The organism is Nocardioides sp. (assembly GCF_051876515.1).
GTDB lineage: Bacteria > Actinomycetota > Actinomycetes > Propionibacteriales > Nocardioidaceae > Nocardioides.
Map to the genome: position 1 here is coordinate 1 of NZ_JBJEHY010000099.1, position 41,644 is coordinate 41,644.

Here is a 41,644-nt window from a genome sequence, read left to right on the forward strand (position 1 = left end):
ATCGCCTCGCTGAGGCCCGCGCAGAGGAAGGTGCGAGGGGCCACGGCCGCGTGCTTGGCGGCGCTGACCACCTCCGTGGCCTTGCTGTCCTTGCCGACGAAGCCGGAGGCGCCAGCCTCCATGGCGGCGAAGATCTGGTCGTCCCCGGCGTGCATGGTCAGCACCACGACGCCCACCTCGCCGCTGCGCTCGCGCAGCGCGCGGACGATCTCGAGGCCGTTGCCGTCAGGAAGCTGGAGGTCGGTGACCACGACGTCGGGGTGGAGCTCGTCGTAGAGCTCCACAGCCTCCTTGACACCGCCCGCCTGCCCCACGACGGTCATGTCCGAGTCGCGCTCGAACGCGCGCGCGAGACCCTGGCGGATCAGTTCGTGGTCATCGACCAGCAGGACTGTGGTGGCCATGGAGGGCCCCTTCCGTGTGGGGGACTTCGGGGAGGTGCGTACCGCTCGCGAGCCGGACGACGGTCCCGCCTCCCTCGCGTGGATGGATCTCCAGGGTGGCGCCGAGCGAGGCGGCCCGCTCCTGCATGGACTGCAGGCCCCAGTGAAGCTCTCGCGGGGCGGCGTTGCCGATGCCGTCGTCCTCGACCTGGAACAAGATGGACGAGCCGTCGCTCGCGAGCGACACCCAGACCTCGGAGGCTCGGGCGTGCTTGCGCACGTTGCCGATCGCCTCTTGGGCGATCCGCAGCAACTGCGTCTCGGCCTTGGGGGAGAGCGGGGCCCCGGAGACGTCGAGCGCCAGGTTGACCTGGAAGTCGCAGTCGGTGGAAAGCTGCCGGACGTACTCGCTCAGGGCGCCAGACAGGTGGGTGTCGGCGACGTGGTGGCGCAGGTCGAAGATGGAGAAGCGGAGCTCGGTCACCACGCGGGTGATCTCTTCCCGCAGCGTGGCCGAGAGGGCGTGCACAGACGGCTCCGTGCTGACCTCTCCGATCTCGTCGACCAGGTAGCCCAGCCCCACGACTTCCTGGGCGACACCGTCGTGCATGTCCCGGGCGATGCGGTTGCGTTCCTCCGCCGTGGCCAGCAGGCGTACCCGCTCGAACAGGTCCGCGGTGTCGAGCCGAAGCCCGTACTCGCGCGCCAACGTCGAGGCTCGCCCGTGGACCCGTGAACTCCACCCCTGGGGCGCCTCCAGAACCACGTGTCCGACCGAGTGCTGGGCGCCGCCCAACGGCAGGACGACGAGCGAGGCGGGCCGCTCGGCCTCGGGGGTGCCGGCGAGGTCACCGAACCCGGTGACGTCCCCGGAGTGGGAGACGAGTTCCGGGCAGGCTCCCTGCACGGAGGAGACGAACACTGCGATGCGATCTGCTCCGGTCAGGTCGCGCAGTCCGGCTCGGAGTTCGTCGGCGACCAGGTTGCGGTCGAGACCAACGTCTCCGCGGCGGGCGAGGTCGTGGAGTTGGGAGACCAGCTCGTGCGCCTCAGCGTCCGACGCCTGACGCATCACGGCCTCGCGGACGGCACGTGACTGCCAGGTGGCCAGCATGCCGACCCCGATCCCGACCAACTGCCAGGGGAGCGCAGTGCTGAACGTGTCCGAGCCGGAGACCGGTGAGACCAACGTCGTCACGGCAAGAGCGGCGATGCCGACCAGCCCGGTGTTGAGGGTGGTCACCCACCCGTGGCGCAGGCCAGCCGTGATCGGTGGGACAGCGAGGTAGGCCACGAGGGTCGTCGTGTCCAGGGCCATGGCGATCAGCACGCCGACGAGCAGGCTCTCCGCCACGGGGTTGAGGACCGAGGTGGCGGCCAGCGGCCGCATGTCCATGGCGCTTGTGGCTGACGCGATGACGACGAGAGCAGCGATGAGGGGGAGCGACTCGGAGAGGGAGTCCTGGCTCAACGCCGTCCCGAGGACCATCGCCAGGGCGAACACCCTGACGGCGGTGGCCACCCGCCACGTGCGCTGTGCCACGAGACCAGTGGCCCCGGACTCCGACTCCGAGTTCATGAAGCGATCCGTCAGCCGAGGTTCTCGACGATCGAGATGCCGGCCGGTCCGAGGATCACGATGAACAGGCAGGGGAGGATGAACAGCACCAGCGGGATCATGATCCGGACCGGCACCTGCTGCGCCTTCTCCTCCGCGCGCTGGCGGCGCTTGGTACGCATCTCCTGGCTCTGCACGCGCAGCACCCGGCCGATCGGGATACCGAGCGCGTCCGCCTGCACCATGGCCAGACAGAACGACTTCAGGTCGGGCAAGGTCGAGCGCGCCGCCATGGCGCGCATCGCATCCGTACGGCCGGTGCCGATCTGCATCTCCTGCAGGAGGCGGTTGAACTCCATGGCGAGCGGGCCGTCGGTGTTGCGCGCCACCCGTCCCACGGCGGCGTCGAAGCCGAGGCCGGCCTCGACCGAGACGGTGAGGAGGTCCAGCGCGTCAGGCAGGGCCTGCTGCATCTGGGTCTCGCGCTTCTGGCCAGCGTTGTAGAGGAGGATGTTGGGAAGGACGTAGCCGAACGCCCCCGCTGCCACGGTGAGGCCGACCACCCGGATGAACGGCATGTCCATGCTCAGCAGGTAGAGACCACCCGCACACGCGAAGACTGCCATTCCGATGACCTTGAGCCCGATGATGCGGTTGACGTCCCACTCGGGCGGGTTGCCCGCGATGTCCAGACGGTGCTGGATCTTCTTCGCGGTGTCGGCACGCACGAGCTTCCGGCCGAGGCCGACCGCCTGCTCGCCGAGCGGGGCGATGACCCGCTCGGCGAAGGGCCGCTCGAGCTCCGCCTTCATCTCGACCGGCGCCGAGTCCATGGCCTGGATGGCAGCGACAGAGCGGGCGACGCCCCGCCGTTCCTTCGTCGCGACGCCGATGATCGACAGTGACAGCGCCATCGCCAGGAAGAGCAGCAGTGCTCCGAGGTACAACATCTCAGATCTCCACCTTTGCGAGCTTGGACATGAAGAGGCTGCCGATGCCCAACAGCGCCACAGCGATGGCGAGCATGATGACGCCCGCCGTCGTGGTCCACAGAAGGCTGGCGTACTCGGGGTTCACCAGTGCCATGTAGATGCCGACCAGGATGGGCAGCGCAGTCAGGATGTAGCCCGACAGACGCCCCTCGGCGCTCAGGGCCCTGACCTGGCGGCGTAGGTACTCCCGCTCCCGCAGGGTGTCTGCCACGGTGTGCAGGATCTCGGCCAGGTTGCCGCCGACCTCACGCTGGATGCGGATGGCCATGACCACCCACGCGAAGTCCTGGCTCTCCATCCGGTCGCCGACGCCGTCCAGGGCATCCGCGATGTCGACGCCGAGGCGCTGCTCGACCAGGGCACGCCGCAGCTCGCCGGCCATGGGCTCGTTGCCCTCCTGGACGACCGAGTCGATCGCCTGGGGGAGTGAGAGACCGGCCTGCAGCCCACCCGCGATCAGGCCCAGCGTCTCCGCAAGTTGCGCGTTGAACGCGCTGAGACGTCGGGAGTGCCGGAGGCTGAGGAAGACCCACGGGCCGATGACCCCGAGGACGAAGAACAGGACCGCCAGAGGGGCACCCTTGAGCAGCCACCCGAGCAGGCCGGCGCCCACCGCGATGCCGGCGTGCACCAGGATCCACTCGGACGCGGTCAGACCTGATCCGGCACCGGTGAGGCGTTGGGAGATCTTTGTCTCGAGGTCCTGGTTGACCGCCTTGCTGGCAAGCGACACGGCGGTGTCCTTGAGCCCGGGAGTCTCTGCCTTGCCCGCTGCGCGACGCCCGCCGCCCGTCGAGCCACCCGAGAAGTACTGGTCGACCAGGGCGCTGCCCTTGGCCTTGCCCGGCCCGGTGATGGAGATCCACAGCACACCGCCCAGGCCGAGGAACAGGGCGATCGCGCCGGCCAGCATGAGCGGCGTGCTCACCAGCGGCTTGCCCGAGGTGAACGAGCTCAGGGTGTTGTCGACGAGGTCGGCCTTGCTCTTCTTGCCGTTGAGCGCGACGAGGGCCGAGTCGGTGTACTCCTCGCCGCCGGCGGTCACGGTGACCCGCACCTGCGAGCCCCGCGGGACGTCGTCGGGAACGGAGAAGTCGATGGAGAGCTGCTCGGACAGGGCGGCCGCCTGCGACGCGAAGGCGCTCTCGAGGCTGGCAGGGTCCGCCTCGATGACCTGACCACCGGTCGCCTCGGCGAGCGAGGTGAGGCGCTCCTGGGGGTCCAGCGAGACCACGTCCACCACGACGCCTGCGTCCACTGCGGCCTTGGTGGCGTCGTCCAGCGACGCCTCGCTGCTGGTGTCCGCGCCGTCAGAGAGTACGACCAGCGACCGGGCTCCCTCGGTGCCCAGCGCCTCGACGCCGGCGACGATGCCGTCGTGGACGGCCGTGTCCTTCTCCAGGGTGAGTGCAGCCAGGTTCGCCGAGATGGCCTCGCGGTCGGGGCCGGGGAGGAGCGCGTCGTGCACTCCTGAGGCGAAGCTGACGAGTCCGACCTGGACATCGCCCGGAGTGGTGGCCAGGTAGGTGCCGACGGCCTGACGGGCGGCGTCGAACTTGCCGTCCTTGTTCATGGACAGGCTGGCGTCCACGACCAGGACGGAGGCGCGTTCGACGTCGCCGGCCCCGCCCTCGATCGTCCGGGCGGTGGCGTCGACGGGCTCGCCGTCGACCTCGACCTCGACGCTGCCGAGGTCGGGAGAGGCGCCGTCCGGCAGTCCGTCGACAGCCAGGAGCAGGGTGCCCTCACCCTTGTCCGACTGGACGTGGTCGATGTTGACCCCGTCCGTGGCCGAGGCAGGGCCCGCCACGGACAGGACTGCGAGCGCGGCTGCGCACGCTGCCGCACCGGCGCGGAGTCCGAGACCTCGCGCAGTCAGGCTCATCGCGCGCCCCCTGCGGCGAAGACGGTCGGGTCCACGTGCACGCCGTGGTCGGCGAGCCGCTCCAGGAACCGCGGACGCAGGCCCGTGGAGACGAGTCCGCCACGGAACTTGCCGTGCTCGTCGACGCCGGCGCCGTAGTCGAAGAGGAAGACGTCCTGGGTGGTGATGATGTCGCCCTCCATGCCCACGATCTCCGTGATCGCGGTGATGCGGCGGGTGCCGTCCTTGAGACGCGTCTGCTGGATGATGAGGTCGACGGCGCTGGAGACCTGCTCACGGATCGCGCGGATGGGCAGGTCCATGCCCGCCATCAGCACCATCGTCTCGAGACGCGACAGTGCGTCACGCGGGGTGTTGGCGTGCAGCGTCGAGATCGAGCCGTCGTGGCCGGTGTTCATCGCCTGGAGCATGTCGAGGGCCGCGGCGTCACGGATCTCACCGACGACGACGCGGTCGGGGCGCATGCGCAGGGAGTTCTTGACCAGGTCGCGGATCGTGACCGCACCCTTGCCCTCGATGTTCGGAGGACGGGACTCCAGTCGCAGCACGTGGTCCTGCACCAGCCGGAGCTCCGCTGCGTCCTCGATGGTGACGATCCGCTCGTCCTCGGGGATGAAGGAGGACAACACGTTGAGGGTGGTCGTCTTGCCGGCGCCGGTACCACCGGAGACCAGGATGTTGAGACGGCCCCGGACGCAGGCGTTGAGCAGGTCCGCCGACTGGTGGCTCAGCGTGCCGAATCGGACCAGGTCCTCGACCGTGTACGGGTCCTCGGAGAACTTACGAATGGTCAGCTTGGAGCCGTCGAGGGCCAGCGGCGGGATGATGGCGTTGACACGGCTGCCGTCGGGCAGGCGGGCGTCACACATCGGGCTGGTCTCGTCGACGCGTCGGCCGATCTTGCTGACGATCTTGTCGATCGTGCGGCGCAGGTGCGCCTCGTCCGCGAACGTGGCCGGGACCTTGACGAGCTTGCCGCTGCGCTCGACGAAGATGTCCTGGAACGAGTTGACCATGACCTCGCTGAGGTCCGGGTCGCGGAGCAGGGGCTCCAGCGGGCCGTACCCCAGGATGTCGTCGGCGATCTCCTGCGAGATGCGGGTCCGGTCCGCGGACGACATCGGCTGGTCGGTGTGGGCCAGCGCCGTCTGCAGGGCCAGGCGCACCTGCTGCTCCAGGTCGGCCTGCGTCATGTCGGCGTCGTAGAGCTTGGGACCCAGGGACTCCACGAGCTGGCTGTGCACGGCGCGCTTGAGGTCTCCGAAGGAGTCCTCGCGGGTCCGCACGGCGCGGTTCGCGGCAGGGGTCGAGGCGACGGAGGGTGCGGGTGCCTGGGCGGCGGGGACGCCGGGGCGCGGCAGGTTGGCGGCAGGGTCGGCCGACTGGCGGGACCGGGCGGCTGCGAGACGATCGGTCAGACTCATGTCAGGACCTCCTCAGGCGGAGTCGCGAGCCCCGGCCGGCGGGGGCCTGCTCCGGGACGTCGTGGGCAACGGTGGCGCCGGCGAGGGTGCCGGCGTAGGAGAGCAGTGCCTTGCTGTTGGGGTGGTTGGGGAACGCCCGGACCAGGGCCTCACCACGGTTGACGGCCGTCAGGACGTCGCGGCTCGACTCCAACCGGATGTCGGCCTTGAGGTCCAGCGTGTTCTGGTACTCCTCGATGCTCAGCCCGACCTTGCCGTCGGCGCGGTTGAGGACCAGGTCCCACGTGTCGCGCGGGAAGTTGAGCAGGTCCAGCGTGCTCACCGCCAGCTTGAGACCCTTGAGCGCAGGGATGTCGAGGGTCCCCACGAGGAGGATGCGGTCGCTGCGGTCCAGGGCGGCCAGGGAGTGGTCGTCGAAGACTCCGGAGGTGTCGACGACCACGTAGTCGTACAGGGTGGCGGCGGTGTCGAGGAACTTGCCGATGTCCTCCGAGGTTGCCTGGTCCGGGGTGTCGATGTGCACCGGGGCTGCCAGCACGCTCAGGTTGGAGGAGAACGCGGTGACCAGGGAGGTCACGGCGTGGTCGTCGATCTGGCCGTTGAACGCGACCAGGTCGTTCACGTTCCGGGTCGGCGAGAGCTGGAGCATGATCGCGACGTCGCCGTTGTTGACGTCGAGGTCGACCAGGCACACCTTCTTGCCCAGGTCCGCCAGGGCGACGGCGAGGTTGGTCGCCACCACCGTCTTTCCGACGCCGCCCTTGGTGGAGAACACCGTCAGGGTGGTCCCCTTGGGCGTCTCCGGGGCGACCGAGGCCTGAGCGGCCGCGGCGAAGGCGGCGGCCGAGGCCGCCTCCACGCCGGCGACGGCGGCGGTCGTGGCCGCCTGCAGCTCGTCCTCCATGGTCTGGGCGATCGCCGTCGCGACCGAGCGGGCACGCTGCACCGCGGTGGTCAGACCCGCGAGGTCACGCGCCTCCACCACTTCGCGCATGCCGCTGCGCAGTGCTCCGGAGAGCACTGAGCTGTCGACCTCGTGACGCATCATGATGACGCCGAGCTCCGGACGCTGGACCCGGACCCACTGGGCGAAGGACGTCGCCTCGGCCAGGTCCACCGACGGCCCGATGACCACGGCGAACTCGTGCGGGGTGTCCCGCAGGTGGTCTCCCAGCTCCTCCAGCGAGGAGACGGCCACCGACCCGTGGAGGGTCGCCTGCGCCAGGGCCAGATGCACCTGGTTGGGCTCGAGGATGACGGTCATCGCTTCTGGCCCCCGGGCGCCTGGACGTCCTTGTTCTCCACGCCCGGAGCGAACTTGGTCTTCGAGTCGTCGCTCAGCAGTGCGATCGAGAGCTCCTTGTGGTGGCCGGCGAAGGAGAGGCGCTCGGCCTGGGCCTGGGTGACGGCCAACGTGATGATCGTGGTGGGCACCTGCTCCACGACCTCCTCGCCGTCCTCGCCCTCGGTCGTGCGGGTCATCACCGAGGTGGTGCCGACACCGAGCACCAGCGACCGCTCAAGCAGCATCTGCGTGTCCACCGTGCCGCGCTCCTCGGACTCCGGGTCCGGGTTGCGGGTGTCGCGGTACCCGGTCACGAAGACGGCGACCTCGGCGCCCGGCGACACGAAGCCGGCGACGCGCTCCCAGTCGGTGAGCTCGACCGAGACGGCCATCATGTCGTCCGGGATGGGCAGGGACTCCTGCTGACCGACCGTGCCGAAGCGCTGGGTGACGATCTGCTCGCCCGGGAACACGGCGCCGAGGGCCACCAGGTCCTGGATCGCGCCGATCGAGCTGACGGCGCCCTCGACGACGTCAGCCTTGCGCACGTCGCGCTCCTCGATCTTGCCGTCCTCCATCGCCTTGGAGACGGCCTGACCGGCCTCGATCTTCTCCGTGGCCACCAGGACGGAGACGAGCTCCTGTCCCTCGGTGGCCCGGGAGTCGATGCCCTTGACGTACAGAACGATGAGAGCTGTGCCGAGCAGGGCGATGACGAGCGCGACAGCAAGCAGTACGGATCGGCGAGCCATGTGATGTGTCCTTTTGGGTCAGGGAACCAGCAGAGGGGAACCGGACGGATCGTGGGGCAACGTCCGGGCGACGGGAAGCGAGGCGCCACTGACGGCGTCGTGAATGGTCAGCGGTCGACGTCGAAGCGTCATGAGCCGTCCCCTCGCGTTCGGGGGGGAGGCCCCGGAGTCCTCCCCAGCCTCGGCAATCTAGGACGCTCGGGGAGGTGCCGGTGGACTAAACCGGACAAACCGTCCATCAGTAGTACTCGCACCACCCGAAATGACTAGGTGGGGCGGTGGTGAGTACTAGCCCGTTGGGGCGGTTGTGGCGCAGGGGGCGGGTTGCACACACTTCCGCCCCCTGAGTAGTCGGTCTGACGCACGACGGGCCCCGACCGTGGGGTCGGGGCCCGTGGGGACGCTTGACGCGGCCGTGGCCGCCGTGCCTGATCAGGCGTACAGGCTGTCGATCTCGCGTCGGAACTCGCGCATGACGACGTTGCGCTTGAGCTTGAGGCTGGCGGTCAGCTGGCCGCCCTCCTCGGTCCAGTCCGAGGCCAGGATCGTGTACTTGCGGATCGACTCCGCCTTGGAGACGGCCTTGTTGGCCTCCGCCACGGCCTCGTCGACGGCCGTACGGAGGTCGGCGTCGTCGAGGAGCTGCTCGAAGGAGCCGGTCTTGCCGTTGATCTCCGCCCAGGTGGGCAGGGTCTCGCGGTCGATGGTGATCAGGGCCGCGATGAACGGTTGACCGTCGCCGACCACCAGGCACTGGTCGATCAGCAGGTGCCCGCGCAGGCGGTCCTCGAGGACCGCGGGAGCGACGTTCTTGCCGCCGGCGGTCACGATGATCTCCTTCTTGCGTCCGGTGATGCGGACGAAGCCCTCGTCGTCGATCTCACCGACGTCGCCGGTGTGGAACCAGCCGTCGCGCTCGAGGACCGCAGCGGTGGCCTCCTCGTTGTTCCAGTACCCGGCCATCACCTGCCCACCCTTGAAGAGCAGCTCGCCGTCCTCGGCGACGCGGACCGACGTGCCCTGGAACGGGCGGCCGACGGTGCCGATCTTGAGGGAGCCCAGTGTGTTGACGCACAGCGCGGCCGTGGTCTCGGTCAGGCCGTACCCCTCGAGGATGTTGAGGCCCACGCCGCGGTAGAAGTGGCCCAGCCGCTCCCCGAGCGGCGCCCCGCCGGAGATGGCGAACTCGCACCGGCCGCCGAGCGCTGCGCGCAGCTTGCCGTACACGAGCTTGTTGAAGACCTTGTGCTGCAGGTCGAGCAGGAAGGGGACCTTGCCAGCGTCACGAGCACGCGACCACGCGATGGCGACGTCCGCGGCGCGGTTGAAGATCTTGCCCTTGCCGTCCGCGGCGGCGTTCTGCGAGGCGGTGTTGAACACCTTCTCGAAGACGCGGGGGACGGCCAGGATGAAGGTCGGCTTGAAGACGCCGAGGTCCGCCACCAGGTTCTTGATGTCGGCGCTGTGGCCCAGACGGGTACGGCTGTTGAGACACCCGATCTGGATGATCCGGGCGAACACGTGAGCCAGCGGCAGGAAGAGCAGGGTGGCGGCGTCCTCGGGCTCGAACATCTGGTGCAGCTCGTCGACGGCGACGCCCAGCTCGAACATGAAGTTGCCGTGGGTGAGCATGCAGCCCTTGGGGCGCCCGGTGGTGCCGCTGGTGTAGATCAGCGTCGCCACGTCGAGCGGGGTGGCCGCGCTGCGGCGCTCCTCCAGGAGTTCGTCGGACACGTCCGGGCCCAGCGCCGTCACGGTCGCGACCGCGTCGTGGTCGAGCGCCCACACATGGGCGAGCTCGGTGATCTCGGCGACGCCGCGCGCCTCGGCGACCTTGTCGGCGTGCACGTCGGTCTCCACCACGATCGCCTTGGCCCCGGAGTCCTGGAGGATCCAACCGATCTGCTCGGCCGAGGACGTCTCGTAGATGGGCACGGTGACCGCGCCCGCGAACCAGATGGCGTAGTCGAACAGGGTCCACTCGTACCGGGTGCGCGCGAGCAGGGCGACGCGGTCGCCGGCCTCGATGCCCGAGGCGATGAGGCCCTTGGCCACGCCGCTGACCTCGGCGAGGAACTGTGCGGCGGTGACGTCCACCCACTGGCCGTCCACCGGACGGTTGAACGACACGAACTCCGGCACCTCGCGGGCGTTGAGCACCACCGGGTCGGTGAGGTTGCCCGTCGAGGGGATCTCGGTCGTCAAGGGGGTGGAGTACTCGCGCACGGTCATGCCTTCCGGGACGGCGTCGGCCACGCAGGGCCGCCAGGGCGCGGGGGAGCGCCCCGCAGAGTGATGATAAGTCCGTCGAGCGCATCGATCACGTACGGCCCTGCCGCCCGCCGTGGTGCCGGCGGTGCGGCCCCTACCGCCCGGTAGTGGTGATCTGGACCAGCGGCCCGCCGCCGGTGGTGCGAGCGGTACGTCGGCCCGGTGGAGTACCTTCTCCCACATGGCCGAGCAGACCTCTTCCTCGATCGTGGTCGACGCACCTCCCTCTGACGTGATGGCGGTGATCGCCGACTTCCCCGCGTACCCCGAGTGGGCCAAGGGGGTCAACGTCGCCGAGGTGACCTCCGAGACCGCCGACGGGCGGGCCGAGCAGGTCTACTTCGAGCTCGACGTGCCGCCGATCAAGGACCAGTACACGCTCGCGTACGTCTGGCACGGCGACGACGAGGTCACCTGGACCCTCGCCGAGGGCAAGATGCTCAAGGCCCTCGACGGCGTCTACTCCCTGCGCGACCTCGGCAACGGCAGCACCGAGGTGACGTACCGCCTCGCCCTCGACGTCAACATCCCCCTGATCGGCATGCTCAAGCGCAAGGGCGAGAAGATCCTGATCGACACCGCGCTCAAGGGGCTCAAGCGGCGCGTCGAGTCACTCTGAGCGACGCCCACCGACCCGACCACCGGCCGATGCGGCTCCTGCTGTTCACCGGCAAGGGCGGAGTGGGCAAGTCGACCCACGCCCTCGCCGTCGCTGTCGCCTCCGCGCGCGCCGGACGCCGCACCCTGGTCGTGTCCACGGACGCCGCACACTCACTGGCGGACGCCCTGGGTGTGCCCGTCGGAGCTGAGCCGACCGAGGTGGAGCCGAACCTCCACGTCCAGCACGTCGACGCCCAGCGACGGTTCGAGGAGTCGTGGGCCGAGGTCCAGTCGTACCTGCTGAGCGTCCTCGAGGTGGTCGGCGTCGACCCGGTCGCCGCCGAGGAGCTGACCGTGCTGCCGGGCGCCGAGGAGGTGCTCTCCTTGCTGGAGCTGCGCGCCCACGCCCGCAGCGGCCGGTGGGACGTCGTGGTCGTGGACTGCGCCCCCACGGCCGAGACGCTGAGGTTGTTGGCGCTCCCGGAGGCGCTCGGGTGGTACATGACCCGGATCCTTCCGACGCAGCGCACCGTGATGAAGGCCCTGCGACCCGTCCTCACCAAGGCGGCCGGGGTGCCGATGCCCCAGGACGCCGTCTTCGACGCCGTGGTCAGGCTGCACGACGAGCTGAGCGAGGTGCACGAGCTCCTGACCGGTCCGGGTGCGGGGGTGAGGATCGTGCTCACGCCGGAGGAGGTCGTCCTCGCCGAGGCCCGGCGTGCCTACACCCTGCTCTCCCTGTACGGCCACCGGGTCGACGGCGTCGTCGTCAACCGCGTGTTCCCCACCGACTCCGAGGACCCGTGGGTCGCCGGCTGGGCGCGTGCCCAGGAGGCCGTGCTCGGGCGGGTCCGGGAGTCCTTCGCCCCGCTGCCGATGCACCTGGCCGGCTACCTCACGCACGAACCCGTCGGACCCGACGACCTCGCGGCCCTGGCGGACGCCACGTACGGGGGCCACGACCCGGTCCTGTCCACGGGCGAGCGCGACGTCTTCCGGATCACCCGCGACGCGCAGGGCAGCACCCTCGCGCTCAAGGTTCCCCTCGTCGATCCCGACCAGGTCCGTCTCGCCAGGGACGGGGACGACCTCGTCGTGACCGTCGGGTCGTATCGTCGCCTCCTGACCCTGCCCACCTCGCTGTCGCGGCACCGGGTGGCCGGGGCCAGGTGCACGGATGACGAGGTCCAGGTGCGGTTCGTGCCGCAGGACGGGGCGGAGCCCGCACCGTACGACGACAGCAGGGGAGCGCGATGAGCCAGGCAGAGGCCGACGGACCCGACGTGGGTTCGTTGGGGGAGGAGACCGCCAAGCTCCTGGGCGCCCTCGCCGGGTGGGCCAAGGAGCAGGACCTCGGTGCGCACGCCGCGGCGTGGACCGCCGGTCCCTCCGAGGACGAGCACGCCGCAGGCGGGGCGACGGACGCGCCGCACCCGGCCGAGTGCCGCTACTGCCCGGTCTGCCGCACCGTGAACGCCGTGCGGCAGATCAACCCCGAGGCGCGCGCCCACCTGGCGGTCGCGATCACCTCGTTCGCCAAGGCCGCCGAGGCATTGCTCCGCACGGAGCCCCCCGCTCCCGAGCGGGGGCCCGTCGAGGACATCGACCTCGGCGGCTGGGACGAACCCGCCGCGGACCAGTGACGACCCACGTTCCCGCGGGGCCCGTTGCGCAGGCAGGGCCGGGCGTGGACGTCGGGGTCGACGTGGGCGGCACCACGGTCACGGCCGCCGTGGTCGCGGCCGACGGCTCGCTCGTGCGTACGGTCCACGCCGCCACCCCTCGTCCGTCGGCGGGCGTGGGTGTGCTCGAGGACGTCCTGGTCGAGGCGGTGCGGGAGGTCAGCGCCGGCGTGCCGGTGGCCCGGGTCGGCCTGGCCGCCGCCGCGTTCGTCGACTCCCACCGCGAACGGGCCATGTTCGCGCCCCACCTGGCCTGGCGCGGCGAGCCCGCTGCCAGCACGCTGTCGGCGCGTGTCGGGGCGCCGGTGCTGCTGGAGAACGACGCGACCTGCGCCGCCTGGGGCGAGGCCACGACCGGTGCTGCCGCAGGCTCGTCGTCGAGCATCACCCTCACCGTGGGCACCGGCATCGGAGGCGGCGTCGTGCTGGACGGCCGCCTGCTGAGGGGGCACAACGGCATGGCCGGAGAGTTCGGTCACGTGTGCGTCGATCCCGAGGGACCGCTGTGCCCCTGCGGTGGCCGCGGCTGCTGGGAGCGGTACGTCTCGGCGACGGCTCTGGAGGACGCCGCCGAGCGGCACCGGGGCGGTGGGGCGGCGCGGTGGATTGCGCCGCAGGTGAGCGAGGCGGCCCGGGCGGGAGACCCCGCGGCGCTGGCCGCCTTCGAGGAGGTCGGGAGCTGGCTGGGCCGGGGCCTGCTCGGTGCCGTCGCGGTCCTGGACCCCGAGGTGGTCGTCATCGGGGGCGGTGTCTCCGCGGCGGGCGACCTGCTGCTGGACCCGGCCCGTGCTGTCCTCGCGGCCGAGGTGGTTGGTCACGGCCACCGCTCGGTGCCGCGGCTGGTGACCGCGTCGCTAGGGCCGTCGGCCGGGCTCGTCGGCGCCGTCCTGCTCGCGCGCGAGGTGTTCCCGGTCGTCTGAATGATCCGGGGCCGGGCCGTCAGACCCGGGAGCCGTCGTCCCAGGGGTCGCGCGGCTCGCGTGACATGGTGGCCACCAGGAACATGAACCCGGCCACGAACCAGCCCATCGCGATGCCGAGGACGACCCTGGGCAGGGTGAGGCCGGCGAACATCGCGACCAGCAGGACCAGCGGCACGCCGATGGCTCCGGCCCAGGCGACCAGCCGCGGCCACGACGTGGGTGGCAACGGCGGGGGAGCGGGCGGTACGAAGCCCTCGGACCGCTCGATGCGGGCCTCCCGCTCCGCGACGTGGTCGCGGTCGGGATGCGCCTGGGCGTCGGGGATGACGACGTGCGCGTCGGTGCCCGCAGGCGCGGAGTCCCCGGACGTGTGGTCGGGGTCGTCGACGTCCTCGCTGCCCCGGGCGACCTCGTCCTCGGTGGGCTGCGTCCGGCCGCGTCCGGCCGGGTGCGCGTCCCGCTCGGTCGCTCCGGGAAGCACCCGCTCGCCGTAGTTGGCGACGATCTGCTCCCACGCCTCGGCCTCGGACATGGCGGGACCGGGACTGTCGGGGCGAGTCGGCTCCTCGTCGGAGTGCTCGCGGTCGGACGGGGTCACCACACCACCGTAGGTGGTGACGACAATCGCGACCAGTCTGGGGCAGACTGCCTGACGTGAAGATCCCGTTCCTCGGCGCCGAGGCCGAGCCCCTCGACCCCGCCCTCGTCGCGCCGTTGACGGCGCCGGCCCGCCCCGAGCTGACCGGGGGCCGTCGTACCGGCGTCCTGGTGCTGCACGGGTTCACCGGCTCGCCGGCGTCGATGCGCCCCTGGGCCGAGCACCTCGCGGCGGCCGGGTACGGCGTACGGATGCCGCTGCTCCCGGGCCACGGGACCCGCTGGCAGGACCTCAACCGGACCGGTTGGTCGGACTGGTACGGCGCGGTCTCCCGCGAGTTCGACGCGCTGAGGGCCGAGCACGACGACGTCGCGGTCGTCGGCCTCTCCATGGGCGGCGCGCTCACGCTGCGGCTGGCCGCGGACCGGGGCCACGAGATCGCCGGGGTCGTGGTGGTGAACCCTGCCGTGACCACGCTGCGCAAGGACGTCCTGCTGCTGCCGGTGCTCAAGCACGTCGTGCCCGCCTTCCCCGCGATCGCCAACGACATCAAGAAGCCCGGCGTCGACGAGCGCGGGTACCCGGTCACGCCGTTGCGCGCCGCCGCCTCGATGTTCGCCGGCTTCAAGGCCCTGCACGCGGACCTGGACCGCATCGAGGTCCCCGTCCTCCTGCTGCGCTCCCGGGTGGACCACGTGGTCGACCCGAGCACCTCCGAGGCGCTGCACGACCGGCTGGGGTCGCGGGACTTCACCGAGCGCATCCTCGAGGACAGCTACCACGTCGCCACCCTCGACCACGACGCAGAGACGATCTTCAACGAGTCCGTGGACTTCATCGCACGTGTCACGGGCCAGCAGGGCTAGGCTCGGTCCGTGCTGTACTGGTTCCTCAAGTGGGTCGCTCTCGGGCCCGTCCTGCGTGTCATCTTCCGCACCCACGTCTCGGGGGTGGAGAACCTCCCCGACGAGGGGCCCGCCATCCTCGCGTGCAACCACCTGTCGTACTCCGACTGGTTGTTCATGCCGCTGGCCTCGCCGCGGCGGGTGACGTTCGTGGCGAAGGCCGAGTACTTCAACACGCCCGGGATCAAGGGCTGGTTCCAGAAGAAGTTCTTCTCCGGCACCGGGCAGGTCCCGATCGACCGGGCCGGCGCCAGCGCGGCGTCGGGCGCGCTGAGGACGCAGCTGCGCCTGCTGTCGCAGGGTGAGGTGTGCGGGATCTTCCCCGAGGGCACCCGCTCGCACGACGGCCGCCTCTACCGCGGCCGCACCGGTGTGGCCCGGCTCGCGCTCGAGTCCGGTGTCCCGGTGATCCCGGTCGCCGTCGTGGGCACCGACGTGGTGGCCCCGCCGGGATCGACGTTCGGCAAGTTCACCCGCCCCGTGGTCTCGTTCGGCAAGCCGCTCGACTTCTCCCGCTACGAGGGCATGGAGAACGACCGGTACATCCTCCGCTCGATCACCGACGAGATCATGTACGAGATCATGCGGCTCTCCGGCCAGGAGTACGTGGACATGTACGCCACCACGGCCAAGGAGCTGACCAAGGAGCAGGCCCGCGAGGCTGCGCGCGCGGACGCCCCCGACGCGGAGAAGAAGGCGTCCTGACCACCGCCAGGTCGGCCGCCTCGCTGGCCGTCGAGGACCGCCTCTTCCGGGCGCTGGCGATCCTGCGGGCCGTCCTGACGGTCAACATGGTCGTCCTCAACGCCTACCGGCACGAGAACTTCGACCACCCCCGCGCGGGCGCGGTCGTGGTCGGTGCCCTCGTGGCGTGGAGCGTCTTCGCCGTCTGGGCGTACCACTCTCCGCGCCGACGCACCCGCACCCTGCTGGTCGCCGACCTTGCCGTGGCGCTCGCCGCGATGGCCCTCACCGAGCTCGTCAAGGGCGGGTTCAACGCGACCATCCCCGGTTTCTGGGTCGCCGGCGCCCTCATGGCCTGGGCCATCTACTGGCGCACCTTGGGTGGCCTGTCGGCCGCGCTGATGCTGTGCGTGTGCGACGTCGCCATCCGCGACACCGTCGACCAGGGCAACTACGGGAACCTCTTCCTGCTCATGATCGGCGGCCCGATCGTCGGGTACATGGTCGAGTCGCTGGTCCTCATGGCCGACCAGCGTGACCGCGCGGAGCGCGCCGCCGCCGTCGCCGAGGAGCGGCACCGACTGGCGAGGGCGGTGCACGACGGCGTCCTGCAGGTCCTCGCCCTCACCCAGCGCGAGGGTGCCCGCGCCGGGGGCGAGTTCGCCGAGCTCGCGCGGCTGGCCGGTGAGCAGGAGCGCAGCCTGCGCTCCCTGATCCACCAGCAGGAGACGGTGACGTCGGCGGCCCACGGCGGCCACCTCGACCTCACCGGGGCCCTGCAACGGCTGGGCACCGAGCACCCGGTCCACGTGCAGGTGGCCACCCCGGGGGTCGCGGTCCTGATGGACCGCGCGCGCGGCGAGGAGCTGGTGGCGGCGGCGAAGGCGTGCCTCGACAACGTCGCGGCCCACGTCGGCACCCACGCCAACGCCTGGGTCCTGCTGGAGGCCACCGAGTCCAGCGTCACCGTGTCGGTCCGTGACGAGGGTCCCGGCATCGAGCCCGGACGGCTGGACCGCGCCCGCGAGGAGGGGCGTCTCGGCGTCGTGTCGTCCATCGTCGGTCGGGCCGAGGAGCTGGGCGGGCGCGCGACGGTGGACTCGGGGTCGTGGGGGACCGAGTGGGAGATCGAGGTGCCGCGGGACGTGCCGGTCGACGTGGCCTGAGCCGGCGCGACGACGCGGACTAGGCTCGACGGCGGGCGACAGGGCGACAGCGTTGGGAGGCGTGCGGTGCGAACCGTCATCTGGGACAGCCACTGCAGCTTCTGCCGGCCGTGGGCCGTCCGTCTGGCCCGGCTCGACGTGCTGCGCCTGCACCGGTTCGTGGGCACCTCCGAGCCGGACGCGTACGCCGACCCGCGCGTGACCCCCGAGCACACCGACCACGCGCTGCAGCTGCTGACGCCTGCCGGCCGGTACGAGGGGTACGACGCGATCCGCCGGGTGCTGCTCAGATGTCCTCCGGTGAGTGTGGTGGCCCCGCTGCTGTGGCTCCCCGGGGCACGGTGGCTCGGCGACCGGCTGTACCGACGCGTGGCCGAGTCCCGCACCTGCGGGCTGGGGCCGGCGCAGCCGCCCATCGCGCGCGGCGCCACGGTGCTGTCGCGGTTGGTGCACCGCGGGTCGGGCGCGGCATGAGCATCCACTCCTCCCACCCGTTCGCGCAGGCCGCGGACAGTCGTGACGAGCTCCGCCGCTTCCGCGGCCGTCTCGGCGGCGCCGTCTCGCTGTGGACCGCTGGGGACGCCTCGGAGCGGGCGGGTCTGACCGTGAGCTCCCTCATGGTCGCGGGGGGTGAACCGGGCCACGCGCTGGCCCTGCTCGACCCCGACGCCGACCTCACCGAGCGGCTGCTCGGCACCGGCCGCGGGGTCGTCCAGCTGCTGCGCTGGCCGCACCGCTTGATGGCCGACGCCTTCGCCGGCACCGGACCGGCACCGGGCGGACCGTGGCGGATGGCTGCGTGGACCCAGACGTCGTACGGACCGCGCCTGGACGACGCGACCGCGTGGCTGCACGTGAGCCTCGAGGAGCAGCGCGAGGTCGGCTGGTCGGTCCTGGTCACCTGCCGCGTCGACGAGGTCGCGGTCGGCACCGACGAGGGCGCCCTGGCGCACCGCCGTGGTCGGTACCTGCACGCCGACGGCCCCGCCACTCACTAGGCTGACCCGCATGACTCGAGTGATGGTCGTCGACGACCACCCGATGTGGCGCGACGCGGTGGAGCGGGACCTGGCGGCCGCGGGGCACGAGGTCGTCGCCGTCGCCGCCGACGGGCACCAGGCGTTGGCCCGGTTCATGGCCGTACGCCCCGAGGTGCTCGTCCTGGACCTGCAGATCCCTGGGCCCAGCGGGGTCGAGGTGACCGCGACGGTGCTCAAGGAGGACCCGTCCGCGCGGGTGCTGATCCTGTCGGCGTCGGGGGAGCAGGGGGACGTCCTGGAGGCAGTCAAGGCCGGTGCGACCGGCTACCTCGTGAAGTCCGCCTCCCGCGAGGAGCTGCTCGACGCGGTACGCCGCGTCGCGGCCGGCGACACCGTCTTCACCCCGGGTCTGGCCGGCCTGGTGCTGGGGGAGTTCCGGCGCATCGCCGAGGGTCCCGACGAGAGCCCCACCGACGCGCTCACCGAGCGCGAGACGGAGGTGCTCAAGATGGTCGCGAAGGGCATGAGCTACAAGCAGATCGCCGAGCGTCTGGTCCTGTCGCACCGCACCGTGCAGAACCACGTGCAGAACACGCTGCGCAAGCTTCAGATGAACAACCGGGTGCAGCTGACGCGGTGGGCGATCGAGCACGGGCTCGACGATGACGCTTCCGACGCCTGAGGTCTGCGTGACGACCACCGACGGCACACCGGCACTGTCGTGGCGCCCGGCCGGGCCGCAGGATGCCGTCGCCCTGCTGGACCTTGAGCGGGCCGCCAACCTCGTCGGGCTCGCCCACGTCTTCGACGCGGCGCAGCACCCGTTCCCCGACGAGGCGGTCCTGGCGCGGTGGCAGGAGATCCTGGTGGATCCCGACGTCCGGGTGGAGGTGGTCGACGACCCGTCCGACGGGCGGCTCCTCGCGTACACCGCCCACGACGCGACCATCCTGCGCCACCTCGCCGTCCATCCCGAGGCGTGGGGACGGGGTCTGGGTGCGGACGGCGTCGCCCGTGCGGTGGCGTCGATCGGCCCAGGTGCCCGGCTGTGGGTCCTCGACGTCAACACCCGTGCGCGCGCCCTGTACGAGCGACTCGGGTGGGCTCCCACGGGCGTGACGCAGGTCTGCCCCTGGCCGCCGCACCCCACCGAGCTGCAGTACCGGGCGCCCGCCACCCCGGCAGGTGACCTGGATGGCTGAGGACGCCCGCCTCGTGACGGCGGCGGACGAGCTGTACGGCCTGGGGCCGGGGGAGTTCACCGCCCGCCGGGACGAGCTGGTGCGCGAGCACCGGGCGGACAAGGAGCACGCCGCGGCGCTGAAGGCTCTCAGGCGTCCGACCGTCGCCGCCTGGGTGGTGAACCTGCTGGTCCGGCGGGAGCCCGAGCAGGTGGACCAGCTGCTCGCCGTGGGCGCCGCCCTGCGCGAGGCCCAGGCCAGCCTCGACGCCGCCCAGCTCCGCGAGTTCACCAAGCAGCGCCGTCAGCTGACGGCGTCGGTCACCACGCTCGCCCGCCGCACCGCGCGCGAGGAGGGGCAGCGGGTCACCGAGGCGGTGGCCCTCCAGGTCGAGGAGACCCTGACCGCCGCCATGCTCGACGCCGACGCGGCGGCGGCCGTGCGCAGCGGTCTGCTCGTGGCCCCGGTGCGCGCGACCGGTGTGGACGCGGTCGACGTGGTGCCGGCGCTCGCCCTCCCCGGGGCGCTGGGCTTCAGCGCCACGCCCCGCGAGCAGGAGCCGCCGTCGCGCCCCGACCTGCACGTGGTCCCCGATCCCGACGCCGACGAGAAGGCGCGCCGCGAGGCCGACGAGGCGCTCGCCGCGGCACGGGCCGAGCTCGAGGCCGCGCAGCGTCAGGCAGACGAGGCTGCCGTGGAGGTGGGCGAGCTGGAGGCCAGGACCCTGGAGCTGCAGGCCCGGCTGGACGAGATGCGGCGGGAGGTGGCCGAGGTCGAGAGCGAGCTCGAGGCCGTCGACGCCGACCTCGAGGACGCCGAGGACGCCCAGGGACTCGCCGCGGAGGCCGTGCGGGAGGCCGAGGCCGGGCTCACGCGTGCCCAGTCGGTCCGTGACCGACTGGGCCGCTGAGCCACCGCCTCAGACCAGGGCCCATCCGGCCGAGCGTCGTACGGCCTCCTGCCAGCGTGCGTAGCCGGCGGCGATGGCGTGGGGGTCCCCGGCCGGGGTGAACGACCGGTCCAGCGCCCAGGTGGCGCTGAGCTCGTCGGTCGAGGACCACACCCCGGTGCCCAGACCGGCCAGGAAGGCGGCCCCCAGCGCGGTGGTCTCCACGATCTCGGGACGCTCCACCGGCACCCCGAGCTGGTCGGCCTGCAGCTGGCACAGCAGGTCGTTGGAGGCGGCGCCGCCGTCGACACGCACGGAGCTCAGCTCAGGCATGGTCTCGAGGACGTCGCGCACCTCGTACGCGATCGCCTCCAGGGTGGCGCGCACGATGTGCGCCCGGGTGGTGCCGCGGGTCAGCCCGAGGATGGTGCCGCGCGCGTGCGGGTCCCAGTGCGGTGCCCCCAGCCCGGTGAGGGCGGGCACGAACACCACCCCGCCCGAGTCGGCCACCGTCCCGGCAACGGCTTGCGTCTCGGCTACCGACCCGACCAGCTGGAGCCCGTCGCGCAGCCACTGGACGGCCGCGCCGGTGACGAAGATCGAGCCCTCCAGCGCGTACGTGGTCACCCCGTCGGGCGAGCGCCACGCCGCGGTGGACAGCAGCCCCGCCTCGCTGCGCACGGGGGTCGTCCCGGTGTTGGTGAGGATGAACGACCCCGTGCCGTAGGTGCACTTGGAGTCGCCCTCGGCGAAGCAGGTCTGACCGAACAGGGCGGACTGCTGGTCGCCGGCGATGCCGGCGATCGGCAGGGACAGGTCCAGGAAGACGCGCGGGTCGGTCGTGGCGACCTCGCCCCAGCTCGGCACGACCTCGGGCAGGGCGTCACGCGGGACCCCGAACAACGTGCAGAGCTCGTCGGACCACTCGCCACCGGCGAGGTCGAACAGGAGGGTGCGTGAGGCGTTGGAGACGTCGGTGACGTGCCAGGTGCCGCGGGTCAGACGCGCGATCAGGTACGAGTCGACCGTGCCGACGGCGTACCGGCCGGACTCGACCAGGGCCCACGTGTGCGGCTCGTTCTCGGCCAGCCAGCGCAGCTTGGTCGCGGAGAAGTACGGGTCCAGCCGCAGGCCGGTCAGCTCGCTGACCCGCTGCTCGTGGCCGGCGTCGCGCAGGGTGGTGCAGATGTCGGCGCTGCGGCGGTCCTGCCACACGATCGCCCGTCGCGGTGAGCCGAGCGTCTCGCGGTCCCACAGCACGACCGTCTCGCGCTGGTTGGTGATCCCCACGGCGGTGAGCTCGGTGCGGTCCACCTTGGTCAGCACCTCGCGGGTGGCCTGCAGCGTGGCCTGCCAGATCTCCTCGGGCGTGTGCTCGACCCAGCCCGGCTGCGGGAAGTGCTGGGGGAACTCCTGGTAACCCTTGGCCACGATGCGGGCGTCGGGGCCGACCACCACGGCGGTGACGCCGGTGGTGCCGGCGTCGATCGCGAGAACGCTCATCGGTGACTCTCCCTCACTCGGCGGCGGTGCCGCGGACGACGTCGAGGACGCGGGTGTCGATCCACTCCGGCCTCAGGCCGGGGGCGACCCGCATCTCGTAGTTCTCCGAGCCGACCCACTCCCGGAAGTGCTCGTGGCCGCGCGCCACGGCGAACGCGGACAGCTCGGCGAACAGAGCCTCGTCGACCGGCACCTTCTCCTCGTCGGTCGAGGCGGTCAGGTACAGGTCGTTGAGGTCGAGCAGCCGGGCGAGCTCCTCGACGGGCGTGGCGTGGTCGTCCACGCGCAGGTCGACGGCGACGTCATCGCCACCTCCGTACCCCGCGCCCTCGCGGACCACGAGGAGTGCGGCCGCCTGCCGTCCGCGCCGGTCGCCGCCGGCGGCGTCACCGGCAGCCAGGGCGGTCAGCAGCCGGTGGGCGAACGGGCGTCCCTCGCCCTCGCGCCACGCCTGCTCCATGGCCTCGACGACCTCGGGGCCGGTCAGGATGTTGCCCTGGATGGCGTAACCGGCGCCGGTCACGCCGCCCGCCCAGTCGAAGCAGTCCCGACCCGTGTACGTGGCCGCGTTGCCCTCCACGTCGACGATCCCGACCTGGCGGTCGTGGGGCTGGTCGTCGTCCTCGATGAGCCTGTCGAGCGCCACCTGTGCGGTGGCCCCGTCGTCGAGCAGCCCCAGGCCGGTGAACTTGAACGAGACGTTGGCGTCGGCCTGGGTGGCCACGGCACCGACGCCGGCCACGGCGGCAGGGACGGCGTTGCCGACCGCGAGGAACTTCGACGCCACTGCCACGCCCCAGGACTCGCCGTCCTCGGACCGGGCCACGATGGAGAAGGTCATGGGCCGACCCTAGTTGGCCGTGGGCCGGTGCCGGCGCCCAACTCCCGCACGGTCCCGCACCTCGGGACCTTGGGCCCGGACCGGGTGACGCCGACCCCGCGTGCGACTAGGCTCACAACCGTACGAATGGAACGTTCAAACGGAGGTTGTCATGCGCGTCGGAATGCTCACCGGGGGCGGCGACTGTCCCGGTCTCAACGCGGTCATCCGCGCCGCGGTACGCAAGGGCGTGGGTGAGCACGGCTTCGAGTTCGTCGGCTACCGCGACGGGTGGCGTGGTCCCCTCGAGGGCGTCACCATGGAGCTGGGCGTCGAGCAGACGCGCGGGATCCTGCCCCGGGGCGGGACGATCCTGGGGTCGAGCCGCACCAACCCCTTCGCCATCGAGGGCGGCGTGGAGCGGATCAAGGCCAACCTGGAGCGCGACGGCGTCGACGCGCTGGTGGCCATCGGCGGCGAGGACACCCTCGGCGTGGCCACCAAGCTGGCGGACCTCGGCGTCCACGTGGTCGGCGTTCCCAAGACGATCGACAACGACCTCTCCGGCACCGACTTCACCTTCGGGTTCGACACGGCCGTCAACATCGCGACCGAGGCGATCGACCGCCTGCACACCACCGCGGAGTCGCACCACCGCGTGCTGGTGGTCGAGGTGATGGGCCGTCACGCGGGCTGGATCGCGCTGCACTCCGGCATCGCCGGCGGCGCCAGCATGGTGCTGATCCCCGAGGTCCCCTTCGACATCGAGGAGGTGTGCGCCAAGGTCGAGCAGCGCTTCGAGAGCAAGTACGCCCCCATCGTGGTCGTCTCCGAGGGCGCGGTGCCCGTCGAGGGCGGCGACATGACGCTGCTGACCGGGGAGAAGGACGCCTTCGGCCACGTCCGCCTGGGCGGGATCGGTGACCGGCTGGCCTCCGAGATCGAGGCGCGCACCGGCAAGGAGGCGCGTGCGGTGGTGCTCGGGCACGTACAGCGCGGCGGTACGCCGACGGCCTTCGACCGCTGGCTCGCGACCCGCTTCGGCCTGCACGCGATCGCCGCTGTCGCCGACGGCGACTTCGGCACCATGATGGCCCTCAAGGGCAAGGACATCGTCCGGCTCCCGCTGATCGAGGGGACCGGTGAGCTCAAGGTCGTCTCGCAGGCCGAGTACGACGAGGCGCGCGTCTTCTTCGGCTGACCCCAGCCGCGTCGCGCACGCTGCCGCCCCGCACACCCCGGTGTGCGGGGCGACGTGCGTCGAGGCCCGATGCGTCCGTGGCCCTTGTCACGCCGCGCCTCTCTGTGGAGAGTGGAGCGAACGAGTCCCGCGACGGCAGGGGGAGACATGAGCGCAACCTCGACGGAACAGCCAGCCGAGCAGCACCACGAGCTCAAGCGGGTGATGGGGCCCAAGCTCCTCCTCCTCTTCATCGTCGGCGACATCCTCGGCGCGGGCGTCTACGCGGTCACCGGCCAGATGGCGGCCACCGTGGGCGGGATGGTCTGGCTCCCGTTCCTGCTCGCCTTCGTGGTGGCCACGATGACGGCCCTGTCGTACCTCGAGCTCGTCACGAAGTACCCCCAGGCGGCGGGTGCCGCCCTGTACGCCCACAAGGCGTTCGGCGTCCACTTCGTCACGTTCCTGGTGGCCTTCGCGGTGGTCTGCTCGGGCATCACCAGCGCGTCGACCTCGGCCAACGTCCTGTCCCAGAACCTCACCGGTGGCCTGCTCGTCAACGGGTGGCTCGACGAGGCGCCCAGCACGACCACGACGATGCTCATCGCCATGGCGTTCATGGTGCTGCTGGCGCTGATCAACCTGCGCGGGGTGGGGGAGAGCGTGAAGTTCAACGTGATCCTCACCCTCGTGGAGATGACCGCGCTGGCGCTGGTGATCGGCGTCGGGTTCTGGGCGATGGCCCGCGGGGAGGGTGACCTGAGCCGGGTCGTCACCTTCCAGACGGCCGACCAGCAGAGCGCCTTCATGGCGATCACGCTGGCCACCTCGGTCGCGTTCTTCGCCATGGTCGGGTTCGAGGACTCGGTCAACATGGTCGAGGAGACCCACGAGCCCGAGCGCATCTTCCCGCGCACGATGCTGACCGGCCTCGGCATCGCGGTGATCATCTACATGTTGGTCGCCGTCAGCGTGGTCGCGGTGCTGACCCCGGCGGAGCTGGCCGAGATCAACAAGTCGGAGGGGCGTGCGCTGCTCGAGGTGGTCAGCAAGGGTGCCCCGGACGTCCCCATCGACCGGATCTTCCCGTTCCTCGCCGTGTTCGCGGTCGCCAACACAGCTCTCATCAACATGCTGATGGCCTCCCGGCTGCTGTACGGCCTGGCCAAGCAGGACGTGCTCCCGCGCACCCTGGCGAGCGTCTCGCCCAACCGCCGCGCACCGTGGGTGGGCATCGGCTTCTCGACGGTCCTGGCGCTCGGCCTCATCTGGTACGTCGCCACCCAGTCCGACTCGCCCGTGGTCACGCAGCTGTCCGGGACGACGTCCCTGCTCCTGCTGGGTGTCTTCACCATCGTCAACGTGGCCTGCCTGGTGCTGCGTCGCGACGGTCAGCAGGGCTTCTTCCGCTCGCCCGGCATCACCCCGTTGATCGCCGCCATCCTTGCGCTCGCGCTGATCTTCGTGCCGTGGGGGGAGCGGGACTCGATGCAGTACGTCATCGCCACGGTGATGGTGCTCGTCGGTGTCGTGCTGTGGCTGATCACCTGGCTCACCAACCGCGGGGTGCGGGCCCAGAAGACGGGCTTCCGCGACATCGAGCACCTGGGCGACTAGCCCGCCCGCGGACGGTGCGACCCACGTCTCGCGCTGCGGGCTGGGTTTGGCGACATCGTGTCGGTAACCTTGCCGACATGATGTCGACAACACGTCGGGGGCACACATGTTCCTGGCTCTGAGAGAACTCTCCTTCGCGCGCGGCCGCTTCGCCCTCATGGGATCCGTCGTCGCCCTGATCGCGCTCCTCATGGTGATGCTGTCCGGTCTGTCGGTCGGTCTGGTCAACGACGGCGTCTCCGGCCTGAAGAAGATGCCGGTCACCCACTTCGCCTTCGTCGGCGACGTCTCCGAGGACTCGGCCTTCTCGCGCTCGGTGGTCACGGACCAGGCGTACGAGGCCTGGCAGGACGTCGACGGGGTCGAGGACGCCGCCCGTCTGGGCAACACCCTGATCAACGGCCGCACCGACTCCGACGTGGAGATCGATCTGGCCCTGATCGGCGTCGACCCCGGCTCCTTCGTCGACCCGGGGGCCGCCCAGGGTGAGCCGCTCGGTGACGACCCGATGGGACTCGTGGTCAGCGAGACCGCCCTTGACGAGGGTGTCGCCATCGGTGACGTCGTCACCGTCGACCAGCTCGGCACCGAGCTCAACGTGATCGGGGTGCTGGACGGCCAGCACACCTTCGGGCACGTCGACATGGCCTACGTGGCCATGCCGGTCTGGCAGGAGATCCGTGCCGGCGCCCGCCCCGGTGAGAAGGTCTCCGAGCACGTGCGCGAGGAGTTCACCGCGGTGGCACTCCGAGCCGACGACGGCTTCGACCCCGCGGCCGGCGACGAGGCGGCCGACACGACCACGTTGACGCTGAAGGAGTCCTTCGGTGCCTCGCCCGGCTACTCCGCCGAGACGATGACCCTGGACATGATCCAGTGGTTCCTCTACGCGATCGCCGCCCTCGTGGTGGGTGCCTTCTTCACCGTCGTCACCATCCAGCGGCGCGGCGAGATCGCCGTCATGCGGGCGATGGGGGCCTCGACCGGTTACCTCGTGCGGGACAGCCTCGTGCAGTCCCTGATGCTGCTGGTGGTCTCGGTCGCCGTCGGGGTCGGCCTCGGCGTGGGGATGGGCGCGTTCCTGTCCAGCACGCCGATGCCCTTCCACCTGCAGGCCTCCGACATCGCCGTTGCCAGCGCTCTGGTCGTCGTGCTCGGCATGCTCGGCGCCGTCTTCGCCGTCCTGAGGATCACCAAGGTCGACCCGCTCACCGCCCTGGGAGGCAACCGATGAACGCCGGACTCGAGCTCTCCTCGGTCACGCTGACCCACGGCGACGGCGAGGAGACCGTCCTCGCGCTCGACGCGGTCGACCTGTCGGTCGGCCCGGGCGAGCTGGTGGCGGTCGTGGGGCCGTCCGGTTCGGGCAAGTCGAGCCTGCTGGCCGTCGCCGGTGCCCTCGTGCACGCCGACTCCGGCACCGTACGACTCGCGGGCACGGACCTGTCGACCACGTCGCGCAAGGAGCTGACCCGGATCCGCCGCGAGGAGATCGGGTTCGTCTTCCAGAGCGGCAACCTGGTCCCGGCGCTCACGGTCCTCGACCAGCTGCGGCTGCCGCTGACCTTCGGCCGGGTCGCGGAACCGCGGGACCCCATGGCCCTCCTGGCCGAGGTCGGCATGGACCACAAGGCCGGTCGGCGTCCGCACCAGCTCTCCGGTGGCGAGCGCCAGCGGGTCGGGATCGCCCGTGCCCTGGTCCACCGCCCGAGCGTCCTGCTGGTCGACGAACCGACTGCCGCGCTCGACCGGCAGCGCTCCCAGGACGTGGTGGCCCTGCTCGCCCGCGAGACCCACGAGCACGGCGTCGCGACCGTGATGGTCACCCACGACCACGAGGTGCTGCACCACTGCGACCGGGTGCACGAGATGATGGACGGACGACTCAGCGAGTACAGCCCGGCCTGAGCCGGGGCTCCACGTCAGGACCAGGAGGGGAACGTGCCGAGGATCGACGCACCGACCGTTGCCGAGCACAGGGTGCGGCAGAGGCGGGCCATCCTGGACGCGGCGCGCTCCCACCTGGCCCTGACCGGGGTGGCCCCGTCCCTCGCGGAGGTGGGGGCGCAGGCGGGGCTGGCCCGCTCCAGCGTCTACCAGTACTTCTCCTCCCGTGAGGACCTGCTGGTGGCGGTTGTCGAGGAGGTCCTGCCCGACTGGTCGCGCCGGGTGCGGACCGCCGTCCTGGCCGAACCGACGCCCGGTGCCCAGGTGTGGGCGTACGTGTCGTCCAACGTGGATCTCTTCTTCGGAGCCGAGCAGGCCGTCGCCACCGCGGTGACCGGCGTCGTCGACCCCAGCCGTCTGGCCGGACCGATGGAGCGGTTCCACTCCGAGCTCGCCGAGCCCCTCGTCGAGGCGCTCGACGCGATGGGGGAGCCGTACCCGCGCCTGGCCGCCGACGTGATCGGTGCGGCACTGGTCAAGGTGAGCAACGGCTGCAACAGTTCCGGCGAGCGGCTGGGCCGGGACGAGGCGCTGGGCACGCTGCGCCGCCTCCTGGCCGGTTACCTGGACCTTCAGGCCTGAGCGGCGACCGAGGGATGGCCGAGGTCACCCGAGCAGTCCCGCGAGGCGGGCAGATCGCGGGTGCTGGGGCGGCAGAACGTAGGCTGGAGCCCGTGAGCACCTTCCCTTCCCTGCAGCAGTTGCACGACCTCAAGCCCCTGCAGCAGCCGACCTATCCGGACTCCGGGGCCGTGCAGGCCACCGTCGACCGGTTGCGCGGCCTGCCGCCGCTGGTCTTTGCCGGGGAGTGCGACGCGCTGAAGGCCAAGCTGGCTGCCGTCTCCCGCGGGGAGGCGTTCCTGCTCCAGGGCGGCGACTGCGCCGAGACCTTCGCCGAGGTGACGGCCGACAACGTGCGCAACAAGCTGCGCGTCCTGCTGCAGATGGCCGTCGTGCTGACGTACGCCGGCTCCATGCCGGTGGTGAAGCTGGGCCGTCTCGCGGGCCAGTACGCCAAGCCGCGCAGCTCCGACCTGGAGACCCGTGACGGAGTGACCCTGCCGGCGTACCGCGGCGACGCGGTCAACGCGTTCGAGTTCACCCCCGAGGCGCGCATCCCCGACCCGGGCCGCATGCTCGACGTCTACAACAACTCCGCCGCCACGCTCAACCTCGTGCGCGCCTTCGTCACGGGTGGCTACGCCGACCTGCGCCAGGTGCACGCCTGGAACAACGACTTCATCCGTGAGTCCCCGTTCGCCCAGCGCTACGAGCAGATGGCGACCGAGATCGACCGGGCGCTGGAGTTCATGAAGGCCATCGGCGCCAACCCGGACGAGTTCCGCGGCGTCGACTTCTACTCCAGCCACGAGGCGCTCCTCATGGAGTACGAGCACGCGATGACGCGCATCGACTCGCGCACCGACAAGCCGTACAACGTCTCGGGCCACTTCGTGTGGATCGGTGAGCGCACCCGCCAGCTCGACGGCGCCCACGTCGAGTACTTCAGCCACATCCAGAACCCGATCGGCGTCAAGCTCGGCCCCACGGCCACCGCGGACGACGCGCTGGGGCTGGCGGCGAAGCTCAACCCGGACAACGAGCCCGGTCGCCTCACCTTCATCACCCGCTTCGGCGCCGAGAAGATCCGCGAAGGTCTGGCACCGCTGGTGGAGAAGGTCAGCGCCGAGGGCGTCTCGGTGGCGTGGATCAGCGACCCGATGCACGGCAACACCTTCACCTCCTCCAACGGCTACAAGACGCGCCGCTTCGACGACGTCATCGACGAGGTCCAGGGCTTCTTCGACGTGCACCGCTCGCTGGGCACCGTGCCCGGCGGCGTCCTGGTCGAGATGACCGGCGACGACGTCACCGAGTGCATCGGTGGCGGCGAGGAGCTGGACGAGGCGAGCCTGGCCCACCGCTACGAGTCGGTCGTGGACCCGCGCCTCAACCGGGTGCAGAGCCTCGAGCTCGCGTACCTGGTGGCGGAGATGCTGCGCAGGGGCTGATCCGTACCCGCACCACCTGCTCCCGCACCCGGTCAAGGTGCGGGAGTAGTTTTTTCCGGTGATCGATCTGCGTTCCGACACCCTGACCCGCCCCAGCGAGCCGATGCGCGCCGCCATGGCCCGCGCGGAGGTGGGCGACGACGTCTACTCCGAGGACCCCACCGTCCGCGCGCTGGAGGAGCGGGTCGCCGGGCTGTTCGGTCACGAGGACGCGCTCTTCACACCCACCGGGTCGATGGCCAACGTGCTTGCCGTAGCGAGCGTGGTGCGACCGGGTGAGGAGGTGCTCTGCGAGGCTTCGGCCCACATCGCGCGGGCGGAGCTGGGCGCCCACGGTGCCGTCTCCGGACTCACGATGCGCACGTGGCACCACCCCCGGGGCCACGCGGACCTCGACCAGATCCGTCGCATGCACGCCCCCGACATGGGGCCGTTCTTCGTGCGTACGGCGGCGGTCTCGGTGGAGAACACGCACAACTTCGCCGGTGGTTCGGTCACCTCGATCGACGACCTGCGGGCGCTGCGGGCGTGGGCGGAGGACACCGGCACCGCCGTGCACCTCGACGGCGCCCGGATCTGGAACGCCCACGTCGCCACCCGCACCCCGCTGTCGTCGTACGGGGCCGTCGCCGACGTGCTGGCCGTGTGCCTGTCCAAGGGGCTGGGAGCGCCCGTGGGATCGCTGGTCGTGGGCTCGGCTGACGCGATGGCCGCGGCCCGGGTGCAGCGCAAGCGGTTGGGTGGGGGGATGCGTCAGGTGGGTGTTCTCGCTGCCGCCGGCCTCCACGCGCTGGACCACCACGTCGAGCGGCTGGCCGAGGACCACGAGCACGCCCGGCTGCTCGGCGAGGCGTTGGGACTCGACCCGTCGGAGGTGGAGACCAACATCGTCGTGGTGGACCGCGACGACGCCCCCGCGCTGGTCGAGGCGGCCGCCCGTGAGGGGGTGCGGATCGCCCAGGTCGGGCCCCGGGCCGTACGGCTCGTCACCCACCTCGACGTCAGCCGACGTCAGGCCGAGCAGGCCGCCGCGGTGCTGAGCCGGCTGACCAGGCCAGGCGCATGATCTCCACGTCGCCCTGGGAGCTGACTGCGCTCGCCGGTGTCGAGGAATCCGGTGCTCGCGTACAGCCGGCGCCCGCGACGGTTCTGCGTGCGCGTCCAGACGCTCAGCTCGTCCCAGCCGTCCGGGGGAGGCGTCTGGAGTGCGCGGACCAGCGCTGAGCCGACCCGGCACCCCCAGTACTCGGGGGAGACGAAGACCATCGAGATGTGACCCGCCCCGGGCGTGACGGCGCCCTCGTCCCGGTACGGTTCGGCGGCGAGCATGCCGGTGGGCCGGTCGCCGTAGTGGGCCAGCAGGGTCACGCCGGCCTCGTCGCTGACCGACTCGCGGAGGCGACGGCGTACCCGCTCGGTCCGCTCCGCACCGGGAGGGCGGTCCGCGGCGCGACGGGCGGAGGCCCACACCTCCAGGGCGAGGGGGACCTGGGAGTCGGTCAACGGTGTGACCGTGATCCGCGGCATGGCCGTGACGCTACCAAGCCGGGGCCCGCTCACACGGCGATGTGCGGGACCTCGCCCTCGACGTGACGGCGCCGGGACGGCAGCTCCACCACGACCATGGCGACCACGACCATGGCGCCGCCGATGAGAAGCCGGCTCGTGAGGTGCTCGCCACCCAGCCACACCGCGAACAGGGACGCGAAGACGGGCTCCATGCTCATGATGATCGCGCTGCGCGTGGGCGGGAGGTGCGCCTGCGCCCACGTCTGGGCGAGCAGGCCGAGCGCGCCCACGACGACGGCCATGTAGACCAGGCTGAGCCAGTCCGAGGTCCGGTCGGGCAGCACGATGCCGCCCGGAGCGGCGCTGACCAGGCAGATCGCCGCGATGACGACGATCTGGAGGATGGTCATGCCGACGGCGTCGGCAGCGGTCGACCAGGCCCCCAGCGCCACGATGTGCAGGGCGTACAGCACGGCAGCCACGAACGTGATCGCCTCGCCGTAGCCGACACTGACCCCGCTCAGGGTCAGCACGCCCAGCCCGACGGTGGCCAGCACGACCGCGGCCCAGGTGAGGGCGGGGATCCGCGTACGCAGGATGACCGAGGCCAGCAGCGGTGTGAGGACCACGTACATGCCGGTCACGAAACCGCTGACGCTGGCGTGGGTGTGCGCCAGGCCGGCGGTCTGCAGGATCTGGGCGAGGCCGTACAGGACACCCAGCAGCAGGGCGTGCTGATTCGCGTGCCGGGGGAGCCGCGCCACGGCCCGCGGAGCGACGAGGAAGAGCGCGACGGCGGCGATCGCGAACCGCACGCCGAGAAAGTCGACGGTGGGGACCCGCTCGAGCAGGTCCTTGATCAGGAAGAACGTCGATCCCCACGCAGCGGTGAGGGCCAGCAGGGCGAGCATCGCCAGCACCTGCATCCGCGTCGAGGAGCCGGTGCCGGGGTTTGCCGCGGGAGTCTCTGCGGGGGTGGGTTCACTCACCGTGGGCCTCCCGGCGCAGCCGTCGCAGCGTCTCCATGTCGGGGTCGTCCGCGTCGCGCGACCCCGGCGTCTCCAGGATGAACGGGACCCCGGCGAGCTCGGGGTGGGCGAAGAGCTCGCGGAAGGCGTCCTCGCCGATGTGGCCCTGCCCGATCTTCTGGTGGCGGTCCTTGAACGCCCCGCGGACGTCCATGGAGTCGTTGGCGTGGACCAGACGCAGCCGCCCGGGGCCGCCGATCTCGACGATCCGGTCGACCGTCGCGGTGGCGCCGCCCTCCTCGTCGAGCGGCGACCCGGCCGCGAAGACGTGACAGGTGTCGAGGCAGATGCCGGCCTTGGGGTGGTGGTCGAGCGCGTCGAGGTAGCCAGCCAGGTCCTCCACGCCCGCGCACAGGGAGCGGCCCTGGCCCGCGGTGGGCTCGAGCAGCAGCCAGGGCGCCTCGTCGCCGAGCTCCTCCAGCAGCGGCAGCAAACCCTCGCGCACCTGGCGCATCGCCGCGGCGTGCTTCTCCTCGCCACCGGTGGGGTCGACGTACGAGCCGGTGTGCACGACCACGCCCTCCGCGCCGATCCCGGCGGCGCGGCGCAGGTTGTGGGCCACCACGGCGACGGAGTTCTCGTACGTCTTCGGGGTGGGGGAGCCGAGGTTGACCAGGTACGGGGCGTGGATGAAGGTGCGGATGCCGCGCTCGCCGCAGGCGTCGCGGAACCGCCGGTCCTGGGTGGCGTCGCCGGCGGACAGAGCCCAGCCACGCGGGTTGCCGACGAAGACCTGCAGCGTCTCGCAGCCGATCGCGTCGCCGGAGGCGAGCGCACCCGCGTGCAGGCCCTTGCCGACCTGGACGTGCGTCCCGATCGGGTTACGGAGGGTCAGCGGGTCGAGCGTGGGGGACGGGTCCGGCGAGTCAGGCACCGGCCAAGCCTAGGTGGCAGGGGGCGCGCCGCCGGACCTCAGGGTCCCGGTCCGCGGCTCAGATCAGGTAGATCGTGATGGTGCTGCCCTTGGGGACCATCGTGCCCGCGGACGGGTCGGTACGCATGACAAAACCGAGGCCGAGGTAGTTGTCGTCGTGCTCGACGCGGACCTTGAAGCCCGCGTCGGTCAGGGTCTTCTCGGCGGCGTCCGCCCCCGAGGCCCGCACCTGCGGCACCTCGATGAGCTCGGGGCCCTTGGAGACCACGAACTCCACGGTGTCGCCCTTGTACAGGGTGCCGCTGGTGGGAGTCTGCGAGATCACGTCACCGTCGTCGACGTCGTCGCTGAACTCCTCGCCGACCGTACGCACCACCAGACCCTGGGCCTCGAGCTTCTTCTTGGCGGTCTCGAAGTCCTTGCCGGTCCAGTCGGTGATCGTGATGGGCTTGCGACCCTTGCTGATCACCAGGTTGACCTTGGCGCCCGGCTTCAGGGTCGTGCCGGCCTCGGGGGACGACGTGATGACCTGACCCTCGGGGATCGAGTCGTGCCACTGCTGCGAGGACGTCCCGAAGGCGAGGTTCGTGGCGCGCAGGAGGTCCTGGGCCTCGTCCTCGCTCATGCCGCGGAGCTGGGGGACGTCGTACCGCTCCGGTCCCTGCGAGATGCGCAGCGTGACCACACCGTCCTTGACCACACGCTCGTTGGGGCCGGGGTCGGTGGAGACGACGAGCCCGGCCTTCACCGTCTCGGAGAAGGCGGGGTCACCGATGCGTGCCTCCAGGCCGGCAGCCTCGAGCCGCTCCACCGCGACCTTCTGGGTGAGGTTGAGGACCGCCGGTGTCGTCGTGTACCGCGCCCAGCCGAACCACCACGCGCCGACACCGACGCCGACGACGAGCAGCAGTGCCAGGGCGAGCAGCAGCGGGCCGCGCGCGGAGCGTCGACGTGCCTGCTGGGGGGCGGCCCCCACCGGGGGCAGGCCGTGGCGGGTGGCGGGGTCCTCGCCGTCGCGGGGGCGGCTTCCATCGTGGTTGGTCGGAGTCGCCGAGGTCGTGCGCCCGGCGTTGGCCAGCTCGATCGGGTCGAACGGGGCGACCGCGGTGCTCTCGGGCGCCGACGAGGCGGGGGATGCTGAGCTGGAGGCTGACGGCGACGCCGCCGCGACCGCGGGAGCCACCACCGTCGGCAGGTCGGGGTCGGAGGGGTCCACCACGTCGTCGAAGATGCTCAGGCCTTCGTCCGCCGCCACCGCGGGCGCCGGACGGGGCCGCAGGTCCTCGGCGAGCTCGGGGTCCTCAAGGGCGCCGGAGCGGATCGCCTGGGTGACCCGGTCGACGTGGCGCAGCAGCACCGAGGCGTCGGCCGGACGCTGGCTCCGGTCACGCGAGGTCGCGCGCGCCACGAGGGCGTCCACGTAGTCGGGGATCCCGGCGACGAGCGTCGAGGGGAGCGGGATGTCGGTGTGGACGTGCTTGTACGCCACCTGGATCGGGGACTCGCCCTCGTGCGGCTTGGTCCCGGTCAGCAGCTCGAAGAGCACCACGCCGGCTGCGTACACGTCGACCCGGGCGTCGGCCTCGCCGTCGACGACGAGCTCGGGTGCCAGGTACGACACCGTGCCGATCAGCACGCCGCCGGTGGCCGTGTGGCTGGTCTCGGAGCTGACCGCCTTGGCCAGACCGAAGTCGGCCACCTTGATGCTGCGGTGCCCGTCCGCCTCGTCGGAGATCAGGACGTTCTCGGGCTTGACGTCGCGGTGCACCACCCCGGCGCGGTGCGCGGCGGCCAGGGCCTGGACGAGCGGGGTGAACAGCTCCAGCGCACGGGCGGGCGAGAGCGGGGCCTGGGCCCGGACGAGGTCGCGCAGGGTCTGGCCGGGGACGTACTCCATCGCGAGGTAGACGGTCCCGTCCTCGTCGCCCTGGTCGTAGACGCCCACGACGTGCGGGTGGTTGAGCCGGGCGGCGGCCCGCGCCTCGCGGACGAAGCGGCGGGCGAACGCGTCGTCGTCACCCAGGCCCGGGTGCATGACCTTGACCGCCACGGTCCGGTCCAGACGCAGGTCGGTGGCGCGGTAGACGCTGGCCATGCCCCCGCGGGCGATGCGGTCCCCGATCCGGTAGCGGCCGTCGAGCAGGCGCCCGACCAGGGGGTCGGTCGGGTTGCCGGCGGGGCCGGACGTGTTCGTCCGGGCGCGCTCGTCTGGCTCCACTGTCGACCTCCATCACCGGACGGGGAAGGTTCCGGTGGTCACATCGTACGGAAAGAGGGCCAGCGCCCGGACGCCTCGACCGCTCCCGGCGTGGCGCCGGAACCCCGGTGCGCGTGACAGACTTGGCCTCATGACTGCGGTTGATCCTCACGACGTCCCCCTCGCCGAGCGCGACCTCGACGCCCTCGTCCCCGCGTGGCTGGAGTGGTCCGAGGTGGCCGACGAGCTCGGTGTCACGGTGGCCAAGGTGCGCACGATGATCCGCGAGCACGAGCTGGCCGCCGCGGTCCCGCGCCCCGGGGCCGGCCAGCGGGTGCCTGCCGACTTCCTCCAGGACGGTCTCGTGGTCAAGGGCCTGCCCGGGCTGCTGACGGTGCTGCACGACCAGCACTTCGACGACCGCGAGTGCATCGCCTGGATCTTCACCGACGAGAACCTGCCCGGTCGGCCGATCGACGCGCTGCGTGAGAACCGCGGCAGCGAGGTCAAGCGCCGAGCCCAGTCCCTGGGCTTCTGAGCGTGGCCCGCGACAACGGCCGTACCCCGGCCAGCCTCGGCGCGCTCGTCGTCGTCCTTCTCATCGCGGTCCTCTACTGGTGGGTCGAGTCGGAGGGCCAGGGCGAGGACACCGCCAAGGAGCCCGCCAGCAAGCAGACCTCGTCGCACACCCTGGCCCCGGCGCCGGAGACGACGGAACCGTCGGCGACCACGACGAGCGACTCCGAGCAGCCCTCGGAGCAGCCGGACGCGACCGACGACCAGGTTCCCGACGTCGACCCCGCCAGCGGTCTCCCCGTCGTCCTCGAGGAGGCGCTGCCGGCCGAGGCGGGTGAGGTGCTCGACGACATCGACGCTGGCGGACCCTACGAGTACGACCGTGACGGGATCACCTTCGGCAACTACGAGGGGATCCTCCCCGACGAGCAGCGGGGCTACTACCGCGAGTACACCGTCGAGACCCCCGGTCTGAGCCACCGCGGCGCCCGGCGCATCGTCGTCGGGGGCGGCCGGCTCTTCTACTGGACCGACGACCACTACGAGTCGTTCAGCAGGATCTGGCGATGAGCGGGCTCGCCGCGCTGCTGGCCGGGCGCGTCCCCTGCGAGGTCGTGCGGTGGACCAGCGCGTACGAGGCGGACGAGGTCGCCCACGTCGTCACCCACGCCGGCTGGGAGTTCTCCCACGTCGACGGCTGGCTGGTCGGGGACACCAAGGACGACGTGCTGGCGGCGCTGGGGACGGCCCTGGGCTTCGCCCCGACGTACGGCCGCAACCTCGACGCCCTCGCGGACTCGCTGCGCGACCTCTCCGACGAGGGCGGGAGGGTGCTGCTGTGGGACGGGTGGAGCGTGCTCGCGCGCGCCGACGAGCGCGTGTTCCGGCTCGTCGTGGAGATCCTCGGTGAGCGCGCGGGCGATCCCGGTGCCACCCCCTTCGCCGTCCTGCTGCGGGGCGAGGGTCCCGAGGTCGTCGGGATCGGCGAGCTCGACTGAGGCCTGCTCGGCCGCCTCAGACCGTACGGCTCGTGGCCGCCTCGGCCAGCTCGCGCAGGACCACCTTGGCGTGGGCGTCGAGGTCGGCGGCGTCGAGCGCGGACAGCGCGCGGCCCAGCAGGTCGTCGATCATCGCCTCGACCCGGTCGTGCCCGCCCGAGGAGACGATGAGCCCACGCAGCTCGGCCACGTCCTCGCTGGTGAGGTCCGTGCCCAGGGCCTCGTCGAGGCGGGCGGCCCGGGCCCCGCTGAGCCCGTCGAGCGCGCACGCGACCAGGACGGTGCGCTTGCCCTCGATGAGGTCGTCGCCGGCCGGCTTGCCGGTCTGCTCGGGGTCGCCGAAGACGCCGAGGACGTCGTCACGCAGCTGGAACGCCTCGCCGAGCGGCAGCCCGAACGCGCTGAGCTGGGCCATCTGCTCGGCACTCGCGCCGGCCAGGGCGGCACCGATGTGCAGCGGTCGCTCCACGGAGTACTTGGCCGACTTGTAGCGCAGGACCGTCATCGCGGTGTCCACGTCGGCACGGCCGCGGGCCTGGACCGACACGTCGAGGAACTGGCCGGCGATCACCTCGGTGCGGCACAGGTCGAACACGGCCAGCGCCGGCAGGACCTCCTCGATGCCGAGCCCGCAGGTGCGCAGCAGCTCGTCGGACCAGGCCAGCAGCAGGTCGCCGAGGAGGATGGCCGCCGCCGCGCCGTACTGGAACGGGTCGCCACGCCACCCGGCGCCACGGTGCTCGGCCTCGAAGGCGCGGTGGGTCGCCGGGCGCCCACGGCGGGTGTCGGAGGCGTCCATGTAGTCGTCGTGGACCAGGGCGCTGGCCTGCAGCAGCTCCAGCGCGGCACAGACCCGGGCCAGCGCGTCCTCGTCGCGGGCGACCGGCGAGACCGCCAGGTGGCCCCAGTACGCGAACGCGGCACGGAACCGCTTGCCGCCGGCCACCGAGACCCGGGCCTCGGCGAGCAGCCGCTCGGCGTCCGGGCCCATCGGGCGCAGGCGGACAGCCTGGTCGTCGAGGAAGGCGTCGAGGACGTCCTGGACGCGGCTGCGGAAGTCGGCGGGGTTCCACGTGGCGGGCACCTGCGAAGCCTAACCAGTGGACACGTGCACCCCGGTGCACGGTCACGTCCCTAGGCTTGCCCGCATGGCGGTGGACATCGGGCGCAGCATCAGCGAGATCGTCGCGGCGGGGGAGCGGACGTACTCGTTCGAGTTCTTCCCGCCCAAGGACGAGACGGGCGCGGCCCAGCTGTGGCAGGCGATCACCGAGCTCGAGCCGTACCGTCCCACCTTCGTGTCGGTCACCTACGGTGCCGGCGGCGGGACCCGTGACCTCACCGTGCAGATCACCGAGCGGATCGCCCGCGAGACCACGATGGTTCCGGTCGCGCACCTGACCTGCGTGGGCCACACCTCCGAGGAGCTCAACACCATCCTGGACGAGCTCGACGTCGCCGGTGTGCGCCACGTGATGGCCCTGCGCGGGGACCCGCCCGGCGGCCCGGGCAGCGCGTGGACGCCGACCGAGGGTGGCTTCAGCCACGCCAGCGAGCTGGTCCGCCTGATCAAGGCGCGCGCCGGGGCCGCGACCCGGGTCGGGGTGGCGGCGTTCCCCGAGGGTCACGTCGACGCCGAGTCGCTCGAGCAGGACGCCCGCGTGCTGCGGGAGAAGTACGACGAGGGCGCCGAGTTCGCGATCACCGACATGGTGCTGCGCGCCTCCGACTACGTCGGGCTGCTCGAGCGGGCGGACGCCGCCGGCGCGGCGATGCCGATCATCCCCGGGATCATGCCGATCCTCGGGCTGCGCTCGATGGAGCGGATGGCGGAGCTGTCGCGGCGCGAGCTGCCGCGCGAGGTCGTCGACCGCCTCACCCCGCTCGCGGACGACCCCGCGGCGCTGCGGGCCGAGGGCATCCAGATCGCCAGCGAGCTCTGCGAGACGCTGCTGGAGGCGGGGGCGCCGGGCCTGCACTTCTACACGCTCAACCGGTCCAAGGCGACCCGCGAGATCTGGGACAACCTGCGCATCGAGGTGCCGACCGCCTGACGGGACCACCGCCCACTCTCTAGCCTGTGGGCATGAGGACAGTCACCGTCACCGGCCGCGGCGAGTCGAGAGTGGCGCCCGACGCCGCCGTGCTCAGGGTCTCCGTGGGCGCGAGGGAGCAGGGGTTGGCCGCGGCGTACGACCGCGCCGGCGAGCTCGCGGCCCGCGTGCGCGAGGTGGCGCTGCGGCACACCGAGGAGCGGCGCATCGCCAGCACCGGCGTCTCCCTGTGGCCCTTCCACGACCACCCGGACGGGGAGCGGGGCTTCGAGGCGCGGTACTCCTACGCCGTGTCGTGCGGCGACCTCGACGCGGCCGGGACGCTGCTGCGCGAGCTGGCGCACGAGGTCGGCGACGGGGTCCAGGTCGACGACGTGTCCCTGCAGGTCAGCGACGACTCGGCAGCGGTCGTGACGGCCCGCGAGGCGGCGTTCGCCGACGCACGGTCACGCGCGGAGCACCTCGCCGGACTCTCCGGCGCCACGCTCGGTGCGGTCGAGCAGATCGGTGAGGGCGGGTACGCCGCCCCGGCCCCCCGGGGCGCGGTCTTCGCCATGCGTGCCGACGCCCAGGTCGCTCCGGGGGAGACCACCGTCGGCGTGGACCTGACCGTCACCTGGCAGCTCCTCGGGGGCGAGGCCTGAGGCCAGGCGCTCCGCTCAGGCGGGCCCGACAGCGGCGGCCACCAGCGCGGCGGTGAGCCCCGCGAAGGGGAGACCCGAGCCCGACGTGGCGTGCGCCCCGGCGGCGTACACCCCGTCGACCGGGGTGCGCGGGCCGAGCCGGCGCCGCGCCGTACGGGCGCCGTCCCACAGCACGCCCGAGGGAGAGCCGCCCCAGTGGCCGGTCAGCTCCGCGCCCGAGCGGTCCGTCCGGCGCACGACGTGGGCGCGCACGTCGATGCCGTGCTCCGCCAGCAGGTCGACCGGGTCGTCCTCGGGCGCCGCGTCGCGGGTCAGCACCGACAGCGCGGTGGCGCCGTCGGGGGCACGACCGGCGCGCAGCGTCAGGGTCGCGCCACGCCGGCGTACGGGGTGGAGGACCACCTCCTGGGCGCGGTCCAGCACCTCCAGACCCCACGTGTCCCGGCCGGCGTCGAGGCCGAGCAGGGTGAGGGCGGGCGGCGTGGTCGGGACCGTGCGCGCCACCGAGGACGCCAGGGCGGGGAGCCGTCGGGGGTCGCAGGCCACCACGGCGACGTCGGCGTCGAGGTCACCGGCCGCGGTGGTGACGGCGACCAGACGTCCGCCGGACACGCGCAGGTCGACCGCGGCCGTGGAGGTGAGCACCTGCACTCCGCGGGTCGCCAGCCGGGAGGCCATCGCCTCGCCCAGGGCGGCCATGCCTGTGGGGACGGTCCACGCCCCGAAGCGCTGCTCGAGGTAGCTGGTCAGTCCCACCCACGCGGGGACGTCCCTGAGGCGGTGGCCCTCCAAGGTCGCGGGGTGCCCGGCGACCAGGCGCGCCCGCTCGTCGGGAAGGTCGCGAGCCAGGCGCCGGCGCAGGCTCGTACGGGCGTCCACGACGGCGCCGACCTCGCGGGGTGAGACGACCGGGTCCCACGCCTGCTCGAACCACTCCCGCCGCAGCAGCTCCCACACCGGGCCGTACGAGGCCACGTGGTCGACCCACGCCAGGCCCAGCCCGGGGGCGAGCGCCTCGAAGGCGTGCAGCTGGCCCGCGCGGCCGTGCCCGGGCAGGTCCAGCGAGGTGCCGTCGGCGAACCGGTGGCTGCGGACCAGGTCGAGGGGTTGCAGGTCCAGCTCGCGCTCGAGCGGGCGGCCGGACTTGCGGAACAGGTCGCGCACCACGGCCGGCAGGAGGGTGGCGTTGGGGCCGAGGTCGAAGGAGAACTCGTCGAGGTCGACGGTGTCCAGCGCCCCGCCGAGGCGGTCGCTGCGCTCGACGAGCGTGACGTCGTGCTTGAGCTTGGCCAGCCGGGCGGCGGTCGCCATCCCGGCGAACCCGCCACCGACCACCACCACCCGCGCCATGGCCAGCAGGGTAGTGGGCGGCCACCACGCGTCGTGGTGGCGGCCTCCGGGTCAGGCAGGTGCGCCCGCGGTGGGCTCGCGGCGGTCCTTCCAGCGTCGCCAGCCGCGGCGGATGACGCGTCCGACCAGGAGCAGCACGACCAGGCTGACGGCGAGGATGACCGCGACCAGCAGAGCGGCGGCCTGGGGGTTCTCCACCGCGAACCAGACGATGCCCAGGACCGCCACGTCCTCGGTCACGCTGGCGCCCACGTTGGTCACCGGTTCGGGGGAGGTGTTGATGGCCAGCCTGCTTCCCGCCTTGGCGGCGTGGGAGAGCAGCGCGGTACCGCCTCCGACCACCCCGAACACGGCCTGCTCGAGCGTGGTGGCGTCGCCTGCGATGAGGATGGCGATCACGGCACCCGCGGTCGGTCGGATCGCGGTGGAGATCGCGTCCCAGGTCGAGTCGATGTACGGGATCTTGTCCGCGACGAACTCCATCGCGTACAGGAAGAAGGCGACCGCCATCACGTCCCAGCGCCCCAGGACGTCGGGGATCTGCGAGAAGTCGCCGAAGCGGTCGGCCAGGCCGAGGACCAGGACGACGAGGTAGGCGTTCACGCCGCTCGCCCATCCGCTCGAGAACGCGAGGGCCAAGGACTCCATCGCGTCAGGATAGGGGCGCGGGGAGCCGGAGGAGGTCAGGCGACGTCGACTTCTTGTGCGCCGGTGAGGGCGACGAGCTCGTCGAAGGTGCTGGAGAAGACGGCAGCCGGGTGGCCGGCGGCGGCCCACACGACCGGGTGACGACGCAGCCAGGGGTCGATCCAGGTCGGGATGGGGGTGGGGTGGGCGATGGGGGAGACCCCGCCGATCACCTGCCCGGTGGCGGCCCTCACGAACTCCGGGGTGGCCCGTGCGAGTTCACCCCGACCGATACGCTCAGCAGTGGCTCGGGTGTCGACGCGGTGCGCTCCCGAGGTCAGGATGAGGACGGGTTCCCCGCCGGCGTCGAAGAGAAGACTGTTGGCGATGGCCCCGACCTCGCATCCGAGGGCCTCGGCAGCAAGTGCGGCGGTGTGCACCGAGTCGGGCAGGATGACGACGTCACCCTGTCCGCCGCGGCGGCGGAGCTCGTCGCGGAACGAGGTGATGGCCGGGTGCTCGCTCATGGCGGGCAGCCTAGCCGGGGCCCCCGGGCCCAGCACGACAGAACAGACCCACAGGAGAAGCTGCATGCAGACCGAGTTGCCCC

General features: G+C 71.8%; 43 protein-coding genes. 24 read left to right on the forward strand and 19 right to left on the reverse strand.

Annotation, left to right across the window (positions count from 1 at the left end; all coding sequences use genetic code 11):
* From ACI379_RS07085 to ACI379_RS07120, 8 genes are all read right to left on the reverse strand, one after another.
* The coding region (locus tag ACI379_RS07085) for a response regulator (RefSeq protein WP_439791379.1) at positions 1–404 on the reverse strand (404 nt) is incomplete at its 3' end.
* Positions 376–1,962, reverse strand: coding sequence for a sensor histidine kinase (locus tag ACI379_RS07090; RefSeq protein WP_439791380.1), 1,587 nt, complete (start codon positions 1,960–1,962; stop codon positions 376–378). The genes ACI379_RS07090 and ACI379_RS07085, both read right to left, overlap by 29 nt.
* 11 nt (positions 1,963–1,973) lie before the next feature.
* Complete coding sequence (locus ACI379_RS07095) at positions 1,974–2,891, reverse strand: type II secretion system F family protein (protein ID WP_439791381.1); 918 nt, start codon at positions 2,889–2,891, stop codon at positions 1,974–1,976.
* Position 2,892: 1 nt separating this feature from the next.
* A complete protein-coding gene (locus ACI379_RS07100; RefSeq protein WP_439791382.1) occupies positions 2,893–4,818 on the reverse strand; it encodes a type II secretion system F family protein in 1,926 nt (641 codons plus the stop codon).
* Complete coding sequence (locus ACI379_RS07105) at positions 4,815–6,242, reverse strand: CpaF family protein (RefSeq protein WP_439791383.1); 1,428 nt, start codon at positions 6,240–6,242, stop codon at positions 4,815–4,817. The genes ACI379_RS07100 and ACI379_RS07105 overlap by 4 nt, the downstream gene beginning before the upstream one ends.
* Before the next feature lies 1 nt (position 6,243).
* Positions 6,244–7,506 (reverse strand): AAA family ATPase, encoded by a 1,263-nt coding sequence (locus tag ACI379_RS07110; protein WP_439791384.1) that lies wholly within the window; start codon positions 7,504–7,506, stop codon positions 6,244–6,246.
* Entirely contained in the window at positions 7,503–8,279 is a 777-nt protein-coding gene (cpaB, locus tag ACI379_RS07115; RefSeq protein ID WP_439791385.1) for a Flp pilus assembly protein CpaB, read from the reverse strand. Before cpaB ends, ACI379_RS07110 begins: the two co-directional genes overlap by 4 nt.
* 432 nt (positions 8,280–8,711) lie before the next feature.
* Positions 8,712–10,535 (reverse strand): AMP-dependent synthetase/ligase, encoded by a 1,824-nt coding sequence (locus tag ACI379_RS07120; RefSeq protein ID WP_439791386.1) that lies wholly within the window; start codon positions 10,533–10,535, stop codon positions 8,712–8,714.
* Positions 10,536–10,731: 196 nt separating this feature from the next.
* On the opposite strand from ACI379_RS07120, the gene ACI379_RS07125 reads away from it, so the two are divergent.
* Genes ACI379_RS07125 through ACI379_RS07140 form a run of 4 tightly spaced genes read left to right on the forward strand, consistent with a single transcriptional unit; the run spans position 10,732 to position 13,752 of the window.
* Positions 10,732–11,169 (forward strand): SRPBCC family protein, encoded by a 438-nt coding sequence (locus ACI379_RS07125; RefSeq protein WP_439791387.1) that lies wholly within the window; start codon positions 10,732–10,734, stop codon positions 11,167–11,169.
* Positions 11,170–11,198: 29 nt separating this feature from the next.
* The gene (locus tag ACI379_RS07130; RefSeq protein WP_439791388.1) at positions 11,199–12,407 is read left to right on the forward strand and encodes an ArsA family ATPase; all 1,209 of its coding nucleotides are present in this window, start codon (positions 11,199–11,201) and stop codon (positions 12,405–12,407) included.
* Positions 12,404–12,793, forward strand: a complete 390-nt coding sequence (locus tag ACI379_RS07135) for a hypothetical protein (RefSeq protein ID WP_439791389.1) — start codon at positions 12,404–12,406, stop codon at positions 12,791–12,793. The genes ACI379_RS07130 and ACI379_RS07135 overlap by 4 nt, the downstream gene beginning before the upstream one ends.
* A 44-nt stretch (positions 12,794–12,837) precedes the next feature.
* Complete coding sequence (locus tag ACI379_RS07140; protein WP_439791390.1) at positions 12,838–13,752, forward strand: ROK family protein; 915 nt, start codon at positions 12,838–12,840, stop codon at positions 13,750–13,752.
* A 19-nt stretch (positions 13,753–13,771) separates the two neighbouring features.
* Here ACI379_RS07140 and ACI379_RS07145 read toward each other — a convergent pair whose 3' ends face one another.
* Positions 13,772–14,353, reverse strand: coding sequence for a hypothetical protein (locus ACI379_RS07145; RefSeq protein ID WP_439791391.1), 582 nt, complete (start codon positions 14,351–14,353; stop codon positions 13,772–13,774).
* Between the two features lie 56 nt (positions 14,354–14,409).
* Between ACI379_RS07145 and ACI379_RS07150 the strand changes: the two genes are divergently transcribed.
* The 8 genes from ACI379_RS07150 (at position 14,410) to ACI379_RS07185 (ending at position 20,179) form a co-directional block, all read left to right on the forward strand.
* Positions 14,410–15,219, forward strand: coding sequence for an alpha/beta hydrolase (locus ACI379_RS07150; RefSeq protein WP_439791392.1), 810 nt, complete (start codon positions 14,410–14,412; stop codon positions 15,217–15,219).
* A gap of 9 nt (positions 15,220–15,228) precedes the next feature.
* Complete coding sequence (locus tag ACI379_RS07155; RefSeq protein ID WP_439791393.1) at positions 15,229–15,963, forward strand: lysophospholipid acyltransferase family protein; 735 nt, start codon at positions 15,229–15,231, stop codon at positions 15,961–15,963.
* A 23-nt stretch (positions 15,964–15,986) separates the two neighbouring features.
* A complete protein-coding gene (gene macS / locus ACI379_RS07160; protein WP_439791421.1) occupies positions 15,987–17,108 on the forward strand; it encodes a MacS family sensor histidine kinase in 1,122 nt (373 codons plus the stop codon).
* A gap of 66 nt (positions 17,109–17,174) precedes the next feature.
* A complete protein-coding gene (locus ACI379_RS07165; protein WP_439791394.1) occupies positions 17,175–17,582 on the forward strand; it encodes a thiol-disulfide oxidoreductase DCC family protein in 408 nt (135 codons plus the stop codon).
* Positions 17,579–18,106, forward strand: a complete 528-nt coding sequence (locus ACI379_RS07170; protein ID WP_439791395.1) for a flavin reductase family protein — start codon at positions 17,579–17,581, stop codon at positions 18,104–18,106. Before ACI379_RS07165 ends, ACI379_RS07170 begins: the two co-directional genes overlap by 4 nt.
* Before the next feature lie 10 nt (positions 18,107–18,116).
* Positions 18,117–18,770 carry a response regulator gene (locus ACI379_RS07175; RefSeq protein ID WP_439791396.1) on the forward strand — a complete coding sequence of 218 codons (654 nt, stop codon included), beginning with the start codon at positions 18,117–18,119 and terminating at the stop codon, positions 18,768–18,770.
* Between the two features lie 7 nt (positions 18,771–18,777).
* A complete protein-coding gene (locus tag ACI379_RS07180; RefSeq protein WP_439791397.1) occupies positions 18,778–19,290 on the forward strand; it encodes a GNAT family N-acetyltransferase in 513 nt (170 codons plus the stop codon).
* Complete coding sequence (locus ACI379_RS07185) at positions 19,283–20,179, forward strand: hypothetical protein (protein WP_439791398.1); 897 nt, start codon at positions 19,283–19,285, stop codon at positions 20,177–20,179. The genes ACI379_RS07180 and ACI379_RS07185 overlap by 8 nt, the downstream gene beginning before the upstream one ends.
* 9 nt (positions 20,180–20,188) lie before the next feature.
* Here the strand turns inward: ACI379_RS07185 and glpK are convergent, their stop codons facing one another.
* Positions 20,189–21,661 (reverse strand): glycerol kinase GlpK, encoded by a 1,473-nt coding sequence (gene glpK, locus ACI379_RS07190; protein WP_439791399.1) that lies wholly within the window; start codon positions 21,659–21,661, stop codon positions 20,189–20,191.
* Between the two features lie 13 nt (positions 21,662–21,674).
* On the reverse strand, positions 21,675–22,502 hold the full coding sequence (locus ACI379_RS07195; RefSeq protein WP_439791400.1) for a DUF1028 domain-containing protein: 828 nt from the start codon (positions 22,500–22,502) through the stop codon (positions 21,675–21,677).
* Between the two features lie 151 nt (positions 22,503–22,653).
* Between ACI379_RS07195 and ACI379_RS07200 the strand changes: the two genes are divergently transcribed.
* The 7 genes from ACI379_RS07200 to ACI379_RS07230 all read left to right on the forward strand — a co-directional run bounded on the left by ACI379_RS07200 (position 22,654) and on the right by ACI379_RS07230 (position 30,303).
* Positions 22,654–23,682, forward strand: a complete 1,029-nt coding sequence (locus tag ACI379_RS07200; RefSeq protein ID WP_439791401.1) for a 6-phosphofructokinase — start codon at positions 22,654–22,656, stop codon at positions 23,680–23,682.
* Positions 23,683–23,829: 147 nt separating this feature from the next.
* A complete protein-coding gene (locus ACI379_RS07205; RefSeq protein WP_439791402.1) occupies positions 23,830–25,278 on the forward strand; it encodes an APC family permease in 1,449 nt (482 codons plus the stop codon).
* A 106-nt stretch (positions 25,279–25,384) separates the two neighbouring features.
* A complete protein-coding gene (locus ACI379_RS07210; protein WP_439791403.1) occupies positions 25,385–26,512 on the forward strand; it encodes an ABC transporter permease in 1,128 nt (375 codons plus the stop codon).
* Positions 26,509–27,186 carry an ABC transporter ATP-binding protein gene (locus ACI379_RS07215; protein WP_439791404.1) on the forward strand — a complete coding sequence of 226 codons (678 nt, stop codon included), beginning with the start codon at positions 26,509–26,511 and terminating at the stop codon, positions 27,184–27,186. The genes ACI379_RS07210 and ACI379_RS07215 overlap by 4 nt, the downstream gene beginning before the upstream one ends.
* A 33-nt stretch (positions 27,187–27,219) precedes the next feature.
* Positions 27,220–27,807 carry a TetR/AcrR family transcriptional regulator gene (locus tag ACI379_RS07220; RefSeq protein WP_439791405.1) on the forward strand — a complete coding sequence of 196 codons (588 nt, stop codon included), beginning with the start codon at positions 27,220–27,222 and terminating at the stop codon, positions 27,805–27,807.
* A gap of 92 nt (positions 27,808–27,899) precedes the next feature.
* Entirely contained in the window at positions 27,900–29,237 is a 1,338-nt protein-coding gene (locus ACI379_RS07225; RefSeq protein ID WP_439791406.1) for a class II 3-deoxy-7-phosphoheptulonate synthase, read from the forward strand.
* A gap of 58 nt (positions 29,238–29,295) precedes the next feature.
* On the forward strand, positions 29,296–30,303 hold the full coding sequence (locus tag ACI379_RS07230) for a threonine aldolase family protein (protein ID WP_439791407.1): 1,008 nt from the start codon (positions 29,296–29,298) through the stop codon (positions 30,301–30,303).
* Here the strand turns inward: ACI379_RS07230 and ACI379_RS07235 are convergent.
* From ACI379_RS07235 to ACI379_RS07250, 4 genes are read right to left on the reverse strand one after another with little or no spacing between them, the layout of a single operon-like run.
* A complete protein-coding gene (locus tag ACI379_RS07235) occupies positions 30,249–30,764 on the reverse strand; it encodes a GNAT family N-acetyltransferase (protein WP_439791408.1) in 516 nt (171 codons plus the stop codon). The two genes, ACI379_RS07230 and ACI379_RS07235, sit on opposite strands and share 55 nt — an antisense overlap.
* A 29-nt stretch (positions 30,765–30,793) precedes the next feature.
* Entirely contained in the window at positions 30,794–31,735 is a 942-nt protein-coding gene (locus tag ACI379_RS07240; protein ID WP_439791409.1) for a DMT family transporter, read from the reverse strand.
* Positions 31,728–32,648 carry a deoxyribonuclease IV gene (locus tag ACI379_RS07245; RefSeq protein WP_439791410.1) on the reverse strand — a complete coding sequence of 307 codons (921 nt, stop codon included), beginning with the start codon at positions 32,646–32,648 and terminating at the stop codon, positions 31,728–31,730. Before ACI379_RS07245 ends, ACI379_RS07240 begins: the two co-directional genes overlap by 8 nt.
* A gap of 58 nt (positions 32,649–32,706) precedes the next feature.
* The gene (locus ACI379_RS07250; RefSeq protein ID WP_439791411.1) at positions 32,707–34,866 is read right to left on the reverse strand and encodes a PASTA domain-containing protein; all 2,160 of its coding nucleotides are present in this window, start codon (positions 34,864–34,866) and stop codon (positions 32,707–32,709) included.
* A 130-nt stretch (positions 34,867–34,996) separates the two neighbouring features.
* On the opposite strand from ACI379_RS07250, the gene ACI379_RS07255 reads away from it, so the two are divergent.
* Genes ACI379_RS07255 through ACI379_RS07265 form a run of 3 tightly spaced genes read left to right on the forward strand, consistent with a single transcriptional unit; the run spans position 34,997 to position 36,359 of the window.
* On the forward strand, positions 34,997–35,383 hold the full coding sequence (locus ACI379_RS07255) for an Rv2175c family DNA-binding protein (protein WP_439791412.1): 387 nt from the start codon (positions 34,997–34,999) through the stop codon (positions 35,381–35,383).
* A gap of 2 nt (positions 35,384–35,385) precedes the next feature.
* Positions 35,386–35,931, forward strand: coding sequence for a ribonuclease domain-containing protein (locus tag ACI379_RS07260; protein WP_439791413.1), 546 nt, complete (start codon positions 35,386–35,388; stop codon positions 35,929–35,931).
* The gene (locus ACI379_RS07265) at positions 35,928–36,359 is read left to right on the forward strand and encodes a barstar family protein (RefSeq protein ID WP_439791414.1); all 432 of its coding nucleotides are present in this window, start codon (positions 35,928–35,930) and stop codon (positions 36,357–36,359) included. The genes ACI379_RS07260 and ACI379_RS07265 overlap by 4 nt, the downstream gene beginning before the upstream one ends.
* A 16-nt stretch (positions 36,360–36,375) precedes the next feature.
* Here the strand turns inward: ACI379_RS07265 and ACI379_RS07270 are convergent, their stop codons facing one another.
* Positions 36,376–37,443 carry a polyprenyl synthetase family protein gene (locus tag ACI379_RS07270; protein ID WP_439791415.1) on the reverse strand — a complete coding sequence of 356 codons (1,068 nt, stop codon included), beginning with the start codon at positions 37,441–37,443 and terminating at the stop codon, positions 36,376–36,378.
* 64 nt (positions 37,444–37,507) lie between these two features.
* Between ACI379_RS07270 and metF the strand changes: the two genes are divergently transcribed.
* Positions 37,508–38,413 (forward strand): methylenetetrahydrofolate reductase [NAD(P)H], encoded by a 906-nt coding sequence (metF, locus tag ACI379_RS07275; RefSeq protein ID WP_439791416.1) that lies wholly within the window; start codon positions 37,508–37,510, stop codon positions 38,411–38,413.
* 32 nt (positions 38,414–38,445) lie between these two features.
* Entirely contained in the window at positions 38,446–39,057 is a 612-nt protein-coding gene (locus tag ACI379_RS07280) for an SIMPL domain-containing protein (protein WP_439791417.1), read from the forward strand.
* A 15-nt stretch (positions 39,058–39,072) separates the two neighbouring features.
* Here the strand turns inward: ACI379_RS07280 and ACI379_RS07285 are convergent, their stop codons facing one another.
* The 3 genes from ACI379_RS07285 to ACI379_RS07295 are packed head-to-tail and all read right to left on the reverse strand — an operon-like array spanning position 39,073 to position 41,561.
* Positions 39,073–40,407, reverse strand: a complete 1,335-nt coding sequence (locus ACI379_RS07285; RefSeq protein WP_439791418.1) for a phytoene desaturase family protein — start codon at positions 40,405–40,407, stop codon at positions 39,073–39,075.
* Between the two features lie 51 nt (positions 40,408–40,458).
* Positions 40,459–41,055: a DUF4126 domain-containing protein gene (locus ACI379_RS07290; RefSeq protein WP_439791419.1), complete on the reverse strand. Its 597-nt coding sequence runs from the start codon at positions 41,053–41,055 to the stop codon at positions 40,459–40,461.
* A gap of 35 nt (positions 41,056–41,090) precedes the next feature.
* A complete protein-coding gene (locus tag ACI379_RS07295; RefSeq protein ID WP_439791420.1) occupies positions 41,091–41,561 on the reverse strand; it encodes a YbaK/EbsC family protein in 471 nt (156 codons plus the stop codon).
* Positions 41,562–41,644 lie beyond the last annotated feature (83 nt).

What these genes read in the sequence shown, in the direction of transcription:
- ACI379_RS07290 (WP_439791419.1), bottom strand. Translation starts at nt 41,055, where the DNA reads ATGGAGTCCTTGGCCCTCGCGTTCTCGAGCGGATGGGCGAGCGGCGTG.
- ACI379_RS07135 (WP_439791389.1), top strand. Translation starts at nt 12,404, where the DNA reads ATGAGCCAGGCAGAGGCCGACGGACCCGACGTGGGTTCGTTGGGGGAG.
- ACI379_RS07195 (WP_439791400.1), bottom strand. Translation starts at nt 22,502, where the DNA reads ATGACCTTCTCCATCGTGGCCCGGTCCGAGGACGGCGAGTCCTGGGGC.
- ACI379_RS07175 (WP_439791396.1), top strand. Translation starts at nt 18,117, where the DNA reads ATGACTCGAGTGATGGTCGTCGACGACCACCCGATGTGGCGCGACGCG.
- cpaB (WP_439791385.1), bottom strand. Translation starts at nt 8,279, where the DNA reads ATGGCTCGCCGATCCGTACTGCTTGCTGTCGCGCTCGTCATCGCCCTG.
- ACI379_RS07265 (WP_439791414.1), top strand. Translation starts at nt 35,928, where the DNA reads ATGAGCGGGCTCGCCGCGCTGCTGGCCGGGCGCGTCCCCTGCGAGGTC.
- ACI379_RS07185 (WP_439791398.1), top strand. Translation starts at nt 19,283, where the DNA reads ATGGCTGAGGACGCCCGCCTCGTGACGGCGGCGGACGAGCTGTACGGC.
- ACI379_RS07215 (WP_439791404.1), top strand. Translation starts at nt 26,509, where the DNA reads ATGAACGCCGGACTCGAGCTCTCCTCGGTCACGCTGACCCACGGCGAC.
- ACI379_RS07295 (WP_439791420.1), bottom strand. Translation starts at nt 41,561, where the DNA reads ATGAGCGAGCACCCGGCCATCACCTCGTTCCGCGACGAGCTCCGCCGC.
- metF (WP_439791416.1), top strand. Translation starts at nt 37,508, where the DNA reads ATGGCGGTGGACATCGGGCGCAGCATCAGCGAGATCGTCGCGGCGGGG.
- glpK (WP_439791399.1), bottom strand. Translation starts at nt 21,661, where the DNA reads ATGAGCGTTCTCGCGATCGACGCCGGCACCACCGGCGTCACCGCCGTG.
- ACI379_RS07125 (WP_439791387.1), top strand. Translation starts at nt 10,732, where the DNA reads ATGGCCGAGCAGACCTCTTCCTCGATCGTGGTCGACGCACCTCCCTCT.
- ACI379_RS07090 (WP_439791380.1), bottom strand. Translation starts at nt 1,962, where the DNA reads ATGAACTCGGAGTCGGAGTCCGGGGCCACTGGTCTCGTGGCACAGCGC.
- ACI379_RS07110 (WP_439791384.1), bottom strand. Translation starts at nt 7,506, where the DNA reads ATGACCGTCATCCTCGAGCCCAACCAGGTGCATCTGGCCCTGGCGCAG.
- ACI379_RS07205 (WP_439791402.1), top strand. Translation starts at nt 23,830, where the DNA reads ATGAGCGCAACCTCGACGGAACAGCCAGCCGAGCAGCACCACGAGCTC.
- ACI379_RS07200 (WP_439791401.1), top strand. Translation starts at nt 22,654, where the DNA reads ATGCGCGTCGGAATGCTCACCGGGGGCGGCGACTGTCCCGGTCTCAAC.
- ACI379_RS07105 (WP_439791383.1), bottom strand. Translation starts at nt 6,242, where the DNA reads ATGAGTCTGACCGATCGTCTCGCAGCCGCCCGGTCCCGCCAGTCGGCC.
- ACI379_RS07095 (WP_439791381.1), bottom strand. Translation starts at nt 2,891, where the DNA reads ATGTTGTACCTCGGAGCACTGCTGCTCTTCCTGGCGATGGCGCTGTCA.
- ACI379_RS07170 (WP_439791395.1), top strand. Translation starts at nt 17,579, where the DNA reads ATGAGCATCCACTCCTCCCACCCGTTCGCGCAGGCCGCGGACAGTCGT.
- ACI379_RS07235 (WP_439791408.1), bottom strand. Translation starts at nt 30,764, where the DNA reads ATGCCGCGGATCACGGTCACACCGTTGACCGACTCCCAGGTCCCCCTC.
- ACI379_RS07285 (WP_439791418.1), bottom strand. Translation starts at nt 40,407, where the DNA reads ATGGCGCGGGTGGTGGTGGTCGGTGGCGGGTTCGCCGGGATGGCGACC.
- ACI379_RS07210 (WP_439791403.1), top strand. Translation starts at nt 25,385, where the DNA reads ATGTTCCTGGCTCTGAGAGAACTCTCCTTCGCGCGCGGCCGCTTCGCC.
- ACI379_RS07130 (WP_439791388.1), top strand. Translation starts at nt 11,199, where the DNA reads ATGCGGCTCCTGCTGTTCACCGGCAAGGGCGGAGTGGGCAAGTCGACC.
- ACI379_RS07100 (WP_439791382.1), bottom strand. Translation starts at nt 4,818, where the DNA reads ATGAGCCTGACTGCGCGAGGTCTCGGACTCCGCGCCGGTGCGGCAGCG.
- ACI379_RS07280 (WP_439791417.1), top strand. Translation starts at nt 38,446, where the DNA reads ATGAGGACAGTCACCGTCACCGGCCGCGGCGAGTCGAGAGTGGCGCCC.
- ACI379_RS07255 (WP_439791412.1), top strand. Translation starts at nt 34,997, where the DNA reads ATGACTGCGGTTGATCCTCACGACGTCCCCCTCGCCGAGCGCGACCTC.